This is a genomic window from Nocardia sp. NPDC023733 (genome assembly GCF_040639775.1).
Classification (GTDB): Bacteria; Actinomycetota; Actinomycetes; order Mycobacteriales; family Mycobacteriaceae; genus Nocardia; species Nocardia rosealba.
Genome location: NZ_JBFAAN010000009.1, coordinates 1 through 55,859 on the forward strand (window position 1 = coordinate 1; position 55,859 = coordinate 55,859).

The 55,859-nt window shown below is 68.9% G+C and carries 55 protein-coding genes and 1 riboswitch; of the genes, 33 read left to right on the plus strand and 22 right to left on the minus strand.

Annotation, left to right across the window (positions count from 1 at the left end; translation table 11 throughout):
* Positions 1–275: 275 nt before the first annotated feature.
* The 5 genes from AB0F86_RS26055 to AB0F86_RS26075 are packed head-to-tail and all read left to right on the plus strand — an operon-like array spanning position 276 to position 5,036.
* Entirely contained in the window at positions 276–1,361 is a 1,086-nt protein-coding gene (locus tag AB0F86_RS26055; protein ID WP_356987230.1) for a substrate-binding domain-containing protein, read from the plus strand.
* Positions 1,361–2,116 (plus strand): ATP-binding cassette domain-containing protein, encoded by a 756-nt coding sequence (locus tag AB0F86_RS26060; RefSeq protein WP_067498705.1) that lies wholly within the window; start codon positions 1,361–1,363, stop codon positions 2,114–2,116. The genes AB0F86_RS26055 and AB0F86_RS26060 overlap by 1 nt, the downstream gene beginning before the upstream one ends.
* On the plus strand, positions 2,113–3,354 hold the full coding sequence (locus AB0F86_RS26065; protein ID WP_181701266.1) for an ABC transporter permease: 1,242 nt from the start codon (positions 2,113–2,115) through the stop codon (positions 3,352–3,354). The genes AB0F86_RS26060 and AB0F86_RS26065 overlap by 4 nt, the downstream gene beginning before the upstream one ends.
* Positions 3,355–3,379: 25 nt before the next feature.
* On the plus strand, positions 3,380–4,597 hold the full coding sequence (locus AB0F86_RS26070; RefSeq protein ID WP_356987233.1) for an ROK family protein: 1,218 nt from the start codon (positions 3,380–3,382) through the stop codon (positions 4,595–4,597).
* Positions 4,598–4,607: 10 nt separating this feature from the next.
* Positions 4,608–5,036: a nitroreductase family deazaflavin-dependent oxidoreductase gene (locus AB0F86_RS26075; RefSeq protein ID WP_181701262.1), complete on the plus strand. Its 429-nt coding sequence runs from the start codon at positions 4,608–4,610 to the stop codon at positions 5,034–5,036.
* Between the two features lie 4 nt (positions 5,037–5,040).
* Here the strand turns inward: AB0F86_RS26075 and AB0F86_RS26080 are convergent, their stop codons facing one another.
* From AB0F86_RS26080 to AB0F86_RS26090, 3 genes are read right to left on the minus strand one after another with little or no spacing between them, the layout of a single operon-like run.
* Positions 5,041–6,075: an ABC transporter substrate-binding protein gene (locus AB0F86_RS26080; RefSeq protein ID WP_356987234.1), complete on the minus strand. Its 1,035-nt coding sequence runs from the start codon at positions 6,073–6,075 to the stop codon at positions 5,041–5,043.
* The gene (locus AB0F86_RS26085) at positions 6,072–6,893 is read right to left on the minus strand and encodes an ABC transporter ATP-binding protein (protein ID WP_356987236.1); all 822 of its coding nucleotides are present in this window, start codon (positions 6,891–6,893) and stop codon (positions 6,072–6,074) included. The genes AB0F86_RS26080 and AB0F86_RS26085 overlap by 4 nt, the downstream gene beginning before the upstream one ends.
* The gene (locus AB0F86_RS26090) at positions 6,890–7,921 is read right to left on the minus strand and encodes an iron ABC transporter permease (protein ID WP_356987238.1); all 1,032 of its coding nucleotides are present in this window, start codon (positions 7,919–7,921) and stop codon (positions 6,890–6,892) included. The genes AB0F86_RS26085 and AB0F86_RS26090 overlap by 4 nt, the downstream gene beginning before the upstream one ends.
* A gap of 27 nt (positions 7,922–7,948) precedes the next feature.
* Positions 7,949–8,097, minus strand: a riboswitch (cobalamin riboswitch).
* Positions 8,098–8,159: 62 nt separating this feature from the next.
* Here AB0F86_RS26090 and AB0F86_RS26095 point away from each other — a divergent pair.
* Genes AB0F86_RS26095 through AB0F86_RS26115 form a run of 5 tightly spaced genes read left to right on the plus strand, consistent with a single transcriptional unit; the run spans position 8,160 to position 13,428 of the window.
* The gene (locus AB0F86_RS26095; protein WP_356987239.1) at positions 8,160–9,251 is read left to right on the plus strand and encodes an ABC transporter substrate-binding protein; all 1,092 of its coding nucleotides are present in this window, start codon (positions 8,160–8,162) and stop codon (positions 9,249–9,251) included.
* Positions 9,251–10,111, plus strand: a complete 861-nt coding sequence (locus AB0F86_RS26100) for an ABC transporter permease (protein WP_225282465.1) — start codon at positions 9,251–9,253, stop codon at positions 10,109–10,111. Before AB0F86_RS26095 ends, AB0F86_RS26100 begins: the two co-directional genes overlap by 1 nt.
* A complete protein-coding gene (locus AB0F86_RS26105) occupies positions 10,087–10,854 on the plus strand; it encodes an ABC transporter ATP-binding protein (protein WP_356987240.1) in 768 nt (255 codons plus the stop codon). The genes AB0F86_RS26100 and AB0F86_RS26105 overlap by 25 nt, the downstream gene beginning before the upstream one ends.
* Positions 10,848–12,200 (plus strand): LLM class flavin-dependent oxidoreductase, encoded by a 1,353-nt coding sequence (locus AB0F86_RS26110; protein ID WP_356987301.1) that lies wholly within the window; start codon positions 10,848–10,850, stop codon positions 12,198–12,200. The genes AB0F86_RS26105 and AB0F86_RS26110 overlap by 7 nt, the downstream gene beginning before the upstream one ends.
* 52 nt (positions 12,201–12,252) lie before the next feature.
* Positions 12,253–13,428: an MFS transporter gene (locus AB0F86_RS26115; protein WP_356987303.1), complete on the plus strand. Its 1,176-nt coding sequence runs from the start codon at positions 12,253–12,255 to the stop codon at positions 13,426–13,428.
* Positions 13,429–13,458: 30 nt separating this feature from the next.
* On the opposite strand, the gene AB0F86_RS26120 is transcribed toward AB0F86_RS26115, so the two are convergent.
* Positions 13,459–14,049, minus strand: a complete 591-nt coding sequence (locus AB0F86_RS26120) for a TIGR03086 family metal-binding protein (protein WP_356987241.1) — start codon at positions 14,047–14,049, stop codon at positions 13,459–13,461.
* 62 nt (positions 14,050–14,111) lie between these two features.
* Between AB0F86_RS26120 and AB0F86_RS26125 the strand changes: the two genes are divergently transcribed.
* Together AB0F86_RS26125 and AB0F86_RS26130 are read left to right on the plus strand one after the other, a co-directional pair.
* Complete coding sequence (locus AB0F86_RS26125) at positions 14,112–14,870, plus strand: helix-turn-helix domain-containing protein (RefSeq protein WP_356987243.1); 759 nt, start codon at positions 14,112–14,114, stop codon at positions 14,868–14,870.
* A gap of 45 nt (positions 14,871–14,915) precedes the next feature.
* Positions 14,916–16,052, plus strand: coding sequence for an alpha/beta hydrolase (locus tag AB0F86_RS26130; RefSeq protein WP_181701244.1), 1,137 nt, complete (start codon positions 14,916–14,918; stop codon positions 16,050–16,052).
* A 4-nt stretch (positions 16,053–16,056) separates the two neighbouring features.
* On the opposite strand, the gene AB0F86_RS26135 is transcribed toward AB0F86_RS26130, so the two are convergent.
* Positions 16,057–16,641 (minus strand): TetR/AcrR family transcriptional regulator C-terminal domain-containing protein, encoded by a 585-nt coding sequence (locus AB0F86_RS26135; protein WP_067498719.1) that lies wholly within the window; start codon positions 16,639–16,641, stop codon positions 16,057–16,059.
* Between the two features lie 139 nt (positions 16,642–16,780).
* Here AB0F86_RS26135 and bioB point away from each other — a divergent pair, with 139 nt between their 5' ends.
* From bioB to AB0F86_RS26160, 5 genes are all read left to right on the plus strand, one after another.
* Complete coding sequence (gene bioB / locus AB0F86_RS26140) at positions 16,781–17,794, plus strand: biotin synthase BioB (protein ID WP_181701242.1); 1,014 nt, start codon at positions 16,781–16,783, stop codon at positions 17,792–17,794.
* Between the two features lie 60 nt (positions 17,795–17,854).
* Positions 17,855–18,064 (plus strand): hypothetical protein, encoded by a 210-nt coding sequence (locus AB0F86_RS26145; RefSeq protein WP_067498764.1) that lies wholly within the window; start codon positions 17,855–17,857, stop codon positions 18,062–18,064.
* A gap of 8 nt (positions 18,065–18,072) precedes the next feature.
* On the plus strand, positions 18,073–18,714 hold the full coding sequence (locus AB0F86_RS26150; RefSeq protein ID WP_225282470.1) for a DUF2567 domain-containing protein: 642 nt from the start codon (positions 18,073–18,075) through the stop codon (positions 18,712–18,714).
* A gap of 70 nt (positions 18,715–18,784) precedes the next feature.
* Entirely contained in the window at positions 18,785–19,318 is a 534-nt protein-coding gene (locus AB0F86_RS26155) for a DUF1353 domain-containing protein (RefSeq protein ID WP_356987245.1), read from the plus strand.
* A gap of 89 nt (positions 19,319–19,407) precedes the next feature.
* Positions 19,408–19,566, plus strand: coding sequence for a hypothetical protein (locus AB0F86_RS26160; RefSeq protein WP_356987247.1), 159 nt, complete (start codon positions 19,408–19,410; stop codon positions 19,564–19,566).
* 3 nt (positions 19,567–19,569) lie between these two features.
* Here AB0F86_RS26160 and AB0F86_RS26165 read toward each other — a convergent pair whose 3' ends face one another.
* Both AB0F86_RS26165 and AB0F86_RS26170 read right to left on the minus strand, forming a co-directional pair.
* Positions 19,570–20,061, minus strand: coding sequence for a nitroreductase/quinone reductase family protein (locus tag AB0F86_RS26165; protein ID WP_225282472.1), 492 nt, complete (start codon positions 20,059–20,061; stop codon positions 19,570–19,572).
* Positions 20,062–20,119: 58 nt separating this feature from the next.
* Positions 20,120–20,836: an NUDIX domain-containing protein gene (locus AB0F86_RS26170; protein ID WP_181701233.1), complete on the minus strand. Its 717-nt coding sequence runs from the start codon at positions 20,834–20,836 to the stop codon at positions 20,120–20,122.
* A 78-nt stretch (positions 20,837–20,914) separates the two neighbouring features.
* Here AB0F86_RS26170 and nadA point away from each other — a divergent pair, with 78 nt between their 5' ends.
* From nadA to nadC, 3 genes are all read left to right on the plus strand, one after another.
* Complete coding sequence (nadA, locus tag AB0F86_RS26175) at positions 20,915–21,952, plus strand: quinolinate synthase NadA (protein WP_067498729.1); 1,038 nt, start codon at positions 20,915–20,917, stop codon at positions 21,950–21,952.
* Between the two features lie 32 nt (positions 21,953–21,984).
* Positions 21,985–23,730 carry an L-aspartate oxidase gene (locus tag AB0F86_RS26180; RefSeq protein WP_356987249.1) on the plus strand — a complete coding sequence of 582 codons (1,746 nt, stop codon included), beginning with the start codon at positions 21,985–21,987 and terminating at the stop codon, positions 23,728–23,730.
* A gap of 203 nt (positions 23,731–23,933) precedes the next feature.
* Positions 23,934–24,794 carry a carboxylating nicotinate-nucleotide diphosphorylase gene (nadC, locus tag AB0F86_RS26185; RefSeq protein WP_356987250.1) on the plus strand — a complete coding sequence of 287 codons (861 nt, stop codon included), beginning with the start codon at positions 23,934–23,936 and terminating at the stop codon, positions 24,792–24,794.
* 410 nt (positions 24,795–25,204) lie between these two features.
* On the opposite strand, the gene AB0F86_RS26190 is transcribed toward nadC, so the two are convergent.
* Positions 25,205–26,377 carry a winged helix DNA-binding domain-containing protein gene (locus AB0F86_RS26190; protein ID WP_356987251.1) on the minus strand — a complete coding sequence of 391 codons (1,173 nt, stop codon included), beginning with the start codon at positions 26,375–26,377 and terminating at the stop codon, positions 25,205–25,207.
* A gap of 120 nt (positions 26,378–26,497) precedes the next feature.
* Here AB0F86_RS26190 and AB0F86_RS26195 point away from each other — a divergent pair, with 120 nt between their 5' ends.
* The 10 genes from AB0F86_RS26195 to hisH all read left to right on the plus strand — a co-directional run bounded on the left by AB0F86_RS26195 (position 26,498) and on the right by hisH (position 40,297).
* Positions 26,498–28,711, plus strand: coding sequence for a TRAP transporter fused permease subunit (locus tag AB0F86_RS26195; protein WP_356987253.1), 2,214 nt, complete (start codon positions 26,498–26,500; stop codon positions 28,709–28,711).
* A gap of 41 nt (positions 28,712–28,752) precedes the next feature.
* Positions 28,753–29,742 carry a TAXI family TRAP transporter solute-binding subunit gene (locus tag AB0F86_RS26200; protein WP_181697626.1) on the plus strand — a complete coding sequence of 330 codons (990 nt, stop codon included), beginning with the start codon at positions 28,753–28,755 and terminating at the stop codon, positions 29,740–29,742.
* A gap of 152 nt (positions 29,743–29,894) precedes the next feature.
* On the plus strand, positions 29,895–30,752 hold the full coding sequence (locus tag AB0F86_RS26205) for an arylamine N-acetyltransferase (RefSeq protein WP_356987255.1): 858 nt from the start codon (positions 29,895–29,897) through the stop codon (positions 30,750–30,752).
* 128 nt (positions 30,753–30,880) lie between these two features.
* Positions 30,881–32,956 (plus strand): acyltransferase family protein, encoded by a 2,076-nt coding sequence (locus tag AB0F86_RS26210; RefSeq protein ID WP_356987257.1) that lies wholly within the window; start codon positions 30,881–30,883, stop codon positions 32,954–32,956.
* A 46-nt stretch (positions 32,957–33,002) separates the two neighbouring features.
* Positions 33,003–34,742: a penicillin-binding transpeptidase domain-containing protein gene (locus tag AB0F86_RS26215; RefSeq protein WP_356987258.1), complete on the plus strand. Its 1,740-nt coding sequence runs from the start codon at positions 33,003–33,005 to the stop codon at positions 34,740–34,742.
* Between the two features lie 88 nt (positions 34,743–34,830).
* Complete coding sequence (locus AB0F86_RS26220; RefSeq protein WP_181697629.1) at positions 34,831–36,432, plus strand: serine/threonine-protein kinase; 1,602 nt, start codon at positions 34,831–34,833, stop codon at positions 36,430–36,432.
* 143 nt (positions 36,433–36,575) lie between these two features.
* Positions 36,576–37,913, plus strand: a complete 1,338-nt coding sequence (gene hisD / locus AB0F86_RS26225; RefSeq protein ID WP_181697630.1) for a histidinol dehydrogenase — start codon at positions 36,576–36,578, stop codon at positions 37,911–37,913.
* Positions 37,910–39,037 carry a histidinol-phosphate transaminase gene (locus AB0F86_RS26230; RefSeq protein ID WP_067498747.1) on the plus strand — a complete coding sequence of 376 codons (1,128 nt, stop codon included), beginning with the start codon at positions 37,910–37,912 and terminating at the stop codon, positions 39,035–39,037. Before hisD ends, AB0F86_RS26230 begins: the two co-directional genes overlap by 4 nt.
* Before the next feature lie 19 nt (positions 39,038–39,056).
* Positions 39,057–39,671 carry an imidazoleglycerol-phosphate dehydratase HisB gene (gene hisB / locus AB0F86_RS26235; protein WP_157105161.1) on the plus strand — a complete coding sequence of 205 codons (615 nt, stop codon included), beginning with the start codon at positions 39,057–39,059 and terminating at the stop codon, positions 39,669–39,671.
* Positions 39,668–40,297, plus strand: a complete 630-nt coding sequence (gene hisH, locus AB0F86_RS26240; RefSeq protein ID WP_067644773.1) for an imidazole glycerol phosphate synthase subunit HisH — start codon at positions 39,668–39,670, stop codon at positions 40,295–40,297. Before hisB ends, hisH begins: the two co-directional genes overlap by 4 nt.
* Position 40,298: 1 nt before the next feature.
* Here the strand turns inward: hisH and AB0F86_RS26245 are convergent, their stop codons facing one another.
* The 7 genes from AB0F86_RS26245 to AB0F86_RS26275 form a co-directional block, all read right to left on the minus strand.
* Entirely contained in the window at positions 40,299–40,652 is a 354-nt protein-coding gene (locus AB0F86_RS26245) for a cupin domain-containing protein (protein ID WP_356987260.1), read from the minus strand.
* Positions 40,653–40,679: 27 nt separating this feature from the next.
* Positions 40,680–41,642 (minus strand): alpha/beta hydrolase, encoded by a 963-nt coding sequence (locus AB0F86_RS26250; protein ID WP_356987262.1) that lies wholly within the window; start codon positions 41,640–41,642, stop codon positions 40,680–40,682.
* Positions 41,643–41,725: 83 nt separating this feature from the next.
* Positions 41,726–42,514, minus strand: coding sequence for an AraC family transcriptional regulator (locus tag AB0F86_RS26255; RefSeq protein WP_356987264.1), 789 nt, complete (start codon positions 42,512–42,514; stop codon positions 41,726–41,728).
* Positions 42,515–42,591: 77 nt separating this feature from the next.
* On the minus strand, positions 42,592–43,743 hold the full coding sequence (locus AB0F86_RS26260) for a DUF2786 domain-containing protein (RefSeq protein WP_356987266.1): 1,152 nt from the start codon (positions 43,741–43,743) through the stop codon (positions 42,592–42,594).
* An 83-nt stretch (positions 43,744–43,826) separates the two neighbouring features.
* On the minus strand, positions 43,827–44,756 hold the full coding sequence (locus tag AB0F86_RS26265) for a LysR family transcriptional regulator (protein WP_356987267.1): 930 nt from the start codon (positions 44,754–44,756) through the stop codon (positions 43,827–43,829).
* A complete protein-coding gene (locus AB0F86_RS26270) occupies positions 44,753–45,643 on the minus strand; it encodes a LysR family transcriptional regulator (protein ID WP_181697637.1) in 891 nt (296 codons plus the stop codon). Before AB0F86_RS26270 ends, AB0F86_RS26265 begins: the two co-directional genes overlap by 4 nt.
* Before the next feature lie 326 nt (positions 45,644–45,969).
* Positions 45,970–46,392: a hypothetical protein gene (locus AB0F86_RS26275; RefSeq protein WP_067644751.1), complete on the minus strand. Its 423-nt coding sequence runs from the start codon at positions 46,390–46,392 to the stop codon at positions 45,970–45,972.
* Positions 46,393–46,774: 382 nt separating this feature from the next.
* On the opposite strand from AB0F86_RS26275, the gene priA reads away from it, so the two are divergent.
* Genes priA through hisF form a run of 3 tightly spaced genes read left to right on the plus strand, consistent with a single transcriptional unit; the run spans position 46,775 to position 49,135 of the window.
* Positions 46,775–47,506 (plus strand): bifunctional 1-(5-phosphoribosyl)-5-((5-phosphoribosylamino)methylideneamino)imidazole-4-carboxamide isomerase/phosphoribosylanthranilate isomerase PriA, encoded by a 732-nt coding sequence (gene priA, locus AB0F86_RS26280; protein WP_181697638.1) that lies wholly within the window; start codon positions 46,775–46,777, stop codon positions 47,504–47,506.
* A gap of 7 nt (positions 47,507–47,513) precedes the next feature.
* Positions 47,514–48,335 carry an inositol monophosphatase family protein gene (locus tag AB0F86_RS26285; protein WP_067644745.1) on the plus strand — a complete coding sequence of 274 codons (822 nt, stop codon included), beginning with the start codon at positions 47,514–47,516 and terminating at the stop codon, positions 48,333–48,335.
* A gap of 5 nt (positions 48,336–48,340) precedes the next feature.
* Entirely contained in the window at positions 48,341–49,135 is a 795-nt protein-coding gene (gene hisF, locus AB0F86_RS26290) for an imidazole glycerol phosphate synthase subunit HisF (RefSeq protein ID WP_181697640.1), read from the plus strand.
* A 46-nt stretch (positions 49,136–49,181) separates the two neighbouring features.
* Here the strand turns inward: hisF and AB0F86_RS26295 are convergent, their stop codons facing one another.
* From AB0F86_RS26295 to AB0F86_RS26325, 7 genes are all read right to left on the minus strand, one after another.
* A complete protein-coding gene (locus AB0F86_RS26295; protein ID WP_356987271.1) occupies positions 49,182–50,339 on the minus strand; it encodes an acyl-CoA dehydrogenase family protein in 1,158 nt (385 codons plus the stop codon).
* 86 nt (positions 50,340–50,425) lie between these two features.
* On the minus strand, positions 50,426–51,172 hold the full coding sequence (locus AB0F86_RS26300) for a hypothetical protein (protein WP_356987273.1): 747 nt from the start codon (positions 51,170–51,172) through the stop codon (positions 50,426–50,428).
* A gap of 48 nt (positions 51,173–51,220) precedes the next feature.
* Positions 51,221–52,471, minus strand: a complete 1,251-nt coding sequence (locus AB0F86_RS26305) for an ABC transporter substrate-binding protein (RefSeq protein ID WP_181697643.1) — start codon at positions 52,469–52,471, stop codon at positions 51,221–51,223.
* The gene (locus AB0F86_RS26310; RefSeq protein ID WP_356987275.1) at positions 52,461–53,501 is read right to left on the minus strand and encodes a branched-chain amino acid ABC transporter permease; all 1,041 of its coding nucleotides are present in this window, start codon (positions 53,499–53,501) and stop codon (positions 52,461–52,463) included. Before AB0F86_RS26310 ends, AB0F86_RS26305 begins: the two co-directional genes overlap by 11 nt.
* The gene (locus AB0F86_RS26315) at positions 53,498–54,376 is read right to left on the minus strand and encodes a branched-chain amino acid ABC transporter permease (RefSeq protein ID WP_356987277.1); all 879 of its coding nucleotides are present in this window, start codon (positions 54,374–54,376) and stop codon (positions 53,498–53,500) included. Before AB0F86_RS26315 ends, AB0F86_RS26310 begins: the two co-directional genes overlap by 4 nt.
* Entirely contained in the window at positions 54,373–55,098 is a 726-nt protein-coding gene (locus AB0F86_RS26320) for an ABC transporter ATP-binding protein (protein WP_356987279.1), read from the minus strand. The genes AB0F86_RS26315 and AB0F86_RS26320 overlap by 4 nt, the downstream gene beginning before the upstream one ends.
* Complete coding sequence (locus AB0F86_RS26325) at positions 55,095–55,853, minus strand: ABC transporter ATP-binding protein (protein ID WP_181697647.1); 759 nt, start codon at positions 55,851–55,853, stop codon at positions 55,095–55,097. The genes AB0F86_RS26320 and AB0F86_RS26325 overlap by 4 nt, the downstream gene beginning before the upstream one ends.
* Positions 55,854–55,859 lie beyond the last annotated feature (6 nt).

The following is a 55,859-nucleotide window of genomic DNA, read 5'->3' on the forward strand; positions in this document are numbered from 1 at the left end:
ACTGCACTCGACAGGGTGTGGGAGAGTAGGACACCGCCGGACAATCATTCACGAAAGCCCTCTGACTACGGTCAGGGGGCTTTCGTCGTTTCTGGCCCAGGAACCACCCTCTGAGCTGGGCGTCTACCGCGCTCGTTGCTTGATTGTTATCGCAGACAACAAATCCTTTGCTCAATCCGCTGTGCAATCGGGCGGCCTCGAATAAGTTGTCGAGCACAACATTCGCTCCAGCTCGTCCGCCCAGCGGGCGGTGGTTCCACGAAAGGCCCACCCTCATGCGTCAGGGGATCTTCGGCATCGCGGCCGTCTCGATCGCACTTTTCACCTCGGTCACCGCCTGCGGTGGTGACGACAGCAGCTCCAGCTCCGGCAGCGGCGCCAAGATCGGCGTGATTCTGCCCGACAGCAAGACCTCGGCGCGGTGGGAGACGGCGGATCGCAAGTATCTGCAGCAGGCGTTCGACGAGGCCGGGATCAAGGCCGACATCCAGAACGCGCAGGGCGACAAGAACGCCTTCCAGACCATCGCCGACCAGATGATCACCAACGGCGCCTCGGTCCTGATGATCACCAACCTCGACAGCGGCACCGGCAAGGCCGTGATCCAGAAGGCCAAGGCCCAAGGTGTCACCGTCATCGACTACGACCGGCTCACGCTGGGCGGCGGTGCGCCCTATTACGTCTCGTTCGACAACGTGAAGGTCGGCGAGCTGATGGGCAATGGCCTGGCCAAGTGTCTGACCGACAAGCAGGCTGTGAAGCCGGTCGTCGCGTATCTCAACGGCGGTCCGACCGACAACAACGCCACCTTGTTCAAGAACGGCTACGACGGTGCCCTGGCGCCGAAGTTCGCCGCGGGCGAGCTGGTGAAGGGGCCGGACCAGGCCGTGCCGGAGTGGGACAACACCAAGGCGGGCACCATCTTCGAGCAGATGCTCACCGGCACGCCGAACCTCGGCGGTGTCGTGGCGGCGAACGACGGGCTGGCCAACGCGGCCATCGCGGTGCTGAAGAAGCAGAAGCTGAACGGTCAGGTGCCGGTGACCGGCCAGGACGCGACCGTGCAGGGACTGCAGAACGTGCTCGCCGGCGACCAGTGCATGACCGTCTACAAGGCGATCAAGCTCGAGGCCGCCGCGGGCGCGAAGCTTGCGATCGCGCTGGCCAAAGGGGAGAAGGGTGAGGCGAACAGCACCGTCGATGATCCCGAGTCCAAGACGAAGGTGCCCGCGGTGCTGCTGGAGCCGAAGGCGATCTTCAAGAACAATGTCAATGATGTGGTCGCCGACGGATTCGTCGACAAGACCGAGCTTTGCGCGGGTGAGTTCGCCAAGCTCTGTGCCGACAACGGCGTGCGCTGATGGATACCCCGGTCATCGAATTACGGGGTATCGACAAGAGTTTCGGCCCCGTCCATGTCTTGCACACGGTTGATTTCTCGGTCTATCCAGGCGAAGTGACCGCGCTGGTCGGCGACAACGGCGCCGGCAAATCGACCCTGGTCAAATGCATCGGCGGCACCCATCCGATCGATGCGGGCGAGATCCTGTTCGAGGGCGAACCGGTGCAGATCGGCAACCCGCGCGACGCCGCCGAACTCGGCATCGAGATCGTGTATCAGGACCTTGCGCTCTGCGACAACCTCGACATCGTGCAGAACATGTTTCTCGGCCGCGAACGCAAGCACGGCATCGTGCTCGACGAATACGGCATGGAGGAACTGGCCGGGCGAACCCTGGCCGGGCTGTCGGTGCGGACCGTCAAGTCGGTGCGGCAGAAGGTGGCGAGCCTGTCGGGTGGTCAGCGTCAGACGGTCGCCATCGCCAAAGCGGTGCTGTGGAACAGCAAGGTGGTGATCCTGGACGAACCGACCGCCGCACTCGGCGTCGCCCAGACCCAGCAGGTACTGGAACTGGTGCGCCGCCTGGCGGACAAAGGTCTTGCGGTGGTGCTGATCTCGCACAACATGAACGACGTGTTCGCGGTCTCCGACCGGATCGCGGCGTTGTATCTGGGTCGGATGGCCGCGCAGGTCCGGACGACCGATGTCACTCATTCACAGGTGGTCGAGCTGATCACCTCCGGTCGTAGCGGCAGTCTCGGGGTGAAGGCATGAGCACGACGGTGACGGAGAAGAGCGCGGCCGCGACGGCTCCGGCCAGCGAACTGGTGAGCTCTTACGTCGGGCGGCTGCGCAGTGGGAACATGGGCGCGTTGCCGTCGGTGATCGCGCTCGTGGTGCTGTCGGTGGTTTTCTGGATCGCGCGGCCGGTGTTCATGACGCAGGGCAATATCGCGAATCTGTTCACCCAGGGCGCGGCGATCGCGGTGATCGCCATGGGGTTGATCTTCGTGCTGTTGCTCGGCGAGATCGACCTGTCGGCCGGGTTCACCAGTGGTGTGTGCGCGGCGGTGCTCGCGGTGCTGCTCACCGACAAGGGCTGGCCGTGGTATTCGGCGGTGCTCGTCGCGCTGCTCACCGGTGTGGTGATCGGGCTGGCTATCGGGGCGATCGTGGTGAAGATCGGGGTGCCCTCGTTCGTGGTGACCCTCGCGGCGTTCCTGGCGCTGCAGGGTGTGGCGCTCAAGATCATGGACAACGGGCGCAATATCTCCATCCACGACGAGACGATCCTCGCCATCGCGAACAAGAACGTGCCGCCGCTGCTCGGCTGGGCGATGTACGCGGTGCTGCTTGCCGGGTTCGGGTTCGTGCAGTACCGGAAGCTGCGGGCGCGTACTCAGCTCGGGCTCACCGGCGAGAGTGCGGCGGTGGTGACGCTGCGGATCGCGGCGGTGGCGGTGGTCGCCGGTGTCGCGGTGGCGATCCTCAATGACGAACGCAGCCGCAATCCCGAGGTCAACTCGTTGCAGGGCATGCCGATCGTGGTACCGATCATCGTGGCGTTGCTGCTGCTGTGGACCTTCGTGCTCAACCGCACCTCGTTCGGGCGGCACATCTACGCGGTGGGCGGCAACGTGGAAGCGGCTCGGCGCGCGGGCATTCCGGTCGACCGGATCAAGATCAGTGCCTTCGTGCTCTGCTCGACGATGGCCGCGGTCGGCGGTTTGATCGCCGCGTCGAGAGCCAACTCGGTCGATCCCAACACCGGTGGATCCGATGTGCTGCTGACGGCGGTCGGTGCGGCGGTGATCGGTGGCACCAGCCTGTTCGGTGGTCGCGGCCGCATGCTCGACGCGGTGCTCGGTGCCGCCGTGGTGGCGGTCATCAACAACGGGATGGGCCTGATGGGCTACAGCGCGGGCACGAAATTCGTTGTGACAGGATTTGTTCTGCTGCTCGCGGCGGGGGTGGACGCGCTGTCGCGCAAGCGTTCGCTGCCAGGAAGTTGACCGACGACGGGGAAGGGAGGGCCGGATGAAAGCAGCACCCTCCCCGGACGAGATCCGCCGCCGGAATCTCGCGGTGCTGCTGCGCCACGTCCACGTGAGCGGGCCGTTGTCGCGGGCGGAGCTCGCCGAGCGAATGGGCTTGAACCGCAGCACGATCCTCGCCCTGACCACCGACCTCGCCGCCGCGGGGTTGGTGCGGGAGGAGTTGCCGGGACAGACAGGGAAAGCGGGGCGCCCGTCGCTGGTGGTACGCCCCGAATCCGACCGGGTCTATGTCCTCGCACTGGATGTGGGTGCCGATCGGCTCGCGGTGGCGCGGGTCGGTTTGGGTGGCGCGATTCTCGATCGGTGTGAAATACCTCGTGACACAGGCACGTTCGATCCGGATGAGGTGATCGCCGAACTGGCGAGGATGACGGAATCGATGATGGACGCGGCGCATAAGGGTGCGGTGTGCGTCGGTGTGGGGCTCGCGTTCTGCGGGATGGTGCGCGAGCGCGACGGGGTGGTGCGGTACGGGCCCAATATCGGGTGGGTCGATGTGCCGGTCGGGGCGTTGCTGTCCGAAAGGCTCGGTGTGCCTGTGGCAGTGGGCAACAACGCCAACCTCGGCGCGATCGCCGAACGTGAACGCGGTGTGGGGACGGGAGTGCGCGACCTGATCTACCTGCACGGTGAGGTCGGGATCGGCGGCGGTGTCATCATGGGTGGAGAACTGCTCGGTGGCGAAGGCGGGTACGGCGGCGAGGTCGGGCACATGATCGTGAATCCCGGCGGCCGGGCTTGCCGATGCGGCTCGCGGGGCTGTCTGGAAGCCGAGGCCGGTGAGCTCGCCCTGATCGCGGCGGCCGGTCGCAGCGATCTGACCGGCCGGGCGGCGGTCGCGGCGATCGTCGACGCGGCGGCGCGCGGTGACGCCGATGCCCGCGACGCATTGCACCAGGTGGGGGACTGGCTCGGGTACGGGGTGGCCAACCTCGTCAACGTGTTCAACCCGACCATGGTGGTGTTCGGTGGGGTCCTGCGCGAGATCTACCTGGCCGCCGCAGCGCAGGTGCGCAGCCGGTTGGCGGTCGACGGGCTGCTGGCGGTCCGCGAGCGGGTCCGGTTGCGCACCTCCGCGCTCGCCGACGACGCCCCGCTCGTCGGCGCCGCCGAACTGGCCTTCGCCGAGCTGCTCACCGATCCGTTGCAGACCCTGGCCCGCGCGCAAACGCCTGACCTGCGTGCGAGCACCGAGTAGATTTGCCGATATGCCAAGTGACCTGCAGCTGAAGATCATGAACGGTGTTCACCGTGCCCTGCTCACCGTCACCGGTGGGCGGATCGGCAAGACCGTGATGGGGATGCCGTCGCTCGAACTCACCACGATCGGCCGCAAGTCGGGTCAGCCGCGTTCGGTGATGCTCACGGCTCCTATTCTGGAGGAAGACCGGATCGTCGTCGTCGCCTCGCGCGGCGGCGATCCCACCCATCCCGCCTGGTTCCTCAACCTGCGCGACAACCCCGAGGTCGAGGTGGCCGTACAGAGCGGTCCGCGCACGCCGATGATCGCCCGCGTGGCGACGGAAGCCGAACGGGCAGACCTGTGGCCGCAGGTCGTCGCGACGTACAAGGGATACGGCGACTACCAGACCAAGACCACCCGCGAGATCCCGCTGGTCCTGCTCACCCCGCGCTGACCGGTCAGCGAACCGCGTCGTCGGCGCGTGGGACCACGGTCGAGGCGGGCACCAGGTTCCAGGCCTCCAATTGCTTGCGGATCTGCTCGGCGGCGTCGATGTTGAGCGGTCCGCTCGTCCACAGGGCGTAGGGCAGGTTGAAGAAGCGACTCTGCCGCACCGCACGCAGGTTGTCGATGCCGGGCTTGCCGCGCAGCAGGTCGACCTTCTGCGCGTAGGTCTGGCCGGGGTAGTCGACGAACATGATGGCGTCGGGGTCGGCGGCGGCCAGGCGCTCCCAGGAGACCTTGGTCCAGGTGTCGGCGACGTCGTGGAGGATGTTGCGGGCGCCCGCCGCCTCCAGGATCGCCTGAGGCGCACCGAATTTCCCGCTCGAGTAGATGGTGTCGGTGCCGCTGTCGAAGAGGAAGACGGTGGGAGCCTTCGCCGGTTTCGGAGCGGCCGCCAGGGCCGCCAGCCTGGTGTCGAGATCGGCGGTGACTTCGCTCGCGCGGGCGGTGCGGCCGGTGATGACACCGAGATCGGTGAGGTCGGTACGCAACGCCGTCCACGGCTCGACGGTGCCGCGTGCGGCGCCCCCGTCGGCCTGGCGACAACTCTCGGTGAGTACGTAGGCGGCGATGCCGTCCTTGCGCAAGGAGGCGGGGGTGAGGTTGCTCGCCTCGTCGTAGCCGTAGCTCCAACCGGCGAGCATCACGTCGGGGCGTTGGGCGAGAACCGTTTCGCGCGAAGGGTATTCGGGGGCGACATCGTTGAGGCCGTCGACGACCTCGGCACCGTAGTGGGTGCGCAGTGTGGCCGCGTCACGTTTGACGCTGGAGACCGCCGCCACCTGATCCTGGGCACCCAGTGCCAGCACCATGGAGATGAGATTGCCGTCGTTGACGAACATGCGCTGCGCGGGTGCCGGAAAACGGGTCTCCACACCGCAATTGCGCACCGTCACGGCGGTCGCGGATTCGGCGGACGTTCCGGCGCACGCCGCGAGTACGGCGGCGAGTGCGGTGGTGGCCAGGATACGGCCGAGGTTCGTGTTCATCGTCGTGCCTCTCGCGGGGTGATCAACAGGTGGTCCTCGCCGGTGACCGGATGCCGGACGCGGTTGGCGTCGACACCGAACACCTCGGCGACGACGGCGGGGGAGAGCGCGTCGGCTGGTGGCGCGGGTGGGTACGCAGAACCCTTGTGTAGCACGATGATCCGATCGCAATAGCGGTCCGCCAGCGAAAGGTCGTGCAGAGCGGCCACCACCGTGCGGCGCAGACCGCGGACCAGGGTGAGCAATTCGAGCTGATGGGTGACATCGAGATGGTTGGTCGGCTCGTCGAGCAGCAGGACGGGGGTGTTCTGGACGAGTGCACGGGCCAGCAGGACCCGTTGACGTTCGCCACCGGAGAGCCGGCGCACCGGTCGTCCGGCGAAGCCGTGCAGGTCGACCGACGCCAAAGCCTGTGTCACCCGCTGTTGTTCGCGTGGTGCCTCCAGACCCCACGGCGGCAGGTATGGGGTGAGCCCCAGCGCCACGACCTCACCGACCAGCATGTCGTCGGGTGGTATCTCGTCCTGGGCGACCAGCGCGACGGTCGCGGCGCGGCGGCGGGGCCGCAGATCGTGCAGGACCTGGTCGTCGACGAGTACCCGGCCGGAACGGGGTCGGTGCACACCGGACAAGGTGCGCAGCAGCGTGGTTTTGCCGCTGCCGTTGGGGCCGACGAAGCCGACGGTCTCACCCGGCTCGATCGTGAAGTCCACCTCCGCGAGAACAGTGCGCCGGCCGATGGCGCAGGCGAGCTCGCGCGCATGGAGTCTGCCGTGTTCGAGAGGCGGCGGCTCGGGGGCCGGTTCGTGGGAACTCATGAGGTGCCGAATCGGTAGCGGCGTCTGCCCATCAGCAGAAGGAACGTGGGGGCGCCGATGAGGCCGGTGAGGACACCGACCGGAATCTCGGTGGGGCGCACCAGCACCCGGGTGGCGGCATCGGCGACGACGAGGAACAGCGCCCCGCACAGCGCGCAGGCGGGCAACAGATCGCGATGCCGTGGGCCGACGATCATGCGCGCGGCATGCGGCACGACCAAGCCGACGAAACCGATCCCACCCGACACCGCGACCAGCACACCGACGAGCACGGCGAGCAGCACGAACAGCCCGATCCGCAGGCCGGTCACCGGAACCCCGAGCGAGGAGGCGGTGTCGGCGCCGAGGGTGAGGGCGTCGAGCCAGCCCGCGATCGCGACCAGGATCGTGGCACAGAGCGCGACGACGGTCAGTGGGAGGGCCAGGGTCGGCCAATCGGCGCCCGCGAGGCTGCCGAGCAACCAGAACAGCACCGATTCGGCGGCGGCGGGATCGGTGCTGCGGAACACCAGGTAGCTGCTGCAGGCGGCGAAGGCCGAGCCGAGCACGGTACCGGTGAGCACCAGCCGCAACGGGGTGAGCCCGCCCTGCGCCAGGGCGATGAGGAAGACGAGGGTCGCCGCACCGAAAGCGCCGGCCAGCGCGCCGCCGGACAGCGCCCACATGCCGGCACCCGCGAACAGGCCGGAGGTGATGACGGCCGCCGCGCCGACGGCCGCGCCGGAGGAGACGCCGAGCAGGTAGGGGTCGGCGAGCGGGTTGCGAACCAGGGTCTGCATCGCGGCGCCCGCCACCGCGAGACCGGCACCGACCACGGCGGCGAGGATGGTGCGCGGGACGCGCAGCTGCCAGACGATGGTGTCGATACCGGGGTCGGTGGGGGTGGTTCCGGTGAGCCGGGCGCCGAGGGTGTCGAGTACCGCGCGCACGGGAACGGTCTCCGCGCCGAAGCCGGTGGCGGCGATCATGGCGACCAGCAGCAGCACCGCGAGCACGGGTAGTGCGAGCGAGATCCGTGCACGGATCATCGCGGGTTCTCCAGAGGCAAGGCGCGGCCCTTTCAGAGGGTGCCCGGCGAGGGAGGTCTGACTTTCGCCGTGAGGCGATCACAGTGGCGCGACCGTCCCGGAATTGCACCGGATTCCCGCACCCACCGGGGATGACCCACCGACTGTAGCGCGGCACCGGGTGCCGGCACAGCGCCGGGTTCGGCTCACGGTAAGGCAAAGGGTGTTCGCCGGTTTGTCCGGTTGCTTGAATCCGGGTATGTACCGACCGAACACCTCTGCGCACGGCCTGCGTGGCCGCGTCACCGCCGCGTTCCTCGCGGTGGCCACCGCCGCGACTCTCGGCCTGACCGGATGCGCGGGCGGTGACGACAAGCCGCTCGGCACCCCCGACGCGCCGCTGCCCACCGAGGTTCCGCCGGGCACCACCCTCGTGGTCGCCGACCAGCAGGAGCGGTTGCAGAACGCGCTTCGGCTCTCGGGCGAGCTGGACAAGCTGCCGTTCAAGATCGAGTTCGCGAACTTCGTCGGCGGGCCCGCGATCCTGGAGGCCTTCCGGGCCGGCGCGGCCGATGTGGGCCAGGTCGGTGACGTACCGCCGATCCACGCACTCGCGGCGGGGCAGGACGTACCGATCGTCGGCTCCTACCAGACCAACCCGCAGGCGCTGAAACTCGCTGTCGCTCCGGGTTTGTCGATCACGAAGCTCACGGACCTGAAGGGGCGCAATATCGCCTACGCCGAGGGCACCGCCCAGCAGGCGGCGGTGTTGAAAGCGCTGAGCAAGGCGGGTCTGAAAACCGGTGACGTGCAACTGATCCGGTTGCAGCTCGCGGAGTTCCTCGACGCGGTGCGCACCGGGCAGGTCGATGTGGCGCCGCTGATCGAACCGAATGTGACCAGGTTGCTGCGCACTCCCGGCACGTCGCTGATTCCGGATTCGGAGACGAGCGGCATCTACAGCGGGCTCGCCTATGTGTACGCGCGGCGCGCCGTGGTGCAGGATCCGGCGAAAGCGGCCGCGACCCGGGCCCTGGTCGGCGCGTTCGTGCGGGCCTGGCACTGGACCAACACCCACAGCGCGGAATGGGCCGACGCCTATTACGTGCGCAACCAGAAGGTGAGCCCAGACGACGCGCGGCGGATCGTGGAATCGCTCGGCACCTATACATTCCCGCACCTGGACCAGCAGCTGGTCGCGCGTCAGCAGAGCACGATCGACGCGATCGACGCCGCCGGTGAATTGCCGAAGAAGATCACCGCCGCAGACGGTTTCGACCTGCGGTTCGACGCGGCGGTCACCGAAGCCGTCACCGCCAGCGGCGCAGCCTTCGCCCCGGCGGTGAGCTGATGGCGACCCTCGAAGCCGGTGTGCTGCGGCGCGTGCGCGCACACCGGACCGGCGAACCCGAATTGGCTCCGCGCGGACGCGGGAAGCGAAGGCTCGGCCCCGGCAAGCCCATCCCGTTCGGTTTCGCGCTCGGTCCGGCGCTGCTCGTCGGCGCCTGGGTCGCCGGATCGGCCACTGGTGCACTGGATCCCGAGACCCTGCCCGCGCCGTGGACGGTCGCGCGGACGGCGGGGGAGCTGATCGCGGACGGGCGACTGCAGTCCAATCTGCTCACCTCGCTGCAACGCGCGGCGATCGGGCTGGTGCTCGGTGTGGTGATCGGGGTGGTGCTGGCACTGATCGCCGGGTTGAGCCGAATCGGGGAGGCGCTGGTCGACGGCCCCGTACAGATCAAGCGCGCCATTCCGACGTTGGCGCTGATCCCGCTGTTCATCGTGTGGTTCGGGATCGGCGAGGAGATGAAGCTGATCGTCATCACGACCAGCGTGCTGATCCCGATCTACCTCAATACCCACGCGTACCTGCGCGGTGTGGACGCGCGCTATGTGGAGCTGGCCGAGACGGTCGGGCTGTCGCGGTGGGGATTCCTGCGCCGCGTCGCACTGCCCGGGTCGCTGCCCGGCTTCTTCCTCGGGCTGCGGCTCGCGGTCACCATTTCGTGGCTGGCGCTGGTTGTCGTCGAACAGGTGAACGCGACCAGCGGCATCGGATACCTGATGACCCAGGCGCGCACCTATGGGCAGATCGACGTGATCGTCGTCGGCCTGGTGATCTACGGACTTCTCGGACTCTTCGGCGACCTCGCCGTGCGGACAACAGAACGGAAGGTGCTGGCATGGCGACAGACGTTGGGCGACTGATCGAGCACGACGACCGCGCGGTGGTGCGGACCAGGGGCCTCACTCGCGGCTTCGGGCAGCGCGTCATATTGCGGGGTATAGATATTGCGATCCGTCGCGGAGAATTCGTGGCGTTGCTGGGGCGCAGCGGGTCGGGTAAGAGCACACTGTTGCGCGCCCTGGCCGAACTCGACGGGCAGGTACCGGGCTCCGGAGAGCTCACCGTTCCCGGACGGCGCGCGGTGGTGTTCCAGGATTCGCGGCTGCTGCCCTGGGCGCGGGTGCTCGACAACGTGGTGCTCGGACTCACCGGCCGCGACGCCGCCGAGCGTGGGCGGTCCGCGCTGGCCGAGGTGGGCCTCGGTGGACGTGAGAAAGCTTGGCCCCGTGAACTTTCCGGCGGTGAACAGCAGCGGGTGGCGCTGGCCCGATCGCTGGTGCGTGAGCCCGAACTGTTGCTGGCCGACGAACCGTTCGGCGCGCTCGACGCCCTCACCAGGATCCGCATGCACACGCTGCTGCAGGCGCTGTGCGCACGACACCAGCCCGCTGTGTTGCTGGTGACCCATGACGTGGACGAGGCACTGCTGCTGGCCGACCGGGTACTGGTCCTCGACGAGGGTCGCATCGCCATCGATCAGCGCATCGACATCGCCCGACCGCGCAGGCACGCCCACCCCGAATTCATCCGGTTGCGCGAGGTGCTGCTGGCCGGGCTCGGCGTGGACACCACCGACCTCGAGACAGTGAAGCAGGCATCGTGAACGCACCACGGCAATTGAGTCTGAACGCCTTCATCTACCCGTCCGGTCATCACGAGGCCGCGTGGCGGCATCCCGACAGCCGACCGGACCGCATCTACGACGTGACCTACTACCAGGAGATCGGGCGCACCGCGGAGGCGGCGAAGCTGGACGCGGTGTTCTTCGCCGACGGACCCGCCCTGCGCACCGATGTGCGCCACAATGCCGCGCCGGGGCTCGAACCGATCACGCTGCTCACCGCGATCGCGTCCGCCACCACGCATCTGGGGCTCATCGCGACGGCGTCGACCACGTACTACGAGCCGTACAACCTCGCGCGGCTGTTCTCCTCGCTCGACCACATCTCGGGTGGTCGCGCGGGCTGGAACATCGTCACCACCGGAACCGACGTGGCGGCAGCCAATTTCGGTCTAGACCGGCATCCCGACCATCGGGAGCGGTATGCCAGGGCACGTGAATTCGTCGACGCGGTGGTCGCGCTGTGGGACAGCTGGGAGGACGACGCGATCGTGCTCGACCGGGCGGCGGGCATCTACGCCGACGCGGACAAGATCCATCCGATCGATTTCGTCGGTGAATACCTGCGTGTGCGTGGACCTTTCAACTCGGCACGGACACCACAGGGGCGGCCCGTGCTGGTGCAGGCCGGTGCCTCCAACGAGGGCCGCGCATTCGCCGGCCGGTACGCCGAGGCGATTTTCACGGCGCACCAGCGCCTTTCGGATGCCCAGGCCTTCTACGCCGACATCAAGGCCAAGGCCGCCGAGTACGGGCGCGACGCCGAGGAGGTGCGGATCCTGCCGGGCATCAGCCCGTTCATCGCCGACACCGAGTCCGCCGCGCGGCGGCTGGAGCGTGAGTTCAACGAGCTCACCGTGCCGGAATACGGGTTGAAGCAACTGGAATCGATCACCGGGACGTCGCTGCGCGGGTACCCGCTCGACGAGGTGGTGCCGGTGGAGGTCTTCGCCGGGGCGGGCGATGTCACCGACAACGCCCGCAGCAGGCTGCAGGTGGTGGCCGGAATCGTCGAGCGCGAACGACCGACGCTGCGCGGCCTGCTGCACCGGCTGGCCGGTGCGCGTGGGCACCGGGTGATCGCCGGAACCCCCGAGCAGATCGCCGACACCATCGAGGAATGGTTCACCCACGGCGCGGCCGACGGATTCAATGTGATGCCGCCTTGGTACCCCGGCGGACTCGAGGTGTTCACCTCGACGGTGGTGCCGATCCTGCAGGAGCGCGGCCTGTTCCGCACCGAGTACTCGGGAACGACGTTGCGCGACCACTTCGGTCTTGCCCGCCCCGCGAGCCGATTCGCACCCGAACCGGTGAGTGTCGGATGAGCGACGAAAGTTGTTGTCCGGCTCGTAGCAGTGGTTCGGTTGCCGGGTGGTGATGCTCGACGATTCTCCCGTTCGGCTGCGCACGCTTGTCCTGCCGGTCTTCGCGCCGATGGTGTTGTACGGAGTCGGGACCGGTGCCGCGGCGCCGATGTACGCGCTGCGGGCGCTCGATCTCGGTGCCTCGGCGGGCGCGGCCGGGTTGATCGTCGCGTTGAGCGGGCTCGGCATGGTTCTCACGGATCTGCCCGCCGGACGGATCGTCGCGCGGATCGGGGAGCGGGCCGCGATCGGTTTCGGCAGCGGGCTCGGTCTGATCGGTGTGCTCGCGGCGATCCTCGCACCGAATCTCGGTGTGCTTGCGGTGGGTCTGCTGCTCATCGGCGCGGCGGGCGCGGTGTGGGGGCTGGCGCGACAGACCTATCTGGTTTCGGTGGTCGCACCGGAACAGCGTGGGCGGGCCATGTCGACGTTGGCCGGTGCGCACCGGTTGGGCTTCTTCTGCGGGCCGTTCCTCGGTGCGGCACTGGTGCACGGGTTCGGGCCGATCGGGGCACTGTGGTTGCAGTTGGTGACCACCGTGGTGGCGGCCGCGGCGATGCTGACGATCGGGTCGGGTGCGCCGGACGAGCCGTCGTTGCGGCCGCTGCACACGGTGGTCTCCGAAAACCGCAGGGCACTCGGCACTCTCGGCCTCGCGGCGGTCGCGGTCGGGGCGGCGCGCGCGTCGCGATCGGCGCTGCTGCCGCTGTGGGCGGTGCATCTCGGTATCGATGCCGCGACGACGAGTCTGCTGTTCGGGCTGGCGGGCGCGATCGACGTACTCATGTCCTACCCGGCCGGGGTGTGGCTGGACCGAGCGGGCAGCCGCGTCACCGGCCTCGCCTGCGGAATCTGCTTCGCCGCCGGTTACGCGGCACTGCCTTTCACCTATTCGGTGCTCACCATGGGCGCGGCCACCATGCTGCTGGGCCTGGCGAACGGACTGAGCAACGGTCTCATCATGACCGTCGGGGCGTTCGCCGCCCCGCCGGACCGGCGCGCCGAATTCCTCGGCGCTTGGCGGCTGACACACGACGCCGGGATGTTCGCGGGGCCGGTCGCGGTCGGGGTGGTCGGCGCCTTCGCTGGACTGTCCGCCGCCGGTGGGCTACTCGCGGTCACCCTCGGGCTCGGGTCGGTCGCGATGTACCGGTGGTTTCCCGGGCCGATTTCGCGTACCGGTGGCTGACCGGGAAACCCTGCGGCTCGAGGCTGTCGGCTATCGAGCCGGTGGCTGCCACCCGGGATCGCGACCGGTGACACCGAGGACGCGGTCGATCAGCGGGGCATCGGGGGAGACCGGCACTTCGGGCCCGTAGATTCCCATGCCGCGTCCTTGCTCGGCGGTGGCGGCGGTTTCGGCGTAGACGTCCGCGAGGAGATCGTCGTCCCACGACACCGGCGTGCCGAGCGCTCGGGACAGGTCCCAGCCGTGCACGATCAGCTCGCCGACGACCATCCCGCCGATCATCGCGGCGGGCAGTTCCGTCGGGCCACCCATGTGGGTGACGCCCTCCCACGCCGCGGGGTCACGCCAGATGGTGGCGAGTTCGTCGAGCTGTGTTTCGAGGGCGGCCGCCCATTCTCCGGTGACCAGGTCGACGTCGGATTCGGCAGCGGCAGGCGGCGAAACACTTTCCTTACGGCCCGCTCCGATCAGCGACGGCCCCCAGAACAACAGGTGATTGAGCAGAGCACGCACATCGAACTCGGTACACGGTGTCGGCGCGGTCAGCTGATCCGGTGTGACAGTACGGATGATCTTCGTCAACGGCACCGCAGCGCGGGCCACACGTTCGTTCTCGGACATACGGCGAGCCAACCACCGGCCGCCCACCCGTGTCTTGAACAAACGCGACATACACTCCCGGCGTGCAACGCGACCCACGGGAACTCGGCGGTGCGTGGCGGACCTCGCAACGCCACACGTTCACCGAGCCGCCCGCCGAGCTGGCGGGATACGTGGAACGGTTCTGGGCAGTCGCCTGGAATTACGACCTGCCCTACCGCCAGGTGGTCGTACCGCTGCCCAATGTCCACCTCACCTGTCGGGACGGACGCGCCGAACTGCACGGCCCGTCGTCCTCGCACGTGTATCGAGAGCTCGCCGGCATCGGCTGCGTGTTCGGGGTCGCCTTCCGGCCGGGGATGTTCCGGCCGTTCCTCGGCGCATCCGTCGCGTCGTTGCGCGACCGGACGATCGACGCCACAACAGTTTTCGGACCCAGCGTGACAAGTCTCACGGATCCCGCAGCGGCCTGCCGCTTCCTCGAAGCCCGGCTGCCCGCGCCTGATTCCCGCGCCGAACTCGCGGCACGCGTGGTGGCCGGGATCGCCGCCGACCCCACCGTGACCAGGGTCGACGAGGTGGCGGATCGGTTCGGGACCACGGTGCGCGGGCTGCAGCGGCTGTTCGCGGAGTACGTCGGAATCGGTCCGAAATGGGTGATTCGGCGCTATCGGCTGCGGGAGATCACCGAGCGCCTCGAGTCCGGGGACGAGGTCGACTGGGCGGGGCTGGCCGCCGACCTCGGATACGCCGACCAAGCCCACCTCAGCCGGGATTTCCGCACCGTTTTCGGGGAGCCACCGACGGGTTACGCGCAGCGGTACGACGGTTTCGGCGGCTGACGATCGTCGGGCCGGGGCTGCGGCGGGCGCCCCTACAGTGGAGATATGTCGACGTTCGAGCGGCATCCGTCCACCGTCGCGGACTACGACGACGCGCGACGGCGGGCACGGCTGCGTGAAACCCGGATAGGTACCCGGCGCTGGGGGCGCGCCCGGCTGATGGCGATGCGAACGGTCGGGGTGGTCCTCGTCGGGCTCATCGCGTTCGCCCAGTACTGGAAGTACGACGTGATGCCCGAGCGGGCCCGGCTCGAACAGACCGCACCCGACCTGCTGCCGGTGTCGTTGCCCGCCGACTCCCGGGATTGGGACACCGCGGTGGTCGATCTGGTCGGTCTCGGTGGGGTGAACGCCGTCCCGACCGCGTCGGCCCTGCCCGTGCTGAACCAGCTCGGTGTGGTGTGGGCGGTGCGGTACGACGACGCCGGTATCGATACCAAGGTCATCGCCGACATGATCGTGCGCGCCGCCCGCTACGGCGCCGTGCGCAATATCGTGCTCGTGGGGCACAGCATGGGCGGGGTGGTCGCGCTCGAGGTGGCCCGCCACATCCATCTGGGCAGCGACCGGCGATTGGTCGGGGTGGTTCTCGACTGCACCCCGATCGACCTCCACGCTGTTCGCCCCGAAAGCCGCAGTCGTGGAGCGGAACTGCTGCGCTGGACCGGCTGGCTGCCGGGTGCGCGGGAGAGCAGGCTGCTGCGCTTCACCGTCGAAACGGCCGCCAGGCGCGAACGTTTCACCGTGCCCGGTGCCCCGCTGCCCGGAATCGACTTCGGTGAACTGCGCGAGGTGGCCGAAGAAGTGTTGCGCGACAAGATCTTCTCCGAGAACGCGGCGAGCAACGGCCTGATCGAATCGCAGTTCCTGGCCATCGTCGCGGGCGGTGGCGCCGCCGATCTGCGGGCGCTGGCTCGCCCCAACCCTGACCGTGAACGTCCGGCCATCGTGTTCATCCGCCCCCGCGACGCCGCTCGCGACGACGTAGTCGACGTCGAGTCCTCGCATCGGGTGCTCACCGAGCACGCGGGCGGGCCCGGCGGCAACTTGCTCGTGGTGCGGGCGAACGGAACCGGTCACGCGAACCCGATCCAGCGTCCGCGCGAATACAACGCCGCGCTCGAGTCGCAGGTGCTGCCGTTCCTGTTCCGCTATCAGCAGGCGGTCCGCGACCGCCGCTGAGGAATCAGCGAACCCGGGAACCGAGGATGGTGCGCACCCCGGCGATGAACAACTGCAGGCCGAAGTCGAATCGTGCGGTGGCGTCCGGTGTCTCGAACAGGGGAGTGTTGTCGGCGGGCAGGGCGCCGACCGAGTCCATCTGCATGCGCGACTGTTCGTCGACGGTCTGGCCGAGTACGTAGTAGAGCAGGGTGTAGGCCGTGAGTTCGGCTTCCTCCCTCGTCATGCCTGCCCGGATCACGATGCCCGCCAGTCGTTCTCGCGCCTTGCTCGTGGTCAACCGCGACGCGTAGGTCGCCGAGACCAGTTCGGCACCGTCACGGTAGGCGAGCAGGCAGTCGCGCAACCGATGCGCGAGCTCGGTGAGCTGCTCGGGCCACTCGGTGGCGGCGATCGGCTCGTCCATGGGTGCGAGGATCCGGTCGGCCACCGCACCGAGCAGCGACTGCTTGTCCTTGACGTGCCAGTACAGCGCTCCCGGCTGCACCTGCAGCGACCCGGCCAACCTGCGCATCGTCAGATCGGCCAGCCCGTACTGATCCAGAATCGTCACCGCGGCATCGACCACGTCCGTCTTCCGCAGCTGCACAGGTGTCCTTCCGCCGATTCGCGACCCGAGTGTCGTGACTCACTACTTCCCGCTACCCTATCCTGAACACCGTTCAAGTTGCACGGCCACCACCATCACCAGCGGCGCGTGCACGCCCCCGACGAAGGGACATCACGTCGTGACGCAGGCACCCGTCCGTACCGACATTCTCGCCATCGCCCGTGAGCAGGTGCTCGAGCGCGGCGTCGGCCTCACCGAGGAACAGACCGTCGAGGTGCTGCGCCTGGGCGACGACCAGCTCGAAGCGCTGCTCGAGCTGGCCCACGAGGTCCGCATGAAGTGGTGTGGGCCCGAGGTCGAGGTCGAGGGCATCATCAGCCTCAAGACCGGCGGCTGCCCCGAGGACTGCCACTTCTGCTCGCAGTCGGGCCTGTTCCAGTCGCCCGTGCGCGCCGCCTGGCTCGACATCCCCAGCCTCGTCGAGGCCGCCAAGCAGACCGCCAAGACCGGCGCCACCGAGTTCTGCATCGTCGCCGCCGTGCGAGGCCCCGACGAGCGGCTGATGGCACAGGTCGCCGCCGGTGTGGAGGCGATCCGCAACGAGGTCGACATCCAGGTGGCCTGCTCGCTCGGCATGCTCAACCAGGAGCAGGTCGACCAGCTCGCCGCCATGGGCGTGCACCGCTACAACCACAACCTCGAGACCGCCAAGTCGCACTTCCCGAAGGTCGTCACCACCCACACCTACGAGGAGCGCTGGGACACCCTGCGCATGGTGCGCGAAGCAGGCATGGAGGTGTGCTGCGGTGGCATCCTCGGCATGGGCGAGAGCATCGAGCAGCGCGCCGAATTCGCCGCCCAGCTCGCCTCCCTCGAACCCGACGAGGTGCCGCTGAACTTCCTCAACCCCCGCCCCGGCACCCCCTTCGGCGACCTCGAGGTGCTGCCCGCCGCCGACGCGCTGCGCGCCATCGCCGCGTTCCGGCTCGCGCTGCCGCGCACCATCCTGCGGTTCGCGGGCGGTCGCGAGATCACCCTCGGCGACCTCGGCGCCAAGCAGGGCATGCTCGGCGGCATCAACGCGGTGATCGTCGGCAACTACCTGACCACCCTCGGCCGCCCCGCCGAATCCGACCTCGACCTGCTCGGCGAACTGAAGATGCCGATCAAGGCGCTCAACGAAACGCTGTAAATCGCTGTGTACGATCGGGAATCGACCAGGGCCGACACGGCGACCGAGGAGGTGACCGCCATGGACGAACGCTACAACCCGTTCACGGGCAAGCGGATCGTGCCAGGGCTCGACGACGCGATGCCCGCGGCCGCCGCGCTCGGGCTGGAACCGCCACGGTTCTGTGAGCAGTGCGGGCGCCGGATGGTGGTGCAGATCAGCCCCGACGGCTGGTGGGCCAAGTGCTCGCGGCACGGCGTCACCGAATCGGCCCAGCTGGAACGCCGGTAGTGGACGCGGTGAGCGAGCCACGGCCGCAGGTGCTGCGCCGCGAGGTGATCGGCGTCGGTGCCGTGATCGTCGCGGTTCTCGCGGTGAGTGCCGCCGCCGGTGTGGTGTGGGGTCTGCTCGCGCCGACCGAACGGTTGCGGGTGACCCAGCCCGGCCGGGCCGCGGTGCTCACCGGAGAGAGCATGCATCTGTTCGACGCCGTCGGCATGTTCCTGTGTATCGGTGCGGCGGTGGCGGTGCTCACCACGATCGCCGCCTGGCGGGTACGGATCGTGCGTGGGCCCGCGCTCGTGCTCGGACTGCTGTTCGCCTCGGCGCTCGGTGCGGCGATCATGATGTGGATGGGGGAATGGGTTGCGGGCCTGCGGTATCCGCGTCCCGATGACCCGCCCGTCGGTCAGATCATCGCCCTGCCCGCCGAAATCGGTACGGACATGGCGCTGCTCGTGCAACCGTTCCTCGCCGCGCTCGTGCTGCTGTTCCTCGCCGCCCTGCATCCCGCCGCCGACCTCGGGTCGGGAGCGGCGGGGCTGCTTGGCGATCTGCGACCCGCCGATTTCGACGACGACGAGGACTATCGCCTGCCCTACGGAGCCGAACAGTATCGGCCCAGCGGCGATTTCGACCCGAGTTCGCAACCTCGCGGCTGAGCCTCCCCACCGCGCTACCATCGGCATATCGGCAGGTAGAGAGACTGCGCGCGGCTCGAGAGGAGCAGTCGTGGCATTCATCGGTTCTGGTCCCGTCGTCGAGGGGATCGATGCGAAATTCTGGCGGCTCACCCAGCCGCTCACCTATCGAGGAGCGGTCGAAACCTTCACCGTGCCCGCGGGATTCCGCACCGACTTCGCCTCGGTGCCCCGTGCGCTCGTTTGGCTCATTCCCCGCTACGGCGCCTACACCCGCGCGGCGATCCTGCACGACTATCTGTGCCGCACAGGCGAAGTCGGGCCGGCGGACGCCGACGGACTGTTCCGGCGCAGCCTTCGGGAAGCCGGTGTTTCGGTTCCGCGCCGCTGGATGATGTGGGCCGCAGTGCGATTCGGTTCGCGCCTGCGTGGGGCGACGGCGGGCGATGTTCTCGGCTGGTTCCTGATCGCGGCGCCCTCGGTGCTGTTCCTCGCCGTCCCGGTCGTGGTGGTGACCACCGCACTCGTGGTGTTCTGGTTCGTGGAGCTGCTCTTCTGGGCGGTCGGCCGCGTCGCCACCCGCAGCGAGGTTCCGCCGCCCGCGCCCCAGATGAAAACGGCCTGACCCTCATCCGTGCGGGCCGGAAAATCGGTGGAATCCGTCGGATCCACTGCCTACCCTGGGAACGACGAATTTCGGGGGAGGACCTGGACATGAAGACCGAAGACAAGCAGGCGCCCGCCGAGCGGCCCGATCTGGCAGCCTGGCGCAAGCGCCACGCGTTGCGCAGTTCGTCCGCGGCGACCGCGGTGCCGAGTGGCCGCACCTATCGACGCTCCACCAAGCACCGTGATCGGCGCTACGAATCCTGACGGCTACGCGGATTCGCGGGTCAGCACCACCAGCGGCAGTGGCTTGTCCACCTTGGACTGGTAGTCGGCGAGCAGGGGGTTCTCGGTGAGCGCCCAGGCGGCGAACTCGTCGTATCGCTCGCCGGTGAGCACGTCGGCCTTCGCCGGGAACTTCTCCCCGCCGAGCTCGATCGTCACACTCGGGTTCGCCTTGGCGTTGTGGTACCAGGCCGGGTACCGGTCCTCGATGAACGACGACACGTACAGCACATCTCCCCGATACAGCGCGCCGAGCGGAACCACATGGGGCTTACCGCTTTTCGCGCCCGTGGTCGTGAGCAGCAGCAGGGTGGCGCCCGCGTAGTCACCGCCCACCTGGCCACCGTTCTCCCGGAACTCGGTGATGACGCCGTCGTTCCAGCCGGTCATCTCCTCGGCCGAGAACTCCTTGTTCCAAGGGGCATCCGGATCGTCGTAGGAGGTGACTTTTTTCGTATCCGCCGCGTTGTTGTCCATGCGAGCAGTGTGACAGCGACCACCGACAAGTTCGGGCCGCCGACGGCGTCCGTCGAGGTCAGGTGGGTGGGCGGAGGGCGGCGAATTCGTCGGTGACGCGTAGGCCCGAGTCGGTGAAGCGGTAGAGGGCGGCCGGGCGGCCACCTGCGCGGCCGGAGGGGGCCGTGGCGCCGGTGGGGGTGATGACCTTGCGGCGGGTGAGGACGCGCTGGAGGTTGGTGGTGTCGACGTCGTATCCGAGTGCAGCGCAGTAGATTTCGCGCAGCGTCGACATGGTGAAGGTGTCGGGAGCCAAGGCGAAGGCGATGTTGGTGTAGGAGAGTTTGGCGGCCAGGCGGGTGCGGGCGTGGTCGACGACGGTGCGGTGGTCGAAGGACATGTCCGGCAGATCCGACACCGGGTGCCAGGTGGTGTCGGCGGGTAGTTCGGGTTCCGTGGTCAACGGGACGAGCCCGAGGTAGGCCGAGGCGATGCGGCGTGGGGCGGGCACCCGGTCGGGGGCGCTGAACACCGACAGCTGCTCGAGGTGGGCCAGTTCGCGCACGTCGACCTTCTCGGCGAGCTGGCGCCTGGCCGAGGTGTCGAGATCCTCGTCGTCGCGCAGCCTGCCACCGGGCAGCGACCACGTTCCCTTCTGCGGATCGAGCGCGCGTTCCCACAGCAAGACCGCCAGCTCGGGGTGCTTACCGTTTCTACCTGCGGAAACGTCGGAGCCGAAGCGGCGAACCTGGAACACCGCGGTGAGCGATTCGTGGATGGTGTTACTATGGGGCACGTTTTCGATTCTAAGTCGAAAACCTGGTTTGGTGCGAATCGTGGCGCGGATGCCGCTCGCACGAGGAAGGGAGCCACCATGGCGACGACGACTACGCAGCCGACGCTGATGGGTTCGGTCTTCGACGGACCCGGCGGATACGCGGGTGTCGAAGCGACGCCGGAGTGGGCGAAGGAGGTGCGGCGGCTGGCGCGTGAGCGCAACGCCACCATCCTGGCGCACAACTACCAGCTGCCCGAGATCCAGGACGTGGCCGACCACGTCGGCGACTCGCTCGCCCTCTCGCGGATCGCGGCCGAGGCGCCGGAGGACACCATCGTGTTCTGCGGCGTGCACTTCATGGCCGAGACCGCCAAGATTCTCAGCCCGGCCAAGACCGTGCTCATCCCGGATCAGCGGGCGGGCTGCTCGCTGGCCGACTCCATCTCCGCCGAGGAACTGCGCGCCTGGAAGGCCGAGCACCCGGGCGCGATGGTGGTGTCGTACGTGAACACCACGGCCGAGGTGAAGGCGCTCACCGACATCTGCTGCACGTCGTCCAACGCCGTCGACGTGGTCGCCTCGATCGATCCGGACACCGAGGTGCTGTTCCTGCCCGACCAGTTCCTCGGTGCGCACGTCAAGCGGGTGACCGGCCGCGAGAACATGCACATCTGGGCCGGTGAGTGCCACGTGCACGCGGGCATCAACGGTGACGAACTCACCGAGCAGGCCCGCACCCACCCCGACGCCGAACTCTTCGTGCACCCGGAGTGCGGCTGCGCCACCTCGGCGCTCTACCTCGCGGGTGAGGGCGCGTTCCCGGCCGAGCGGGTGCACATCCTCTCGACCGGCGGCATGATCGACGCGGCCAAGGCGTCCACGTCGAACCAGGTGCTGGTGGCCACCGAGGTCGGCATGCTGCACCAGCTGCGCAAGGCCGCGCCGGGCATCGACTTCCAGGCCGTGAACGACCGCGCCTCCTGCAAGTACATGAAGATGATCACCCCCGCCGCGCTGCTGCGCTGCCTGGTGGAGAACGCCGACGAGGTGCACGTCGACCCGGCGATGGCCGAGGCCGGTCGCGCGTCGGTGCAGCGGATGATCGCGATCGGCAACCCCGGCGGTGGGGAGTGATCTCCCCCGCGCGATCGAGCGGATAGACGATCATGAACGTCTCGTGGGAGGCCGAGGCCGACCTGGTGGTGATCGGCGGCGGCGTCGCCGGTCTCACCGCGGCTCGCACCGCCTCGCTGCGCGGGCTGCGGGTGCTCACCCTCAGCAAGGGCGGCCCCACCGACACCTCGACCCAGTACGCGCAGGGCGGCATCGCGGTCGTCGCACCGCGAGGTGATTCGGTCGACTCGCATGTACACGACACGGTCGAGGCCGGTGCCGGGCTGTGCGATATCGACGCGGTGCGCTCGATCGTCGAGGGCGGTCAGGCGGCGATCGCGGCGCTGACCGACCTGGGCGCGGTCTTCGACCTCGGCCGTGACGGGCAGATCTCGCGGACCCGCGAGGGTGGGCACAGCACGCGGCGCATCATTCACGCCGGCGGCGACGCCACCGGCGCGGAGGTGCAGCGGGCCCTCAATGCCGCCGGGCTGCCGGTGCTCTTCGGTGCCGCCGCACTGCGTGTGGTGACCGGACCGGAGGGCGTGTGCGGTGTTGTCGCCGTGTCGGACAACGGTTTCGGTGTGGTGCACACACCCTCGGTGCTGCTGGCGACCGGTGGGCTCGGGCAGCTCTACGCCGCGAGCACCAATCCGCCCGGAGCCACCGGTGACGGGGTGGCGCTGGCGCTGTGGGCGGGAGCGGCGGTGGCCGATCTCGAATTCGTGCAGTTCCATCCGACGGTGCTCTTCACACCGGGTGGGGTCGGGCGGCGGCCGCTGATCAGTGAGGCTGTGCGCGGCGAGGGCGCGAAACTCGTCGATTCCAACGGTGATTCGGTGACCGCCGGGGTCCATCCTCGCGGTGACCTCGCACCGCGTGACGTGGTTTCGCGGGCGATCGCGGCGCGGATGCGGGCGCTCGGTACCGATCACGTGTTCCTCGACGCGCGTCATCTCCCCGGTTTCGCCCAGCGGTTCCCGACGATCACCGCATCCTGCCTGGCCGCGGGTATCGACCCGGCCCAACAGCTGATTCCGGTCGCGCCCGCCGCGCATTACCAGTGCGGCGGAGTATCGACCGATACGTACGGGCGCACCGGAGTACCCGGGTTGTACGCGGCGGGCGAGGTCGCCAGGACCGGGCTGCACGGGGCGAACCGGTTGGCGTCCAACAGTCTGCTCGAGGGGCTCGTCGTCGGTGAACGTGCGGGCGCGGCCGCCGCCGAACGCCTGGGGGTTCGCGCGCGGATCACGGAGATCGGTTCGTGGACAGCTGAATTCGCCGAGCGGGCGGTTGTGCAGCAGGCGATGACCGAACATGCCTCGGTGGTCCGCGACGGGGACGGTCTGGCGCAAGCCCTCGAGCGCATCGAGGCGGCGATCGGGACTGTGACGGTGCCGGATCCCGTTGCCGGTGACGTGCGGCTGCCCGCTTCCGACGTGGTGTCGGTACCCGGTGCAGCCGGGCTGACCGACTCTCGCGGGGTGATGCAGTGCGAGCCCGGTGTGGCTTTCGGGGACGCCGGTCGGTGCGGTCCCGGTCAGCAGGTGGGCGAATCCGCGTCCGTGTGGGCGCGACATCTGCGGTACGTCGAGGACGCGGCGTTGACCGTCACCGCTCGGGCGCTGTTGCGTGCGGCGGCGGCGCGCGCCGAGAGCCGAGGGTGTCACACCCGCTCGGATCACCCGGGTGCGGTCGACGGCCGGCGGCACAGCACGATGGTGCGCCTCGATCCGCGCGGTGGTTTCGATGTGTCGGCTATGCCGGCAGCTACTGCGGTGGTTTGCGTGCGATGAGCGTCGTCGGCAGTTCCGGTGGCAACCGGAGTGCAGGGAGGTCGTCGACGGTCTCGCGCAGGCCGATCCCGTCGATGGCCCCTCGCCGGCGGCCGCTCACATGGGCGGCGCGGCGAAACCTGTAGTACCCGATGAACTGTGGTGAGGCGACGACCTCCCGCTCGACCCGGCGCGAGGCGCGCCCCGAGAACAGGAGTGCAGCAATGACTCTCGATGCCGCGTTGGACCAGGACGAACTGCTGGCCCTGATCCGCACCGCCCTCGACGAGGACCTGCGATACGGACCCGATGTCACCACGATGGCGACCGTGCCCGCCGACGCCGTGAGCAAGGCGTCGGTGGTTTCGCGACAGCACGGCACCGTGGCGGGCATCGATGTCGGTCTGCTCGTGCTCGACGAAGTGCTCGGCGCGGGCAGCTACGAGATCACCGGCCGGGTGGCCGACGGGACCCGGGTGGAACCGGGCACCAGCGTGCTGAGCGTCGTCGCGCCGACGCGCGGCCTGCTCACCGCCGAGCGGACGATGCTCAACCTGGTCTGCCACCTGTCCGGCATCGCCACCGCCACCGCAGCCTGGGTGGACGCGGTGGAAGGCACACGGTGCCGGATCCGCGACAGCCGCAAAACCCTGCCCGGCCTGCGCGCACTGCAGAAGTACGCCGTGCGCGTGGGTGGGGGAGTCAACCACCGCATGGGACTCGGCGATGCCGCGCTCATCAAGGACAACCATGTCGTGGCGGCGGGTTCGGTCGTCGACGCACTACGCGCGGTCCGGGAACTGGCACCCGACATCGCCTGCGAGGTCGAGGTCGACAGTCTCGAACAGCTCGACGCCGTCCTGGCCGAGAACGTGGAGCTCGTCCTGCTCGACAACTTCCCCCTCTGGCAGACCCAGGCCGCCGTCCAGCGCCGCGACGCGACCGCCCCCGACACGAAGCTCGAGTCTTCGGGCGGCCTCTCTCTCGACCAGGCCGCCGACTACGCGAGCACCGGCGTCGACTACCTCGCCATCGGCGCCCTCACCCACTCGGTCCGCGTGCTCGACCTCGGCTTGGACATGTGAGCTGTCGGCCGACTACGGCCGCTTCGGTGCGGCTGTGAACCGCGACGATCGCTCACAACTGCGCCCAGGGACTGCGCTCGGCCGCAGCGTGCCACCACGCCGGTGGCGCCGGGGGCACGGGTCGCGACTCGGGCTGGTCGGGATGTAGGCCCAGTGGTCGAAGGACTTCGCTGCGGACGGATACGCAGACCGAACAGCCGAAACGACCGTCGCGGTGTTGGACTCGTGGGAGGTCGACGCGGATCTCGTCGGCGGCGAAGGGCATCCAGTCGATCCCGCGGTCGCGTAGTCAACCGCGCAATGCGCTGATCGGGCGCTGTGAGCCTGTGACGGCGTCGTAACTCAGTAGGGGGATCCACTCGGGTTCGACAGGTGTCATCCGACCATTGTGACCGACGTGCGGAGACCGGTCAGGCCGTGAGTTCGCGTTGGAGTGGGGTGCGGAAGCGGGGGATGGCGCGGGTGGTGCCGAACCAGGTGGTGGTGCGGTCGATTTCGGTGTCGATGAGTTTTCGGGTTTCGGGGGAGACGTCTTCCAGGAGGCGGGTGACTACTTCGCCGTCGGGGCGTTGGGCCCAGCCGCCGACGATGCGGCCGTCGGCCCAGATGGAGGGGCCGATGTTGCCGTTGGTGTCGAAGAGGGCGGGGGCGTGGGGGCCGAGGAACCAGGCGCGGGACTGCCAGCCCATGGGGGTGGGGTCGAGGGCGGGGAGCAGTGCCGCCCAGGGCTCGGGGGTGGGGACAGGAGCGAGGTCGTCGGCCAGGATGATGCCGGGGGTGCCGTCGAGATCCACTTCGGCGATGTCCAAAGGGGCAAGGGCCTTTCGGATGTCACCGAGGGTCCAGCCGGTCCACCACTTCAGGTCGGTGACGGGGGCGGGGCCGAAGGCGTAGAGCCACCGGCGGACGAGTTCGGTGCGGGCCTCGTCGGCGGGCATCGGTGTAAAGCCTTGGGGGAGCCAAGTTTCCACCGGTGACCAGGTGTACTGGCTGCTCGCCCAGCCGCCGTTGGGACGGCCGCGGACGATGCGACCCTCGGCGCCGAGGATGACCAGGACCCAGGTGGTGATGCTCGTGGGCTTGGAATACGACTTGCCGGGCGCGGTATCGATCTTGGTCTGCAACCGGGGGACGTCTTTGCCCAGTTGGGCGCCCGTGGCCGCGCCACGCGCCAGTAGCGCCGCATGTGTTTCGGCCTCCACCTCGCGCAACCAGGTGTCGACGTCGTCGATCCCGGCCTGCTCGAGATAGCGGCCGTAGGCGCGGCGCTGCTTGTGGGCCAGCGCGTCGCAGGTGGAGGCTTGCAGGACCGGGAGCAGCTCGGTGGGGGCGACGAACATGGTGCGGCGCATGGCGAGCAGGCGCAGCAGGGTGCGGTCGGCGTAGAGCGCCTTCTCCATATCCGCCGGGGTGAGGTCGATACCGCGCGCGCCGACCGAGAGGAACACCGTCGCCGGATCGGTGGCGTGCAGGACGACCATCGACCGGGCGATGTCGACCGGGTCGGTGGACCGGGCGGAGGGTGCGAGGCGATGCCGGATCGCCAGGCGGGCCCGCCGCTGCGCGCTATCGATCGAGATCATGGGCCGCATCCTAAGTGGGGGTACCGACAGAAACGCACGCCCGCTTAGTGTCCATTTTGTGCAGAACGCCCGGTCGCCGTTTTCGCTCCGATGCCCGAATCCCGTTGCTATCGTCCGCACATGAGCGTTGCGCCGCCCGTTGTCACCGCGGCTGAGCTGGGTGTGGACGACGAGGAACGGCCCGCACGGACCCTGTCGGGATTCCCGGCCAGGCTGGTCGGGATCGTCGCGCTCGCGGTGGCGCTGCTGTCGATCTGGCAGGTGTTCCGGCCGCTGGCCCAGGGCAGCCAGTACTACCTGGTGGTGTTTCTCGGGATCGCCTTGCCGTTGGTGTATCTGAGCTATCGGTCCTGGTGGGGCAGGCTCGACCGGGCCGACGCGCCCTCGGTGCTCGACTGGGTGCTCGCGGCGATCGCCCTGGTGGTGTGCCTGTATCCGATCCTGCCGTTGACCTTCGGTGACGCGGGCGGCGGCTACAACGCCTTCCTCGACCGCCAGGGCATGCTCGCCCCGCTCGATGTGGCGATGGGTGGGTTGCTGCTGGTGCTCGTGCTCGAGGCGTGCAGGCGCACGACCGGGGTCATTCTGCCGATCGTGTGCCTGGTGTTCCTCGCCTACGGCTACTACGGCGGGCTGCTGCCGCAGAACTGGGCCATCGCCCACGCCGGGCTGGACGTCGACCAGATCGTCGACGCGCTGTACAACTCGGGTAGCGGGTTCTACGGCACCCCGCTCGACGTGGCGGCCAGCTACATCGTGCTGTTCACCCTGTACGGCGCGGTGCTCGAATTCTCCGGTGCCGCTCGGTTCTTCGTCGATCTTTCGGTGTCGCTGTTCCGTCGCTCGCACAGTGCGGCCGGGCGCACGGCGGTGGCGTCGGGATTCCTGCTCGGCACCGTGTCCGGGTCGGGCACGGCGACGGCGGTGAGTACCGGTGCGGTCACCTGGCCGATCCTGAAGCGGGCTGGTTACCGGCCGGAACAGGCGGGCGGCATGCTCGCGGCGGCGGGTGTGGGCGCGATCCTGTCACCGCCGACGCTCGGGGTGGCGGCATTCATCGTCGCCGAGTACCTCGACGTGTCGTATGTGACCGTGCTCGGCTGGGCACTCATCCCGACCCTGCTGTACTACCTCGGCATTCTCCTGTCGGTGGAGATCGACGCCCGTCGCATCCATGCCGAAGGGCGCGCCCCGGCCGACCTCGCCGATGGCCCGCTGCCGACACCGTGGTGGAAACTGCTGGGACGCTTCGGGTATCACTTCTCGTCGCTGATCGTCATCGTGGTGCTGCTGCTCGCCGGGGTGAGCGCGACCCGTGCCGTCGTCTACGCCACGGCGCTCGCCTTGATCCTGGCTGTGCCGGATCGAATGCTGCGAGCTCGCGACGCGGCCGGAGCCCCATCATCGACTGGCGGATCGTCGACAGTCGGCAAGTCGACAGTCGGCAAGTCGACTGATGGCACGTCGGTAGGCGACCTGTCAACGGGCGACGCATCGTCAGACGCAACGGCGACAAAGCAGTCGACCCCCACAGGCCTATGGACGCGAAAAACACTGCAACGTTTCGTGTTCGAAGCCCTGCGTGCGCTCTCGCTGGGGATGCGCTCCGCACTGCCGGTCGTCGCCGTGTGCGCCGCGGCGGGTGTGATCACCGCGATGACCACCAAGACCGGTCTCGGCGCCCAGCTCGCCTCGCTGCTGGTACGGGCAGGCTCGGTGCTCTCCGACGACCCCGCCGTCGTGCTCGCCACCACCGCGCTGCTCGCCGCGATCGCGTTGTCGCTGCTCGGTCTCGCGGTGCCGGTGACGGCGTCGTTCGTGATCGGCTGGGTCATCATCGGTCCGGCTCTGCTCGACCTGCACGTCGCCGCGCCCGCCGCCGCCATGTTCGTCTTCTACTTCTCGGTGCTCTCGGAGGTCACCCCGCCGACCGCGCTCGCCGCCGTCGGCGCCGCCGCCGTCACCGGCGCGAAGGCCATGCCGACCATGTGGTCGGCGCTGCGCTACGCGCTGCCCGCCTTCCTCGTGCCGCTGATGTTCGTGCTCACCGACTCCGGGCAGCACCTGCTCGGCCGTGGCGCGCTGCTCGACGTGGTGTGGGTGACCGCGGCCGCGTGCGTCGGCGTCGCGGCGCTGGCGGCCGCGACCGGCGGCTGGATCCTCGGCATCGGCGCGGTGGGGGCGGTGCCGCGCGTGCTCGCGGGCGCCGCCGGTCTCACGCTGCTGTATCCGCACCCGACGGCGACGGCGATCGGGCTCGGTGTGCTCGTAGTCGCCGCAGCGGCCGGAGTCGTCGAACGCGTGCGTCGTCGAAAAGCCACGGGCACACCGTGATCGGTCAGCAGGCGGCGCCGCCGTCGAGGAGAGAGGTCGTCATGATCAGAACACTTGGCATCGTTGTCGCGGCGAGCACCGCCGCCGCCCTGCTCACGGGCTGCGGCGGCCGACAGGACTCGCCGACGGCGGACACCGGTGGCGAGGTGAGCTGTGAAGTGAAGCAGGACACCAGGATCGGCATCGCCACCGGCAATGCGACCGGTGTGTACTTCGCACTCGGCAACGCTTACGCCGAACAGATCTCGGCCGCCACCGACGGCAAGGTCAAGGCCACCGCCGCCGAGACCGGAGCCTCGGTGCAGAACATCCAGCAGGTGGTCGGCGGTACCTATCAGGTCGGCTTCTCGCTGGCCGACTCCGCCGCCGACGCCGTGCAGGGCAAGGGCAGCTTCACCAGCGTCCAGCCGGTGCGCGCGCTGGCCCGCCTCTACGACAACTACACCCAGGTGATCGTGCGCGCCGACGCGGGCATCAACTCCCTGGCCGACCTGCGCGGCAAACGGGTCTCCACCGGCTCGCCCAAATCGGGCACCGAGGTGATCGCCCAGCGCGTCCTGCAGGCCTCGGGTCTCAACCCCGACACCGACATCTCCGCCCAGCGCCTCGACCTCACCAAGACCGTCGACGGTCTCAAGGACGGCTCGATCGACGCCATGTTCTGGTCCGGTGGCCTACCGACGCCCGGCATCACCGACCTGTTCACCACCGCGAAGGACAAGGTCAGGTTCCTCGACATCACGGGGGCGCTGCCGAAGCTGAAGGAAATCAACCCCGTCTACGAGGCGGGCTCGATCCCGGCCGCCACCTACGGCCTGAGCGCCGACGTGCCGACCGTGGTCGTGCCCAACCTGCTCGTGGTCCGCGACGACCTCGACGCGAACCTCGCCTGCGTCCTCACCAAGACCCTGCTCGACCGCAAACCCCAACTCGAGCAGGCGAATCCGGCCGCCAAGGGGATCAATGCCGACACCGCGAGCAAGACCGCGCCGGTACAGCTGCACCGCGGCTCGGAGGTAGCCCTGCGCTGACCTCGCCCCCGCCACCCGCGCCCGACACGCGGGTGCCACGGTCCCCGCCGCCCTCGATTACCAGGGGTGACGGGGACCGTGTGCTGTGCCGGGGAACAACCCGTGGCGAGGCTCGGTTGTGCGAAACAGACGCCGACCGAAACGAGGATGCGATGACCGAGGCCGTGGCACGCGACGAACGCTGGCTGGGCGAGGAGCTCGATCTGGACGCCTATCTCGCCCGGATCGGCTACGACGGACCGCGCACCGCCTCGCTCGACACCCTGCGCGCCCTGACACGCGCCCACACCACCACGTTCCCCTTCGAGAACCTCGAGATCATCCTCGGCCGCGGCATTCCGCTCGATCTGAAATCCCTGCAGGACAAACTGGTCCGGCACGCGCGCGGCGGATACTGCTACGAGAACGCCGGTCTCTTCGCCGCCGCCCTGGAACGCCTCGGATTCGATGTGCGTGGCCTGAGCGGCCGGGTGACCTTCGGTTCGCTGGCCACGGGGGCGATCCGGCCCGCCACCCACGCCCTGCTCCGCGTCACCACCCCGGACGACGACCGGGTCTGGATCTGCGATGTCGGTTTCGGTGCCGGTCCGCTCGAACCGTACGAATTGGCCGACAGCGCGGGCGAATTCACGTTGGGGGACTGGCGCTTCCGGCTCGAGCATCGCGACGACCTGTGGGTGCTCTACCAGTTCGGCCGTGACGGCTGGATCGATCGCTACACCTTCACCGAGAACCCGCAGTACCGTACCGACTTCGCGGTGGGGAACCACTTCGTGTCGACCTCGCCACACTCACCGTTCACCACCCGGCCGTTCCTGCAGCGCTTCCGGCCCGACGTCCACCACGTGCTCGACGACCTCACCCTGGTGACCGAATACCCCGACGGCACCAGCGAAAGCCGCGAGATCGATGCGACCGACCTGCCGAAAGTGCTGACCGAGGTGTTCGACATCGAACTCGACCCCGCCGACGCGGAGGTGCTCGTCACCACACCCTGGCGCACCGCCTGACCGCATTTCGGTCCCACCGACACGGCTCGGCGGTTTGCTTCCATCGTGTCGCTACGGCAAATTGATGGTTACTTGCCGGGAAACAAACCCCGATCGCTGCGGTGGGGTCCGATTCAGTGGGGTCGTTTGTGCCGAAGGTTCATTTCGCGTTGCCGGGTCAGCCGGAGCAGGGGGTCCGTTCGAGCGGGGCCGCTGCCCGGCCCGGCTGGCGGTCGGACCTGGACGGGCTACGCGGCGTGGCGATCGCGCTGGTCGTGGCGTTCCACGTGTGGGCGGGCCGGGTCTCCGGTGGCGTCGACGTGTTTCTCGTGCTGTCGGGCTTCTTCTTCACCGGCGCGATCGTGCGCGGGGTGGAGCGCAGCGGCCGGGTGGCCGCCACCGAGACCGCGCGCCGAACCTTGCGCAGACTCACCCCCGCGCTGGTCGTCGTGCTCGCGGCGGTCGCGGTCGCGACGATCACCCTGCGGCCCTACACCCTGCTCGGCGAAACCGCCGCGCAGACTCTCGCCTCGATGTTCTACGCCCAGAACTGGTATCTGGCCGTCGCCGAACTCGACTACACCGCACCCGACCCGACCGTGAGCCCGCTACAACACCTGTGGTCGATGTCGGTGCAGGGACAGTTCTATCTGGTGATCTTCGCGCTGCTGGCCGGTTGGGCGTGGTTGCGCCGCCGGGGCAGGGCCGACCGGGGGACACTCATCGCGGTGCTGACCGCGATCGGGCTGCTCTCGTTCTGGTACGCCACGACCGGAACCGGACACCACCAGGCCTGGACGTATTACGACAGTCTCGCGCGCGGATGGGAGCTGCTGGCCGGCGCGGTGCTCGCCATCGCGGCGCCTTGGCTGCGCCTGCCGACCCGGCTGCGCGGTCTGGCCGCGGGGCTCGGGCTCCTCATGGTCTTCGCCTGCGGTCCGCTCTTCGACGGCGCCACCCAGTTTCCCGGCGTCGCCGCCCTGTGGCCGGTGACCGCCGCCTGCCTGGTGATCGCCGCCGGCTTCGGAACCGGCACGACACCTGGCACCGCGACCCGGCTGCTGTCGGGGCGGGTGTGCACCGAACTGGGCGCGATGGCGTATCCGCTGTACCTGTGGCACTGGCCGATTCTCATCTTCTACCTGGGCGAGACCGGGCGGACCGACGCCGGTGTCGTCGACGGGCTGGTGGTGATCGGTGTCTCGCTGATCCCCGCCTACGCCACCGCGCGCTGGATCGAGGCACCCCTGCGGATGGGGCCGCGCGGTCAGGAGACACCGCCGCACCGGGCCACCGGGACACTCGTCGGCGCGCTCACCGTCGCCGTGCTCGCCTCGGCCCTCGGCTGGCAGCTGGTGCTGCTCGCCAACCCGGCCGTGCCACCGGAAAACCTCGACAGCCTGCGCTACCCGGGAGCAACCGCGCTGCTCTCCGGCGCCGAGTTCCCCAAGGCGCCCATGCGGCCCACCGTGTTCGAAGGTCACGTCGACACCCCCTCGCCGACCACCGACGGGTGCATCACACCCAACCGCGAGGTTCGCACCTGCGTCTACGGCGACCCTGACGCCGCCCGCTCGATCGCGCTCGTCGGCGGCTCGCATTCCGAACACTGGTTGCCCGCACTCGAAGTGCTCGGCGCCGAACACGGTTTCCGGGTGGTGTCCTACCTCAAGGAAGGGTGCCCGCTGGTGCTGGTCGACGAGCCGTCCTACGCCGAATGGCCCTTCCCCGAATGTCACGAGTGGTCGGTGGAAGTGCTCGACCGGTTGGCCGCAGAACAACCGGACTGGGTGGTCACCCTGTCGACCCGCTACCGCAAGGACGCACCGGGCGACGAGGTGCCCGGCGAGTACCTCGAGGTGTGGTCGGCGCTGCAGGAGCGTGGGCTCAATGTGCTCGCCCTGCGCGACACGCCGCGGCTGCGACGCGACGGCGTGTTCTACCGGGCCCCGGACTGTCTGGCCCACCGCGGCGATCCCGACAGTTGCGGGATGGACCGCAGCGAGGCGCTCGACGCGGTCGACCCGGCCGCCGCACCGGCCGCCGGCTACCCGAACATCTACCTGCTCGATCTCTCCGACGCCGTGTGCCGCCCGCAGCGCTGCCGGGTCGTCGAGGGCAATGTGCTGATCTATCGCGACGAACACCACCTCACCGCCAGTTACGCCCGATCACTCGCCCCCGAACTGGGCCGCCAGATCGCCGCCGTCACCGGCTGGTGGTGAGCGCGAGATCACCACGCGCGCCACAGGTCCGGCTACCCTCGGACCGGTGCGCATACCCCGCAAGGCATCGGTCCTGCTCGTCGCGCTCGCTGTCGTGCCCGTCGCGTGCTCGTCCGGACCGGACCAGCCACAGACGGTCGCCGAGGCCTTCGCGAAGGCCCTGAGCAGCGGTGACGCGGCGGCCGCCGCGGCCCTCACCGACGCCCCCGACCAGGCCCGCCAGACCCTCACCACCCTGTTCGAGAACCTGGGCAAGAACGACACCGTGCGGGTGAGCGCCACCGACGAGGCGAGCTTCACCCTCGAATCCACCTGGAAGCTCGGCACGGGCGGTCAGGACGAATGGACCTACACCAGCACCGGAACGGCCGACGAGAACGACTGGACGATCGATTGGAACCCCGCCACGGTGGCGCCCGGCCTCGATCTCGGCCCGCTCAGCTACAGCCCCATACCACCGAAACCCGCACGCGTGCTCGACGCGAGCGGTGGTGAGCTGATGACCGAGCAGGTGGTGACCCTGGTGACCGTCGCCCCGGACGCCGACCTGCCCGCCGTGGCCGCCGCGCTCGCGCCGCACGGCGTCACCGAGGCCAGCCTGAGAACGGATCTCGATGCGGCCCAAGGCAAACCGATCACCGCGGTCGCCCTGCGCGAGGCCGACATCGCCCCGGTCCGTGACACGCTGACCGGGCTGCGCGGTGTGACCCTGGCACCCCAACCGAGACTGCTGACCGTCGACAAGACCCTCGCGGCACCGACGCTGGCCGGACTGACCGAACTCTGGCAGCACCAGGCCGACGACGCGGCGGGCTGGGCGGTACGCGCCCACACGCCCTCGGGCACCCAGCGCATCGCCGGACCCGACGCCACCGCGACCACCGACATCGCCACCACCCTCGACATCGACCTGCAGAACGCCGCCGAAGGCGCGCTGGCGCCCGTGCCGACGCCCGCCGCCATCGTGGCGCTGCGGCCCTCGACGGGCGAGGTGCTCGCCGTCGCGCAGAACGCACCTGCCGACGCGCAGGGTCCCATCGCGCTCACCGGGCTCTACCCGCCGGGTTCGACGTTCAAGACCGTCACCGTGTCGGCCGCGTTGCAGGCGGGCGGTGTCACCGCCGACACCGTGCTGCCGTGCCCCGGCCGCGCCACCATCGAAGGCCGGACCATCCCCAACGACGACGGTTTCGACCTCGGTGACGTGCCGCTGCACACCGCCTTCGCCCGGTCCTGCAATACGACGATGGCGCAGCTCGGTGTGCGCCTGCCCGCCGACGGGCTCACCCAGGCCGCCGCGCAACTCGGCCTCGGAGTGGACTATGTGACACCCGGCTTGACGACAGTCACCGGGAAAGTTCCCACCGCGCAGAATCCGGCGCAGCAGGTGGAAGCGAGCATCGGACAGGGCACGGTCACCGCGTCGCCGTTCGGAATGGCGCTCGTCGCCGCCTCGCTCGCCAACGGAACCGCGCCCGCGCCGTCGGTGGTCGTGGGTCGTCCTGGCACCGCCGACCGCCGGACCGAACCGGTGCCCGCCGCGGTGACATCGCAGGTGGAAGCCATGATGGCCGAGACGGTCAGCGCCGGAACCGTCACCGCCCTGCGCGACATTCCCGGCCTGCTCGGCAAGACCGGCACGGCCGAGTACCTCGACGACGAACACGCACACGGATGGTTCGTCGGAATCCGCGGCGACCTCGCCTTCGCGGTCTTCGTCGCCGACGCGGGCAGCTCCGGACCGGCGGTCGAGTCGGCGGGCAGGATGCTTCGTGTGACACGATGAGCCATCTCACTCTCCGCAGGCGTGCAATCCCCCCGCTGCCGCACGCGGTCACCACCAGTCGAGCTACACTCGTCGGCGGGCCATACCCATGGTCAATACGCGGGATGTCACAATTTCGAGAAGGTTCGGAGTAGGCGCCATCGATACCGGTCAGAAGATCGCGGAGCATTACCGCCTGGTCGAGCGTATTGGTAGCGGCGGCACAGGCGTTGTATGGCGCGCTGTCGACGAACGCCTCCAACGCTCGGTTGCGGTGAAGCAGATCCACATCAAGCCGAGCCTGCCCGAGGCCGAGCGAGATGTGCTGCGCCAGCGTGCGATTCGCGAAGCCCGCAATGCGGCACGCTTCCAGCATCCCAATGCCATCGTCGTTTTCGACATCACCGAGCACAACGGTGATCCGTGCCTGGTGATGGAATACCTCAAGTCGGTGAGCCTCGCCGCGGAACTGGGCCAGAAGGGCCCGTTGCCGCTGCTCGAGGTGGCCCGCATCGGTGAGCAGGTGGCGTCCTCGTTGATCGCCGCCCACCAGGCCGGGCTCGTGCACCGCGACGTGAAGCCGGGCAACATCCTGCTCGGTGAGCACGGTGAGGTGAAGATCACCGACTTCGGCATCTCGCGGGCCGCGGGCGATGTGACCCTCACCGAGACCGGCCTCATCTGCGGCACCGCCGCGTACTTGGCGCCCGAAGTGGCGCGCGGCGCCGACCCGACACCGGCCGCCGACGTGTTCGCCCTCGGCGCCACCCTGTTCCACGCGCTGGAAGGCGAACCGCCCTACGGCGCCAACGCCAACCCGCTCGCCGTGCTCTACGCGGCCGCCAACGGCCAGGTGCGCGAACCGCACAACGCCGGTCCGGCCACCGATTTCCTGCTCGACCTGCTCAACCCCGAACCGCTCGATCGTCCGACGATGACCGAGGCCCGCGACGCGCTGGCCGCCTTCGCCGACGACGCCGACGCGGTGCCCGCCGGATTCGTTCCCGCCAGCGAGGCCTACGGCCGCCGCAATTCGGCCGCCACCACGCAGGTGATCCGGCAGTCCGGCGGCAGGCGTGCCTCGCACGCGGGTGCGTCCAACGCGGCGACCCGCCAGATCCGTTCGCAGCCGCGCCCGCAGCCGCGCTACGACACCGCCGCGCATCCGCCCACCCAGGCCCAGCCCGCCCCCGCCCCGCGCAAGCAGCCGGGCAAGGGTCGTGCGGTGCTGATCGGCTCGGGTGTGGGTGCGGTGATCGCCGCGATCGCCGTCGCGATCAGTGCCATGAGTGGGTCGGACTCCGATTCGCCTCAGGTGCAGGCGAATTCGACGACGACGGCACAGGCCGCTGTCGCGCCGACGACGACCTCGGCGATCCCCGCGCTGGGGCAGGCGCCCAATACCGGCACCGTGAACATCGGGTCGGCCGGTCTGCTGGTGGAGAACTTCTTCAGCGATCCTGCCGGGTCGTGGTCGATGCTCACGCCCGCCGCACAGCAGGTGTACGGCAGCGAGGCCGAGTTCCGGCAGTACTGGAACTCGCGCGTCATCACCAGCTTCACCAGCATCACCGCCGTCAGCGGCAACAACGCCGACGGATCGACCGATATGCGCCTGGCCAGCATCACCATCGACGGCCAGACCAAGTCCATGGTCATGCGCGTGGTGAACTACAACGGCAACCTGCGCATCGACGGCGACACCCGCTAGCTCACCCGCCGAAAACCGCTGGTCCGCCCGATACACACGGGCGGATCGGCGCGCGAGGAGGATGTGGCCGAAAACCGGTGGTTGCCGCCCATTAGGCTGGTACCTGACCTGATGCCACGCACAGAACAGGACCGCACTCCGATATGACTCCCCGCATCGAGCTCGCCCGCGTCGATCTGCGCGGTCGTACTCCCTCCGCCGCCGAGCTGCGCACCGCGCTGCCGCGCGGAGGGGTCGACGTCGACTCGGTGCTGCATCATGTGCGGCCGGTCGTCGAAGACATCCGCGACCGGGGCGCCGAAGCCGCGCTGGACTACAGCGAGAAGTTCGACGGTGTCCGCCCGAGCGCGGTCCGGGTGCCGGTCGCCGAGCTGGGCAAGGCCCTCGACGCCCTCGACCCCGCCGTGCGCGCCGCGCTCGAGGTAGCCATCGAGCGGACCAGGAAGGTGCACGCCGATCAGCGCCGCACCGACTCGGTCACCGAGGTGGTGCCCGGCGGCACCGTCACCGAGAAGTGGGTGCCGGTCGAACGGGTGGGCCTGTACGTGCCCGGTGGTAATGCCGTGTACCCGTCGTCGGTCGTGATGAACGTCGTCCCGGCGCAGGCCGCCGGCGTGGAATCGCTGGTGGTGTCCTCGCCGCCGCAGGCGCAGTTCGGTGGCCTGCCGCACCCGACGATCCTGGCGGCCGCCGCGCTGCTCGGTGTCGACGAGGTGTGGGCCGTCGGTGGCGCGCAGGCCGTGGCGCTGCTGTCCTACGGCGGCACCGACACCGACGGTGCGGCGCTGGAACCGGTCGACCTCATCACCGGCCCCGGCAATATCTATGTCACCGCCGCCAAGCGGCTGTGCCGTGGCCTCGTCGGTATCGACGCCGAGGCGGGCCCCACCGAGATCGCCGTGCTGGCCGACGCCACCGCCGACCCGGTGCACGTGGCCGCCGACCTGATCAGCCAAGCCGAGCACGATGTGCTCGCCGCCAGCGTGCTCGTCACCGATTCCGTCGCCCTCGCCGACGCGGTCGATGCCGCCGTCAATGCCCAGCTGGCCGTGGTGAAGCACCACGACCGGGTGCGGGAAGCGTTGCGCGGCAAGCAGTCCGGGATCGTCCTCGTCGACGACATCGCCCAGGGTCTCCGCGTGGTCGACGCCTACGCCGCCGAACACCTCGAGATCCAGACCGCCGACGCGTCGGCCGTGGCCGCGCGGGTGCGTAGCGCGGGCGCGATCTTCGTCGGTCCGTGGGCGCCGGTGAGCCTCGGCGACTACTGCGCCGGGTCCAACCACGTGCTGCCGACCGCGGGCTGCGCGCGGCACTCGTCGGGGTTGAGTGTGCAGACCTTCCTACGTGGCATCCACATCGTGGAGTACACCGAGGCGGCGTTGAAGGATGTCGCGGGACACGTGGTGGCGCTGGCCAATGCCGAGGACCTGCCCGCGCACGGTCAGGCCGTGCAGGCGCGGTTCGAGGCGTTGTCATGAGCACCCCCACCGTGCCCGGCGCCTCGGCGACCCTCGACCAGCTGCCGCTGCGCGACAACCTGCGTGGCAAATCTCCCTACGGCGCACCGCAATTGACGGTGCCGGTGCAGCTCAACACCAACGAGAACCCGCACCCGCCGAGTCGTGCGCTCGTCGACGATGTCGCCGAGTCGGTGCGGGCCGCCGCCGCCGACCTGCACCGCTACCCGGATCGGGACGCGGTCGCGCTGCGCCACGACCTGGCCGAGTACCTGACCCGCCAGACCGGTGTCGCCGTCGATACCAGCAATGTGTGGGCGGCCAACGGGTCCAACGAGATCCTGCAGCAGCTGTTGCAGGCCTTCGGCGGGCCGGGCCGCAGCGCACTGGGTTTCGTGCCGTCGTACTCGATGCACCCGATCATCTCCGAGGGCATCGACACCGAATGGCTAGAGGCCGCGCGCGGCAGCGACTTCTCCCTCGACATCGACTACGCCGTCGCGCAGATCGCCGAACGCCGTCCCGATGTGGTGTTCGTGACCAGCCCGAACAACCCGACCGGGCACAGCGTCCCCATCGACGACCTCGAGCGTGTGCTCGACGCCGCACCGGGCATCGTGGTGGTGGACGAGGCGTACGGGGAGTTCTCGGCCGCGCCGAGCGCGATCACCCTGATCGACCGGTACCCGACCAAGCTGGTCGTCACCCGCACGATGAGCAAGGCGTTCGCCTTCGCCGGTGGCCGCCTCGGTTACCTGGCGGCCTCGCCCGCGGTGATCGACGCGATCCTGCTCGTCCGGTTGCCGTATCACCTGTCGGTGGTCACCCAGGCCGCCGCCCGCGCCGCCCTGCGCCACGCCGACGAAACCCTCGCCAGTGTGGCCGAATTGGCCTCCCAGCGCGATCGGGTCGCCGCGGCGCTCGCCTCGTTCGGGTTCCAGGTGATCCCCAGCGACGCCAATTTCGTGCTGTTCGGCCGGTTCACCGACGCGGCCCGCGCCTGGCAGCACTACCTCGACGCCGGGGTACTCATCCGCGATGTCGGCATTCCCGGCTACCTGCGCGCCACCATCGGGCTCGCCGCCGAGAACGACGAGTTCCTGCGCGTGAGCCGCGATATCGCCGCCACCGACCTCACTCACTAAAAGCGTGGAGAAACAGACCATGAGCAGAACAGCGCGGGTGGAACGGGTCACCAAGGAATCCTCGATCCTGGTGGAGCTGAACCTCGACGGCAGCGGCAAGACCGAGATCTCCACCGGTGTGCCGTTCTACGACCACATGCTCACCGCCCTCGGCGCCCACGCCGGGTTCGACCTGGTGGTGCGTGCCGAAGGCGATATCGAGATCGAGGCACACCACACCGTCGAGGACACCGCCATCGTGTTCGGGCAGGCCCTCGGGCAGGCGCTGGGCGACAAGAAGGGCATCCGCCGGTTCGGCGACGCCTTCATCCCCATGGACGAGACCCTCGCCCACGCCGCCGTCGACGTGTCGGGCCGGCCGTACTGCGTGTTCACCGGCGAGCCGGAACACCTGGTGCACACCATCATTCCGAGCGCGGGCCCCGGTGCGTCGTACTCGACGGTGCTCAACAAGCACGTGTTCGAATCGATCGCGCAGAACGCACGGATCGCCCTGCATGTCCGGGTGCTCTACGGGCGCGACCAACACCACATCACCGAGGCCGAATTCAAGGCTGTCGCACGGGCTTTGCGCGCGGCCGTCGAGATCGACCCTCGCGTGAGCGGTGTGCCGTCCACGAAAGGTGTGCTGTGAAATCCGTCGTGCTGCTGGACTACGGCTCCGGCAACCTGCACTCCGCCGAACGCGCCCTCGTGCGGGCAGGCGCCCAGGTGGAGGTCACTGCCGACCCGACCGCGGCGTTGGCGGCCGACGGGCTCGTCGTCCCCGGTGTCGGCGCGTTCGCGGCCTGCATGGCCGGGCTGCGCGCGGTGCGTGGTGAGCGCATCATCGGGCAGCGCCTGGCCGGTGGACGCCCGGTGCTCGGCATCTGCGTCGGCATGCAGATCATGTTCGACCGGGGTGTGGAGTTCGGCGTGGAAACCGAGGGCTGTGGTGAATGGCCCGGCACGGTCGCCGGGCTCGAGGCCCCCGTCCTCCCGCACATGGGCTGGAACACGGTGAAAGCACCCGCCGACAGCACCCTGTTCGCGGGCATGGACGCCGACACCCGCTTCTACTTCGTCCACTCCTACGCGGCCCAGCAGTGGGAACTGCCCGAAGCCGACCATATTCCGCCGCCGAAACTCACCTGGGCCGAGCACGGCGTGCCGTTCCTCGCCGCCGTCGAGAACGGCCCGCTCTCGGCCACCCAGTTCCACCCGGAGAAGTCCGGCGACGCGGGTGCTCAGTTGCTGCGCAACTGGATCGGGTCACTGTAGGTCAGCCGAGTCGCGGGTCGTCGGCGGTGGATTCGATGGTCTCGCCCGGCGTGTAGTACAGCTCCACGACATTGTCGATGTCGAGGTGGCGATGCCAGTGGCCCTTCGGCACGACGACGAATTGCCCTGCGGTGAGCCGGTTTCGGTGACTGCTGTCGTCGGTGAGGATTTCCACGGTGACGCTGCCGTGCAGGACCATCAGGAATTCGTCGGTGTCGGGGTGCAATTCCCAGTCGGAGCTGGGGAGTTCGGCGCCGTGATACATGCAGAACGCTCCGGTGTTGAACGAGGCCAGTTCGCGAAAATCGAACTGGGCGAGGGTTTTCGCGGTGGTGATGGGGTCGTGTTTGCGCATGGTTCGGCTCTTCTCGGTCGGTGATCGTCAGGGGAGTGGATGGGGTGCCGGGTCGGATTCGGCGCGGCATCCGGCGGTGACGAAGGAGCGGATCGGGGTGGCGCAGGCGGCCGGGGCGTCGAACCAGGGATTGTGGCCGCCGGGGACTTCTTCGAGGTGCGCTGAGGGGATGTGTTCGATGCTGGGGAGGGCGTCGGTGGGGGAGAGGATGACGTCGTCGCGGCCCCAGACGAAGAGCAAGGGGATGTCGAGTCGGCTCGATTCTGTTGGGGCGAGGATGTTTTCGGGGCGTGGTGTACGGCCGTCGAGTAGTCGCGTCAGCAGAGAGCGATAGGCGGCGGCTTGGCCTGGTCGGCGGAGGGGGAGCCGGTGCAGGTCGACGAGGTCGTCCGACATGGCGGCTACCGCCTGCTCGCCGAGAGCCTCGCTGAGGGCGGCTTCGGCGAGGAACCTCGGTGAGGGCAGTCCCATGAGGGCCTGTTCCATCCGGCCACGGAGCGGGGTGGTGAGGGAGACCATCGCGGGAACGGGACGGGCGCCGGGGAGGGCGGTAGCCGGTGCGCCGATGAGCACGGCGCGCGAGATTCGGTCGGGCGCGTCCAATGCTGTCCAGAGTGTGCACAGCCCGCCCAGGGAGTTGGCGATGACGGTCGCTTTCGGCAGGCCGAGTGCGTCGAGAGTTCCGGTCCGCGTGGCGACGGCGAATTCGCGCAGTGAAGGGCCAAGCCACTGCGGTGAAGGGGCCAGTCCCTGACCGGGGAATTCCACCAGGAAGTGCCGGTAACCGGGAAGTTCGGCCACCAGCGGTGCGAAGCATAGCGCCGGTGCGGTGATGCCGTTGAGGTAGATCAACGGACTTCCCGCGCCGACGCTGAGCACTCTGACACGCGAATCACGTTGCGGCAGTGGGTGCTCGGTGATGGTCAGACCGTGTGCGCTGGCAACCCGCTGTTCGATCGCGCGAATCCGATTGTCGAGAGAGGGCGTCATGGATCAACTGTCGCGCGGGGAACTCGGGTAGGTCTTGAACGAATGTCCGCTCTGGGGGCACTGTGCGTCGGTGCGTCGGTCGATCAGTGGGTGAGAGTGCGCGGCGTCGTGCCGGCGAAAGCGACGACCTCGCGATGGAGGTGGGGCTGATCGGCGTAGCCACAGATCGCGGCTACGTCTGCCACGGGCTGCCCGGCGGCGAGGCGATCCAGTGCGCGACGGAACCGCACTATCTTTGTGGCCTGTTTGGGGGTGACACCTACTTGTGCGGTGAATCGGGACCGCAGTCGTTGCCGGCTCCACCCGGTCCACTCGGCCAACTCCTGCACCCGTACTCGGCCACCGGTGGCGACGATGCGGTCCCAGCAAGCCGTTACCTCGGGGTCGGCGGCGCCGACTGGTTCGCGGTGGGCGAGGAATGTCGTCAGGATGGTGAATCGTTCTGCCCACGTGGGCGTTTCGGACAGTTGCTCGCGCAGTAGGTTTGCGGCGCGTCCCCACACGGCATCGAGATCGACCATCTCCCCACGCAATTCGGATGGAGCGGCGCCCAGCAGAGTGCGCGTGGACAGGGGCGACAGGCGTAGCTCGAGGCATTCGATGCGGTCGGCCGTCACCTGCTGTGGCATCGGCGCCAATCCGGCGACCACACCGCCGAGCCGCCGCTGTTCACCACCGGCTGTGACCCGCAGCGGAGCATCGCCGAACTGGATCACCACGGTCACTTCGGGTCGCGCGCACACCCGCATCGGCGCGCCTGCCCCGACGCGCTCCAGGAACCCGCCCATCACCGCGCCCGGAACCGGGTTGGCACCGGCAGCAGCAACCTCCCAGCCCCCACCCAGTTCCGCTTCGGACACGATCGGGCGCATCTCACCAGCGTAGGTGGGTGGTGACGTCAGCGTCGTCGATCAGTCGCAGGCGACGGCTCGACCGGCCACATATCGGATCAGGAAGGGTCGACGTGGGCTTCGGCGGCGGCTTCGGTGCCTGCGGCCCAGCCTTCGGCGCTGCGGATGGTGATGCCTTTGGCACGGGCGGTGGGGAAGTAGGTGTCGAAGGCCTTGTCGATCTGGTGTTGCCGGGCCGCGAGGACGGGGAGGAGGTGGTTCGGAGCGTGGGCGGTCGTGGTGTCGGTGGCCTCGGTGAGGCGCTCGCCGATACGGGTCGCGTAGGCGGTGAGGAAGGCTTTGCGGTAGTGGCGGGAACGGGATTCTCCGGTGTCGGCGCTGTCGATCATGGTGCGGGTGGCCTGGACCAGCAGGGAGGTGGACAGGAGTTCGACCAGCTCGAGGTCGGTGTCGTCGCCGACCACGGTGACGAAGCCCCACTCCGCGGCGAAGATGGCGCGGCACCGATTGGCGTGCGCCACCCGGTCGATGAGCAGGGCTTTGGCGTCGGTGTAGGGGGTGTCGAGCCAGATGCGGCGGGTGGCGGGGAGATCGCTCGACGGTTCGAGCAGCAGGTGATCGATGGCGTACTTGGTCATCAGTTCCTGCGCCTTGGCCGAGAGGGTTTCGGCCTCGTCGGGAAACGACGTGGATTCGGCTTTGGCGAGCAGTCCGCGTACCCGGCCGAGCACCTTCTCGTCCACACCGTGCCGGGGGCGAGCCGGGCCGGACGCTTCGAGCTTCGGCAGTCGCAGCAACAGCGCGAGGGCATCGATCACGGTGGTCAGTGCTTCGCCACCGGTGAGCAAGGCGCGATCGGCCCATGCCCGTAGATGGGGAGTCGTCCACCAGACGGCGGCACCGAGGTCGTCGAGCTGCGCTTCCCACCTCGCGTCGGGACGGTTCGCCGCCATTAGATCCAGCAGGTACCCCACCCCGAACTCGTCGAGGCGTCGACGCGCGGCCTGATGGATGTCCCCGGGGAGCCAGCCGAGATCGTAGGCGTGGGTGATGAGCCGCCGACCCGCCAGCTCGACGCCCGCGGCGAGCTCGTCGGTGACGGTCACCGTCCCGATCGACTCGGCCGCACCCTGCGCGGCAGCGGCGACGACCGCCTCGGCGATGGTCGCCGGATCACCCGAGAGCGCGTCGAACGCGGTCGGTGGGGCAGGCTTGCGCCCGGTGCGACGCCGGCGGTTCTGTTTGGCCATGGTCTACCGATCGTCCCTCGCGCGCGGTCCGGTGGACAAATGGGCAGGCATCCCCGCGCGGCAGGCCTCGTACCCGTGCGTCATCACCGGTTCGGGGCGTCTGGCTCATCGGAAGCTGTCACCGCTTCAGCCGAGGCGCGAGCGGTTTCGGTGACCGCGCGAACGAAGGCGGTGCCGGCATTCGACAAACCGGAGGCGCGCCAGACCAGGCCGTATTCGATGGGTGGGAGGTCGTCGAAGGGGAGGTAGACCAGGCGGGGGCGGGGGTAGAAGTGGCCGGCTTGGGCGGCGGCGAGGGCGATGCCGTTGCCCGCTGCCACTTGGACCATGACTTCCTGCCAGTACGGCATGGTCATCGAACGATGGATCGGGCGGCCCGAGGGGGTGTGGGTGGGGAAGTGGTGGTCGAGGAAGTAGCCCGCCAGTCCCCGGGCGGTGAGCAGGGTTTCGTCGGCCAAGTCCACCACGGAGACCGAGGTGCGGGTGGCCAGGGGATGGGAGGTCGGGACGACGAGCACCTTCGCGTCACGCAACAGCACCGGGCCGCTCACGAGATCCGGCTCGACGGCGGGGTACTCGGGGAAGACCAGGTCCAGTTCGCGGCGCCGCAGCTGACCGAACCGGTCCGACAGCTGGACCTCACGCAGCTCCACCGTGCACGCGGGGCGCTCGGCGCGGAACGCGGTGGCGGCCGCCATCAGCATCTCGCTGCCCAGTGGGTGTGTGAAGCCGACCCGCAACACCTCCGCGGCACCCGCGCTGTCGGCCGCCCTGGCCAGTGCGGCCAGAATGCCGTGATGATGCGGAGCGAGGGCGTCGCGCAGCTGAGTCCCCAAGGGGGTCAACGACACCCGTCGACTCGTCCGCTCGAACAGTGGTGCGCCGATGCGCCGTTCCACGGTGTGGATCATCTGACTCACCCGGGCCCGCGATACCGTGAGCCGCTGCGCCGCACGCCCGAAATGCAGTTCCTCGGCCAGCACCAGGAAGGTTTCCTGCTCCTGCCAGTTCATCGTGTGCTCCCGGCGCATTTCACGGCGGTACGAACGAAGGCCGCCGCCCGCGCCGACAGACCCGGCGCGCGCCACTGCAGGCCGTATTCGATCGGCGCCTGCTCCTCGAACGGCACGTAGACCAGGTCGGGTCGCGGATAGTACTCGATGCCCTGGGCGGCCGTCACGGTGACGCCGATATCGGCGGCGACGTGGGCCAGCAACTCCTGCCAGTACCGTGTCGTCGTCGAACGGCGGATCGGCGACCCGGCGGGAGTCACCGGCGGAACCACGTGATCGAGGAAGTAGCCCGGCACCCCGCCGATGAACAGCACGGTCTGTCCGGTCAGATCCTCGACGGTGACCGAGCGTCGCCGCGAGAGCGGATTGCGGGTGGACACCGCCAAAACCCGGGCATCGCGCAGCAGCACCGGACCGCACACCAGGTCGGGTTCGGTGGCGGGGAATTCGATGAGCTGCAGATCCAGCTCGCCCGAGCGCAACGCGCTGTAGCGATCGGAGAGCTGCACCTCGCGGATATCGAGAGTGCAGCCGGGGTGGCGTGCGCGCAGGGCATCGCCCGCCCCGATCAGCAGCTTGCCCGCCAGTGGGCTGGAGAAACCGACTCGCAGCACGCCGTCGATGCCGCGCGCGGTTTCGGTCACCTCCGCTACCGCGTCCAGTACACCGCAATGGTGCGGGAGCAGGTCGTCGCGGAGCTGAATGCCCAAGGGCGTCAGGGAAACCCGACGACTCGTCCGCTCCAGCAGAGGTGCGCCGACGCGGGCCTCGAGTGTCTGGATCAACTGGCTCACCCGGGCCCGCGACAGCAGCAACCGATCCGCCGCTCGCCCGAAGTGCAGTTCCTCGGCCACCGCGAGGAACGTTTCGATCTCTTGCCAGTTCATCCATCACCTCTCATCGGTAAAGGCTCTTTACCGACCGGTGAGTATTTTGCCTGGTGTTCGCCTGTGTCACGCTGCGACCGCCTGGTCGGCACCCGCCCGACACGCGGAGGCGCTGGGCGACAACGCCTGATCGGGCTGTGCCCGGTGCTGATCGGCTGTCGGCCGGGCACGGACAACGGAATCGGTAATCGTGCCGCAAACATGGTGGCAATTGTTTATGGCGGAAAACTATTCGGAGACAAAAGAATGCGGTGACGTGCGCTCGGCACGTCACCGCATTCGGCACCGACCTGAGGGGAGTGGTCGGCAAGTCCGGCTACGCCGAATTACTCGGCGGGGGTGTTGAGTTCACGCGCGCCGAGCAGGATGTCGACGATGTTGGCGCCACCACTGGTGAGGCTGTCGAATGCCGAGCTGCCGGTCTCGAGCACCTCGAGGCCCGCGAGAGCGGCGGCCGAACCGGTACCGGCGGCACCGAGGCCCGCCGAGCCGGTGCCAGCGGCACCGAGACCGGCCGAACCGGTGGCCAGAGCGGGCAGGGCGGCGGCGGAACCGGTACCGGCGGCACCGGCACCCGCGGCGCCCGCACCAGCGGAACCGGTCGCGCCGAGGGCGGCCGAGCCGGTGGCGCCGAGGGCGGCGGAACCGGTGGCGGCGGCGGCCGAGCCGGTGAAGGCGTTGGCGGCGGCAGCGGGACCGAGCACGGCGATGGCGAGGGCACCGGCAACAGCGAGGGTCTTGCGAGTCATGAGATTTCCTTTCGGTGCCTGCAATCACAGGCTGGTAACGCAAAGGGGCGGTGCGGCGATGAACTCGGTAGGGGTTGGTGTTCCTGCCGACAAAACGGAAAGTTAATCGATGCGGGAAACGAATTGCTAATTGATTCCACGTGGTGATTGTCACCATTAATACTTGGTAAACGGAATGTTTCCGCAGGTCAATCGGGTCTGTTCGATCGATCACATAACGTTCGGCGCATGGCTGGCTACCGATCTTCAGAAATCGGGCAAACTTATGGCACATCACTCGGTGACGGCTTCGGGTATGCGGCCGGGGTGGGCGGAGTGATGCGGAGCGCACCGGCCAGGACCGTTGCGGGTCCGCCGGGGGAGACCTACTAGTCTGATCGGCGTGAGTCTTGTGCTGTTGCCCGCGGTCGATGTCGCCAATGGGGAGGCCGTGCGCCTCGTACAGGGGGAGGCCGGTAGCGAAACCGGATACGGGTCGCCCCGCGACGCCGCCCTCGCGTGGCAGGAGGCCGGTGCCGAATGGGTGCACCTGGTCGACCTCGACGCGGCCTTCGGCAAGGGCAGCAACCGGGAACTGATCGCCCAGGTGATCGGCGAACTCGACGTCAAAGTCGAGCTCTCCGGCGGTATCCGCGACGACGACTCGCTGAAGGCCGCCCTGGCCACCGGCTGCGCACGCGTGAACATCGGCACCGCGGCGATCGAGAACCCGCAGTGGTGCGCCCGCGTACTCGGTGAGTACGGCGACCGGATCGCGGTCGGGCTCGACGTCAAGCAGATCGACGGCGAATGGCGGCTGCGCGGACGCGGCTGGGTGACCGACGGCGGCGACCTCTGGGAGGTCCTCGAGCGCCTCGAACGTGACGGGTGCGCACGCTATGTGGTCACCGACGTCTCCAAGGACGGCACGCTCACCGGCCCCAATCTCGAACTGCTCGGCCAGGTGGCCAATGCCGCCGAGGCGCCCGTCGTGGCCTCCGGCGGTATCTCGGTGCTCGACGATCTCGTCGCCATCGCCGGCCTCACCGACGAGGGTGTCGAAGGCGCCATCATCGGCAAGGCGCTGTACGCGGGCCGGTTCACCCTGCCCGAGGCCCTGGCCGCGGTGCGCTGACCTCGCCATGACCACTGCGCCGAGCACCGCCGAACTGACCGACCTGCTGGCCGTCGCCACTCAGGTGCTGGACGGGGTGGTGCCGCGCTATCTCGAGGGTGTCGGCGCGCCGAGCGCGGTGGCCAAGGGCCGCAACGACTTCGCCACCGAACTCGACCTCGAACTGGAACGCACCATTTCCGCCGAGTTGCGTCAGCGCACCGGAATCGCGGTGCACGGTGAGGAATTCGGTGGGCCGGAGCTGACGTCGGGCACGGCCTGGGTGCTCGATCCGATCGACGGCACCTTCAATTACTCGGTGGGACATCCCATGTCGGGCATCCTGCTCGCGCTGGTGCACGAGGGCGAACCGGTGATCGGGGCGACCTGGCTGCCCGGGCTGGGCCGGCGGTACGCGGCCGTCAGCGGCGGTCCGGTGTATCTCGACGGGGTGGCCCTGCCGCCGCTGGCGCCCGGCAAACTCGGCGAGGCCATGATCGGGTTCGGCGCGTTCAACCTGGATTCGGCCGGCCGCATCCCTGGCCAGTTCCGGTTCGACCTGCTCGGTGCGCTGAGCCGGTTGTCCTCCCGGGTCCGCATGCACGGCGCCACCGGCATCGATCTGGCGTTCACCGCCTCCGGTGTGCTCGGCGGCGCGGTGGTGTTCGGGCACCATCCGTGGGACAACGCCGCCGGGGTCGCCCTGGTGCGGGCCGCGGGCGGGGTGGTCACCGACCTGGCGGGCGAGCCCTGGACCATCACCTCCGGCTCGGTGCTCGCCGCCGCACCCGGTGTGCACGAAGAACTCCTTGACATGATCTGCGCGGTCAGCGACGAAGAACGAGGTTGAACACGATGGGTACCAGCACACAGCAGAGCACGCTGGCCGTCCGCGTGATCCCCTGTCTCGATGTGGACGCGGGCCGGGTGGTCAAGGGCGTGAACTTCCAGAACCTGCGTGACGCGGGTGATCCGGTGGAACTGGCCGCCACTTACGACGCTCAGGGTGCCGACGAACTCACCTTCCTCGACGTCACCGCCTCCACCGGCGATCGCGCGACCATGCTCGACGTGGTGACCCGCACCGCCGAACAGATCTTCATCCCGCTCACCGTCGGTGGCGGGGTCCGCACGGTCGAGGACGTGGACCGCCTGCTGCGCGCCGGGGCCGACAAGGTCTCGGTGAACACCGCCGCCATCGCCCGCCCCGAGGTGCTCTCGGAGATGTCGCAGCGCTTCGGTTCCCAATGCATCGTGCTCTCGGTCGACGCCCGCACCGTGCCCGACGGTCAGCCCGACACCCCGTCCGGCTGGGAGGTCACCACCCACGGTGGCAAACGCGGTACCGGTATCGACGCCGTCGAATGGGCTGTGCGCGGCGCCGAACTCGGTGTCGGCGAGATCCTGCTCAACTCCATGGACGCCGACGGCACCAAGGCGGGCTTCGACCTCCCGATGATCACCGCCGTCCGCGCCGCCGTGCACGTTCCCGTGATCGCCAGTGGCGGTGCGGGCGCGGTGGAGCACTTTCCGCCCGCCGTCCACGCGGGTGCCGACGCGGTGCTCGCCGCCAGCGTCTTCCACTTCGGCGACCTCACCATCGCCCAGGTCAAAGACGCCATGCGCGCAGACGGCATCACCGTCCGCTGATCTCAGTCGTCCGAGACGGCCCGTTGTGGTCGGTCGGTCGTCGGTACTACAGGCCCATGTCGGTAGCGATGACGGTGCGCAGGGTGTCGGAGCTGTCGCCGCCTTGGAGGCGGTCCACGCGGTGGTCGGCGTAGAGGCGGGCGATGGGTGAGTCGGTGAGATAACCTGCGCCGCCGTGTAGTTGGAGGCAGCGGTCGATGACCCGGGTCGCGGTTTCGGTGGCGAAGAGCTCGGCGGAGGCGGCGTGGGCCGGGTCGAGTGCGGCGCTGTCGTGGGCGGCGAGAGCGCGATCGATCACCGCCTCGATGGCATCGACCTCGGCTCGGCAGCCCGCCAGTTCGAACTTGCTGTGCTGGACGGCGGCGACGGGGCGGGCGACCGGAAGCCGGTCGCGGGTGTGGTCGCGGGCGAATCGGATGGCCGCCTTGGCCCGGGCGTAGGCGCCGAGCGCGATATTCAGTCGCTGCTGCGGTAGCTGGGCGTCCAGGTGCGCGGCGGCTCGGTGCGGGTCGCCGAGCAGGTCGGTGGCGGGGACTCGCACATCGGTGAAGGTGAGTTCGGCGGTGCCACCGACCTTGCGGCCCAACGTGTCCAGGCGCCTGCCCACCAGGAAACCGGGGGCGCTCGTGTCGACGACCAGCAGCGAAAGACCGAAGGACGGGTCGTCGGGCCGCGGCGGTGCGGTGCGGGCGCACACGATGACCCGATCGGCGTGCACCCCACCGATGACATAGGTCTTCGAACCGTTCAGCACGTAGGTGCCCTCAGCGGTCTGTGGCGCGGTGGTGCGCATCCCCTCCGGTTCGGTGCCGGTGCCCGGCTCGGCCACCGCGAGGGCGAACATCGTGTCGCCGGAGACGATCCCCGGCAGCCACCTGGCCTGCTGCGCCGGGGTGGCGAGTGCGGTGATCAACGGCAGGCAGCGGCCCAGGTGCGCGCTCGCCCCGCCGAAGGAGACAGCGGCCCTGGCGATCTCCTCGGCGAGCACGCCACGATAGGCCAGCGAGTCACGCCCGGCACCACCGAACTCCACCGGCACCTCGAGACCGAAAATCCCCAGATCGCCGAGCCGGTAATAGAATTCGCGCGGTACGAGACCGTCCTGGTACCAGCGGCCGAAGCTCGGCACGACTTCGGCTTCGATGAAGGCCCGGATCGTGGTCCGGAAGCCGACGAGTTCGGCGTCGAAAGTTGTTCTGCGCATCAGCGATTCCCCTGTTGTCGGCGCGCCTGTGCGCACGGGCCGGGCCGCGAACACCCCCGTGTTCGCGGCCCGGCATCGGACGAGATCTACTTCGCGGGCGCGGGTACCGCGGGGTCCTTGCAGTAGGCGCCCAGCTCGGCCGGGCACGGCGCGAGGATGGTGGAGAAGTACTGGTAGGCGGCGAACAAGGCCAGCGGACCACCGACGGTGACCAGCCCGACCATCCCGCCCACCGCGCCGAGCGTGGCCGCGCCGAGCACACATCCCGCCACAGTGGCGCCCACCCACGGTACGAGCAGCACGATCACGGGGCTGGCGATCGTCGCACCGGCCGCGCCGCCGACCAGGCAGCCCACCCCGCCGCCGACCACGGCGCCGATGATGGCGGCCACCGCACTGCCGATGGTGAGCCGCTGGGCGAGCACGCCGAGCGCGGATTGGTCACGGGGGGTGAAGGATTCGGCGATCTGCTGCACCGCGGCATCCTGGCTGATGACATTCGTGGCCGCCTCGGCCGGTGTGCCGCCGTCACGTGATGGTGTGAGGGTGGCGCGGTCACCGTCGATCGCCGCCGTGATCGGGAAGACCTTGTCGTCCATCCGGTACGACAGCGGCAGCGCCGCGACCGGCACGTCGGCCTCGGTGGTGAGTACGAGCTGACCGTCGACGACCTGCAGTTTGCCGTCGTTCGTCGACAGCACGGCCGCGTCGCCCTGCCTGCTGATCTCGTAGTGGACCTCGGTCTGGGCAGCCTCGGCGTGGGCGTTCGCGCTGCCGACGCACAGGGCAAGCGCCGTCATGGCGGCCGTCGCGAGCGTGGTTGACATCTTCATGGTGATCCTCATCGATCGTGGGGTGAACTTGTGCCTCGCGGCACGGGACTACTTGCCGGAGGTATCGATCAGGCCCTCGGTCAGCGACCAGTGCTCGCCGGCGAAGGTCTGGATGCCGACCGCCTCGAGCGGGAAGCCGTCGCCCGCACCGGTTTTCATGCTGATACCGGGCAGCATCAGGTCGGCGGAGACGTTGTCGAGCGAGCGCATGGCATCGCGCAGGCCCTCCCTGGTCGGGCACTTCGCCGCTTCGAGGGTCTTGTGGAAGCTCTGTGCCATCGCCCAGCCGGCCATGGCGTGCTGGTTCTCGGTGTCGGCGCCGGGTGCGTACTGGGTGAGTTCGGTCTTGAACGTCTGCATGCCTGCGTCGGTGGCCCAGCGCGGGTCGGCGGGGTCCTTGAGGAACGCCGCGCTCACCGTGCCCTGGATATTCGGCAGGCCGACCGGGCGCAGGGTCGCCATGGTGTTGGATACCTGGGTGAGCACGTGCAGCGGGTTCCAGTCGGTGTTGCGCACGTCGGCGGCCAGGGCCTGGGAGGCGAACTTCGGCGTCGAGAAGTTCAGCATCACATCGGCTTTGGAGTTGGCCAGGTTGCGGACCTGCGCGTCGACGGTGGGGTCGGTCACCTCGAAGCTCTGCTCGGCGACCACCTTCACCCCGCTGCCCTCGGCGCCTTCGCGGAACGCGGCGAGCAGGTCCTTGCCGAAGTCGTCGTTCTGGTACAGCACCGCGACGGTCGCGGTGGGGCGCTGCTTCTTCACGTACTCGGCGTAGGCCAGGCCCTCGGTGCGGTAGCTGGGTTGCCAGCCGATGGTCCACGGGTTGTCCTCGGACCCGAACTTCGTGGCGCCGGTGGCGACGAACACCTGCGGCACCTTGCGCTGGCCGAGGTAGTCGCTCACCGCCGAGGAGGTGGCGGTGCCGAGGGTCTGGAAGACCGCGAACACCTGATCCTGTTCGACGAGGCGACGGGTCTCCTCGACGGTCTTGGGCGGCTGGTAGCCGTCGTCGCGGACGAGGTATTCCACCTGGCGTCCACCGATGCCGCCCTTCTCGGCGTTGACGTAGTCGAAGTAGGCCTTGATGCCCTTGGGCACCTCGCCATAGGCCGAGGCCGGACCGGACAGCGGGTACACGCCGCCGAGCTTGATGGTGCTGTCGGTGATGCCGGTGGTCTGCTGACCTCGGCAATCGCCTTGGCCGACGGTTCCGGTGTCGGCGTTGCGACCACCGCACGCGGTGAGCGTGGCGACCAGTGCGGCGGCCACCCCGAGACACTGGATTGTCCTAGTGCGCATGAGTTCTCCCTTTCCGGACGCGTTGTCCGAGCCAGTGCGCCCATCGGGTGGCCAGACCGGCCAGTCCCTGGGGTGCGAGGTACATGACCGCGATGATCAGCAGTCCGAAGATGACGCCGGGTGCGGCCTGGTTGACGTCTTGCGCCAGGCTCGGCACGAACATCACGAACAGCCCGCCGAGCACCGGCCCCCACGTCGTGCCGAGTCCGCCGACGACGAGCCCGGCCAGCAGGGTGATCGACAGGGTGAGCGCGAACGAGTCGGGGGAGACGAAGGCGATCACCCAGGTGTAGACGCAGCCCGCGACGCCGGCCAGCAGCGCGCTCCAGGCGAAGGCCAGGGTCTTGTAGTGCGCCAGGTTCACCCCGAGCACCTCGGCGGCGGTCTCGTTGTCACGCACCGCGTGCAGGGCGCGACCGACTTTGGAGCGCAGCATCCCGGCGACCAGCACGAAGCTCAGCACGGTGACGGCCAGCGCGAGGAAGTACAGCCACTGATCTTCGGCGAGCCCGGTCCAGGCAGGCGGCACCGGCTTGTCGACGCCGAGTCCCATCGAGCCGCCGGTGAGTCCGTCGAACCGTTTCAGCAACGGGACCAGGAAGATCGCGATCGACAGGGTGACCAGTGCGAGATACAGCCCGCGCAGGCGCAACGCGGGGATCCCGAGCGCGAACCCGAGCACGAAGGTGATCGCCGCCGCCAGCGGTATGGTCGCGAAATACGGTGTGTCCCAGCGATGCATCGCGATCGCGGCGGTGTAGGCGCCGATCGCGAAGAACGCGCCGTGGCCGAGCGAGATCTGGCCGGTGTGCCCGACGAGCAGGTTGAGCCCGAGCAGGGTGACCGCGTAGATCATGGCCATCGCCAGCTGAAAGGTGTGGAAGGGCACCAGCTGGAACGGTGCGGCACAGGCGAGCAGGAGTACCGCGACCGTGAAGACCAGCGGAAGCCGGGGGACGCGGATTCTCGAACGTTCCGGTTCCGCCTGGAGTGCCGCAGGATTCGCTGCCGAAATTTTCAACTCGCTCATACCCGTTCCACCGCCGCATGTCCGAACAGACCTTGGGGGCGAAGCAACAGCACGCCCAGGATGATCACCAGCGGCACACCGATCTTGAGTTCGGTGCCGATCGCGTCGACGTATGCGCCGGTGAGGGTTTCGGCGACGCCGACGATCAGTCCGCCCGCCACCGCGCCGCCGGGGGAGTCGAATCCGCCGAGCGTCGCCGCCGCGAAGGCGTAGATCAGGACGCCGCTCATCATGTTGGGATCGAGGAACAGCAGCGGCGCCGACAGCACGCCCGACACCGACCCGACCAGCGCGGCCAGGCCCCATCCCAGCGAGAGCACGGTGCCGACCCGGATGCCGACGAGCCTGGCGGACTGCGGATTACACGCCACCGCCCGCATGGCCAACCCGATCGCGGTGTAACGGAACAGCAGATACAGCAGTGCCATCACCAGTCCGACGACGGCGAAGATGCCGAGGCTGCCGTACCCCACACTGACATCGGCGACCCGTAATGCGCCGTCCGGGAAGGGATTCGGGAAGGACTTCACCTGGTAGGACCAGATCCAGCCCGCCGCCGCGTGCACCGTGAAGAACAAACCGACCGTGACGATCACCAGGGTGATCTCCGGTTTGCCTTCGACCGGCCGGATCACCACCCGCTCGATCACCATGCCCGCGAGAAAGGAGATCACCAGCGTGAGGACGAGTGCCGCCCAGAACGGCATCACCTGACTCAGCTGCCAGGCCAGGAAAGCCGAGAACATGGCCAGCTCGCCCTGGGCGAAGTTGGCCACCCCGGTGAACCGGTAGATCAGGACCAGCGCCAGCGCCAGCCCCGCGTAGATCGCGCCCGCCGAGAGCCCCTCGACGAGCTGCTGCACGAATTCGGTCACGGTCGCACCCGGTATCCGAGGTAGGAGCGGACGACCTGCTCGTCTGCTTTGATCTCGGCGGCGCTGCCGGACAGGACGATGCGGCCCGTCTCGAGCACATGTGCCTGATGGGCGACACCCAGCGCGAGGTGGGCGTTCTGTTCGACGACTATCACGGTGGTGCGTTCCTCTGCGTTGATGGTGTGCACGATCCCGAACAGCTCCTGGGTGACCAGCGGGGAAAGCCCGAGCGAAGGTTCGTCCAGCAGCAGCAGTCGTGGGCGCAGCATCAGCGCCCGGCCGATGGCGAGCATCTGCTGCTGACCGCCGGACAGCCCGCCCGCCGCGTCGCGCTGTTTGTCGCGCAGGATCGGGAAGTAGTCGTAGACGCGGCGCAGGTCGGACTCGACGCCCGCGCGGTCGCGGCGGGAGTAGGCGCCGAGGCGCAGGTTCTCCTCCACCGTGAGCGGGGCGAAGGTGCCGCGGCCCTCGGGCACGTGGGCGACCCCGAGCCGGGCCATCGCCTCGGGTGCCCGTCCGGCGACCTCGTCACCGTTCAAGCGAAGGGTGCCACGCACTTTCACCATGCCGCACAGCGCGCGCAACAGGGTGGTCTTGCCCGCGCCGTTGGGTCCGAGGATGGCGCATACTTCGCCTTCGGCGACCGAAAAGCTCACGCCGTGTAGCACTTTCGCCGCGCCATACCCCGCGTGCAGGTCGGTGACGGTCAGGAATTCGCTCATGAGGCAGCCCCCAGATAGGCGCGGACGACAGCCGGATCGCTCTGCACCGCTTCGGGTTCGCCCTCGGCGATCACCTGCCCGAACTCGAGGCAGACCACCCGGTCGCAGGTGTTCATCACGAATCCCATGTGGTGTTCGACGACGACGACGGTGAGGTCGAGCTCGGCCTGCAGGGCACGAAGACGCTCGGCGAACTCGTCGACCTCGCCGTGGCTCAGCCCGTTCACCGGCTCGTCGAGCAGCAGCAGCCGGGGCCGCACCGCCAGGGCGCGCGCCAATTCGATCCGTTTGAGCGTGCCGAACGGCAGCCCGGCGGCGGGATGGTCGGCGACGGTGGTGAGGTCGAGCCGCTCGAGCAGTTCGTCGGCCTCGGCGCGCAATCGCCGTTCCTCCCGGCCGACCCACGGCATCCGCAGCCCCGCCGAGACGAAGCCGCCGCGCGTGCGGTGATGGGTGCCGACGAGCACGTTGTCGCGTACCGACATCCGGGTGAACAGGCCGAGGTTCTGGAAGGTGCGGGCGATGCCCAGCCCGGCCAGTGCATCGGGGCGAACCGTGGTCAGGTCGGTGTCGAGGTAGCGCAAGGTGCCGGAGGTGGGACGGTTGCGCCGGGTGAGGCAGTTGAACAGGGTGGTCTTGCCCGCGCCGTTGGGCCCGATCAGACCGACCATCTCGCCCGCGGCGACCGTGAACCCCACATCCTGCAGGGCGGTGATCCCGCCGAAGCGCACCGTCAGGTGGGTTATGTCGAGCATGCGAGG

Bases quoted from the DNA above. Each gene is read 5' to 3' on its own strand.
- AB0F86_RS26100 (WP_225282465.1), top strand. From the start codon at position 9,251: ATGGCGACCCTCGAAGCCGGTGTGCTGCGGCGCGTGCGCGCACACCGG.
- AB0F86_RS26200 (WP_181697626.1), top strand. From the start codon at position 28,753: ATGATCAGAACACTTGGCATCGTTGTCGCGGCGAGCACCGCCGCCGCC.
- AB0F86_RS26115 (WP_356987303.1), top strand. From the start codon at position 12,253: ATGCTCGACGATTCTCCCGTTCGGCTGCGCACGCTTGTCCTGCCGGTC.
- AB0F86_RS26120 (WP_356987241.1), bottom strand. From the start codon at position 14,049: ATGTCCGAGAACGAACGTGTGGCCCGCGCTGCGGTGCCGTTGACGAAG.
- AB0F86_RS26130 (WP_181701244.1), top strand. From the start codon at position 14,916: ATGTCGACGTTCGAGCGGCATCCGTCCACCGTCGCGGACTACGACGAC.
- AB0F86_RS26090 (WP_356987238.1), bottom strand. From the start codon at position 7,921: ATGATCCGTGCACGGATCTCGCTCGCACTACCCGTGCTCGCGGTGCTG.
- AB0F86_RS26275 (WP_067644751.1), bottom strand. From the start codon at position 46,392: ATGACTCGCAAGACCCTCGCTGTTGCCGGTGCCCTCGCCATCGCCGTG.
- AB0F86_RS26195 (WP_356987253.1), top strand. From the start codon at position 26,498: ATGAGCGTTGCGCCGCCCGTTGTCACCGCGGCTGAGCTGGGTGTGGAC.
- AB0F86_RS26055 (WP_356987230.1), top strand. From the start codon at position 276: ATGCGTCAGGGGATCTTCGGCATCGCGGCCGTCTCGATCGCACTTTTC.
- AB0F86_RS26220 (WP_181697629.1), top strand. From the start codon at position 34,831: ATGGTCAATACGCGGGATGTCACAATTTCGAGAAGGTTCGGAGTAGGC.
- AB0F86_RS26070 (WP_356987233.1), top strand. From the start codon at position 3,380: ATGAAAGCAGCACCCTCCCCGGACGAGATCCGCCGCCGGAATCTCGCG.
- AB0F86_RS26105 (WP_356987240.1), top strand. From the start codon at position 10,087: ATGGCGACAGACGTTGGGCGACTGATCGAGCACGACGACCGCGCGGTG.
- AB0F86_RS26320 (WP_356987279.1), bottom strand. From the start codon at position 55,098: ATGAGCGAATTCCTGACCGTCACCGACCTGCACGCGGGGTATGGCGCG.
- AB0F86_RS26075 (WP_181701262.1), top strand. From the start codon at position 4,608: ATGCCAAGTGACCTGCAGCTGAAGATCATGAACGGTGTTCACCGTGCC.
- AB0F86_RS26145 (WP_067498764.1), top strand. From the start codon at position 17,855: ATGGACGAACGCTACAACCCGTTCACGGGCAAGCGGATCGTGCCAGGG.
- AB0F86_RS26250 (WP_356987262.1), bottom strand. From the start codon at position 41,642: ATGACGCCCTCTCTCGACAATCGGATTCGCGCGATCGAACAGCGGGTT.
- AB0F86_RS26270 (WP_181697637.1), bottom strand. From the start codon at position 45,643: ATGAACTGGCAAGAGATCGAAACGTTCCTCGCGGTGGCCGAGGAACTG.
- AB0F86_RS26325 (WP_181697647.1), bottom strand. From the start codon at position 55,853: ATGCTCGACATAACCCACCTGACGGTGCGCTTCGGCGGGATCACCGCC.
- AB0F86_RS26255 (WP_356987264.1), bottom strand. From the start codon at position 42,514: ATGCGCCCGATCGTGTCCGAAGCGGAACTGGGTGGGGGCTGGGAGGTT.
- AB0F86_RS26065 (WP_181701266.1), top strand. From the start codon at position 2,113: ATGAGCACGACGGTGACGGAGAAGAGCGCGGCCGCGACGGCTCCGGCC.
- AB0F86_RS26205 (WP_356987255.1), top strand. From the start codon at position 29,895: ATGACCGAGGCCGTGGCACGCGACGAACGCTGGCTGGGCGAGGAGCTC.
- AB0F86_RS26095 (WP_356987239.1), top strand. From the start codon at position 8,160: ATGTACCGACCGAACACCTCTGCGCACGGCCTGCGTGGCCGCGTCACC.
- nadA (WP_067498729.1), top strand. From the start codon at position 20,915: ATGGCGACGACGACTACGCAGCCGACGCTGATGGGTTCGGTCTTCGAC.
- hisD (WP_181697630.1), top strand. From the start codon at position 36,576: ATGACTCCCCGCATCGAGCTCGCCCGCGTCGATCTGCGCGGTCGTACT.
- AB0F86_RS26085 (WP_356987236.1), bottom strand. From the start codon at position 6,893: ATGAGTTCCCACGAACCGGCCCCCGAGCCGCCGCCTCTCGAACACGGC.
- AB0F86_RS26305 (WP_181697643.1), bottom strand. From the start codon at position 52,471: ATGCGCACTAGGACAATCCAGTGTCTCGGGGTGGCCGCCGCACTGGTC.
- AB0F86_RS26060 (WP_067498705.1), top strand. From the start codon at position 1,361: ATGGATACCCCGGTCATCGAATTACGGGGTATCGACAAGAGTTTCGGC.
- AB0F86_RS26265 (WP_356987267.1), bottom strand. From the start codon at position 44,756: ATGAACTGGCAGGAGCAGGAAACCTTCCTGGTGCTGGCCGAGGAACTG.
- AB0F86_RS26230 (WP_067498747.1), top strand. From the start codon at position 37,910: ATGAGCACCCCCACCGTGCCCGGCGCCTCGGCGACCCTCGACCAGCTG.
- AB0F86_RS26190 (WP_356987251.1), bottom strand. From the start codon at position 26,377: ATGATCTCGATCGATAGCGCGCAGCGGCGGGCCCGCCTGGCGATCCGG.
- AB0F86_RS26180 (WP_356987249.1), top strand. From the start codon at position 21,985: ATGAACGTCTCGTGGGAGGCCGAGGCCGACCTGGTGGTGATCGGCGGC.
- AB0F86_RS26300 (WP_356987273.1), bottom strand. From the start codon at position 51,172: ATGAAGATGTCAACCACGCTCGCGACGGCCGCCATGACGGCGCTTGCC.
- AB0F86_RS26160 (WP_356987247.1), top strand. From the start codon at position 19,408: ATGAAGACCGAAGACAAGCAGGCGCCCGCCGAGCGGCCCGATCTGGCA.
- AB0F86_RS26245 (WP_356987260.1), bottom strand. From the start codon at position 40,652: ATGCGCAAACACGACCCCATCACCACCGCGAAAACCCTCGCCCAGTTC.
- hisB (WP_157105161.1), top strand. From the start codon at position 39,057: ATGAGCAGAACAGCGCGGGTGGAACGGGTCACCAAGGAATCCTCGATC.
- AB0F86_RS26285 (WP_067644745.1), top strand. From the start codon at position 47,514: ATGACCACTGCGCCGAGCACCGCCGAACTGACCGACCTGCTGGCCGTC.
- nadC (WP_356987250.1), top strand. From the start codon at position 23,934: ATGACTCTCGATGCCGCGTTGGACCAGGACGAACTGCTGGCCCTGATC.
- AB0F86_RS26080 (WP_356987234.1), bottom strand. From the start codon at position 6,075: ATGAACACGAACCTCGGCCGTATCCTGGCCACCACCGCACTCGCCGCC.
- AB0F86_RS26165 (WP_225282472.1), bottom strand. From the start codon at position 20,061: ATGGACAACAACGCGGCGGATACGAAAAAAGTCACCTCCTACGACGAT.
- AB0F86_RS26295 (WP_356987271.1), bottom strand. From the start codon at position 50,339: ATGCGCAGAACAACTTTCGACGCCGAACTCGTCGGCTTCCGGACCACG.
- hisF (WP_181697640.1), top strand. From the start codon at position 48,341: ATGGGTACCAGCACACAGCAGAGCACGCTGGCCGTCCGCGTGATCCCC.
- AB0F86_RS26260 (WP_356987266.1), bottom strand. From the start codon at position 43,743: ATGGCCAAACAGAACCGCCGGCGTCGCACCGGGCGCAAGCCTGCCCCA.
- AB0F86_RS26310 (WP_356987275.1), bottom strand. From the start codon at position 53,501: ATGAGCGAGTTGAAAATTTCGGCAGCGAATCCTGCGGCACTCCAGGCG.